This is a genomic window from Frankia sp. R82 (assembly GCF_023716925.1).
Taxonomy (GTDB): Bacteria; Actinomycetota; Actinomycetes; order Frankiales; family Frankiaceae; genus Frankia.
In genome coordinates this window covers 57,672-112,655 of the sequence record NZ_JAMQQG010000002.1, presented here as the reverse complement: position 1 = coordinate 112,655, position 54,984 = coordinate 57,672, and the positions used below count along the sequence as shown (strand labels likewise).

General features: G+C 70.2%; 45 protein-coding genes and 3 pseudogenes (1 of these 48 cut by a window edge). 25 read left to right on the top strand and 23 right to left on the bottom strand.

Translation table 11 applies throughout. The features are described from left to right. Positions 1-419, top strand: a 419-nt coding sequence (locus ND747_RS01255) for a hypothetical protein (RefSeq protein WP_251731046.1), incomplete at its 5' end; no start/stop codon positions are given. 52 nt (positions 420-471) lie between these two features. Here the strand turns inward: ND747_RS01255 and ND747_RS01250 are convergent. Then, positions 472-867 (bottom strand): annotated as a pseudogene (locus tag ND747_RS01250) (SAM-dependent methyltransferase); the annotation flags it as partial. 284 nt (positions 868-1,151) lie between these two features. On the opposite strand from ND747_RS01250, the gene ND747_RS01245 reads away from it, so the two are divergent. Further along, entirely contained in the window at positions 1,152-2,027 is an 876-nt protein-coding gene (locus ND747_RS01245) for an SDR family oxidoreductase (RefSeq protein ID WP_251731045.1), read from the top strand. Positions 2,028-2,043: 16 nt separating this feature from the next. On the opposite strand, the gene ND747_RS01240 is transcribed toward ND747_RS01245, so the two are convergent. The 9 genes from ND747_RS01240 to ND747_RS01200 all read right to left on the bottom strand — a co-directional run bounded on the left by ND747_RS01240 (position 2,044) and on the right by ND747_RS01200 (position 12,061). After that, entirely contained in the window at positions 2,044-2,589 is a 546-nt protein-coding gene (locus ND747_RS01240; protein ID WP_251731044.1) for an NUDIX hydrolase, read from the bottom strand. A 191-nt stretch (positions 2,590-2,780) separates the two neighbouring features. Next, entirely contained in the window at positions 2,781-4,094 is a 1,314-nt protein-coding gene (locus tag ND747_RS01235; protein WP_374216118.1) for a M20 family metallopeptidase, read from the bottom strand. Positions 4,095-4,497: 403 nt separating this feature from the next. Further along, complete coding sequence (gene mctP, locus ND747_RS01230; protein ID WP_251731042.1) at positions 4,498-6,267, bottom strand: monocarboxylate uptake permease MctP; 1,770 nt, start codon at positions 6,265-6,267, stop codon at positions 4,498-4,500. Next, positions 6,264-6,824 carry a DUF3311 domain-containing protein gene (locus ND747_RS01225; protein ID WP_251731041.1) on the bottom strand — a complete coding sequence of 187 codons (561 nt, stop codon included), beginning with the start codon at positions 6,822-6,824 and terminating at the stop codon, positions 6,264-6,266. The genes mctP and ND747_RS01225 overlap by 4 nt, the downstream gene beginning before the upstream one ends. A gap of 172 nt (positions 6,825-6,996) precedes the next feature. After that, positions 6,997-7,662: a GPP34 family phosphoprotein gene (locus ND747_RS01220; RefSeq protein ID WP_251731040.1), complete on the bottom strand. Its 666-nt coding sequence runs from the start codon at positions 7,660-7,662 to the stop codon at positions 6,997-6,999. A gap of 556 nt (positions 7,663-8,218) precedes the next feature. Continuing rightward, on the bottom strand, positions 8,219-8,824 hold the full coding sequence (locus ND747_RS01215) for a response regulator transcription factor (RefSeq protein WP_308204537.1): 606 nt from the start codon (positions 8,822-8,824) through the stop codon (positions 8,219-8,221). After that, the gene (locus ND747_RS01210; protein ID WP_251731037.1) at positions 8,821-10,203 is read right to left on the bottom strand and encodes a sensor histidine kinase; all 1,383 of its coding nucleotides are present in this window, start codon (positions 10,201-10,203) and stop codon (positions 8,821-8,823) included. The genes ND747_RS01215 and ND747_RS01210 overlap by 4 nt, the downstream gene beginning before the upstream one ends. A gap of 14 nt (positions 10,204-10,217) precedes the next feature. After that, positions 10,218-11,030, bottom strand: coding sequence for an ABC transporter permease (locus tag ND747_RS01205; RefSeq protein WP_251731035.1), 813 nt, complete (start codon positions 11,028-11,030; stop codon positions 10,218-10,220). After that, positions 11,027-12,061 carry an ABC transporter ATP-binding protein gene (locus ND747_RS01200; RefSeq protein WP_251731034.1) on the bottom strand — a complete coding sequence of 345 codons (1,035 nt, stop codon included), beginning with the start codon at positions 12,059-12,061 and terminating at the stop codon, positions 11,027-11,029. Before ND747_RS01200 ends, ND747_RS01205 begins: the two co-directional genes overlap by 4 nt. A 267-nt stretch (positions 12,062-12,328) precedes the next feature. On the opposite strand from ND747_RS01200, the gene ND747_RS01195 reads away from it, so the two are divergent. Both ND747_RS01195 and ND747_RS01190 read left to right on the top strand, forming a co-directional pair. Continuing rightward, positions 12,329-14,218, top strand: coding sequence for an MFS transporter (locus tag ND747_RS01195; protein ID WP_251731033.1), 1,890 nt, complete (start codon positions 12,329-12,331; stop codon positions 14,216-14,218). A 10-nt stretch (positions 14,219-14,228) separates the two neighbouring features. After that, the gene (locus ND747_RS01190) at positions 14,229-14,771 is read left to right on the top strand and encodes a MerR family transcriptional regulator (protein ID WP_251731032.1); all 543 of its coding nucleotides are present in this window, start codon (positions 14,229-14,231) and stop codon (positions 14,769-14,771) included. Here ND747_RS01190 and ND747_RS01185 read toward each other — a convergent pair. Further along, the gene (locus ND747_RS01185) at positions 14,719-15,861 is read right to left on the bottom strand and encodes a PP2C family protein-serine/threonine phosphatase (RefSeq protein ID WP_251731031.1); all 1,143 of its coding nucleotides are present in this window, start codon (positions 15,859-15,861) and stop codon (positions 14,719-14,721) included. The genes ND747_RS01190 and ND747_RS01185 overlap by 53 nt on opposite strands. Before the next feature lie 83 nt (positions 15,862-15,944). Beyond that, positions 15,945-16,619, bottom strand: coding sequence for an ester cyclase (locus tag ND747_RS01180; protein WP_251731029.1), 675 nt, complete (start codon positions 16,617-16,619; stop codon positions 15,945-15,947). 813 nt (positions 16,620-17,432) lie between these two features. On the opposite strand from ND747_RS01180, the gene ND747_RS01175 reads away from it, so the two are divergent. Further along, a complete protein-coding gene (locus ND747_RS01175; protein WP_251731027.1) occupies positions 17,433-18,212 on the top strand; it encodes a hypothetical protein in 780 nt (259 codons plus the stop codon). Positions 18,213-18,775: 563 nt separating this feature from the next. Here ND747_RS01175 and ND747_RS01170 read toward each other — a convergent pair. The 4 genes from ND747_RS01170 to ND747_RS01155 form a co-directional block, all read right to left on the bottom strand. Then, entirely contained in the window at positions 18,776-20,395 is a 1,620-nt protein-coding gene (locus tag ND747_RS01170) for an LCP family protein (RefSeq protein WP_251731026.1), read from the bottom strand. Positions 20,396-20,595: 200 nt separating this feature from the next. Then, on the bottom strand, positions 20,596-22,419 hold the full coding sequence (locus tag ND747_RS01165) for a GAF domain-containing sensor histidine kinase (RefSeq protein WP_251731025.1): 1,824 nt from the start codon (positions 22,417-22,419) through the stop codon (positions 20,596-20,598). A gap of 224 nt (positions 22,420-22,643) precedes the next feature. Continuing rightward, a complete protein-coding gene (locus ND747_RS01160; protein ID WP_251731024.1) occupies positions 22,644-23,246 on the bottom strand; it encodes a dephospho-CoA kinase in 603 nt (200 codons plus the stop codon). A 7-nt stretch (positions 23,247-23,253) separates the two neighbouring features. Then, the gene (locus tag ND747_RS01155) at positions 23,254-24,903 is read right to left on the bottom strand and encodes an MFS transporter (protein ID WP_251731023.1); all 1,650 of its coding nucleotides are present in this window, start codon (positions 24,901-24,903) and stop codon (positions 23,254-23,256) included. A gap of 353 nt (positions 24,904-25,256) precedes the next feature. Between ND747_RS01155 and ND747_RS01150 the strand changes: the two genes are divergently transcribed. After that, positions 25,257-25,949, top strand: a complete 693-nt coding sequence (locus ND747_RS01150; protein WP_251731021.1) for a TetR/AcrR family transcriptional regulator — start codon at positions 25,257-25,259, stop codon at positions 25,947-25,949. Positions 25,950-26,257: 308 nt separating this feature from the next. Here the strand turns inward: ND747_RS01150 and ND747_RS01145 are convergent, their stop codons facing one another. Beyond that, positions 26,258-26,647 carry an RNA-binding S4 domain-containing protein gene (locus ND747_RS01145; RefSeq protein WP_251731020.1) on the bottom strand — a complete coding sequence of 130 codons (390 nt, stop codon included), beginning with the start codon at positions 26,645-26,647 and terminating at the stop codon, positions 26,258-26,260. 10 nt (positions 26,648-26,657) lie between these two features. Then, positions 26,658-27,413 (bottom strand): YdcF family protein, encoded by a 756-nt coding sequence (locus tag ND747_RS01140; protein WP_251731019.1) that lies wholly within the window; start codon positions 27,411-27,413, stop codon positions 26,658-26,660. A 291-nt stretch (positions 27,414-27,704) separates the two neighbouring features. Here ND747_RS01140 and ND747_RS01135 point away from each other — a divergent pair, with 291 nt between their 5' ends. The 4 genes from ND747_RS01135 (at position 27,705) to ND747_RS01120 (ending at position 31,171) form a co-directional block, all read left to right on the top strand. Next, the gene (locus tag ND747_RS01135) at positions 27,705-28,589 is read left to right on the top strand and encodes a TIGR03621 family F420-dependent LLM class oxidoreductase (protein WP_251731018.1); all 885 of its coding nucleotides are present in this window, start codon (positions 27,705-27,707) and stop codon (positions 28,587-28,589) included. 98 nt (positions 28,590-28,687) lie between these two features. After that, on the top strand, positions 28,688-29,482 hold the full coding sequence (locus ND747_RS01130) for a class I SAM-dependent methyltransferase (RefSeq protein ID WP_251731016.1): 795 nt from the start codon (positions 28,688-28,690) through the stop codon (positions 29,480-29,482). Positions 29,483-29,709: 227 nt separating this feature from the next. After that, a complete protein-coding gene (locus ND747_RS01125; protein WP_251731015.1) occupies positions 29,710-30,474 on the top strand; it encodes an SDR family NAD(P)-dependent oxidoreductase in 765 nt (254 codons plus the stop codon). Between the two features lie 220 nt (positions 30,475-30,694). Further along, entirely contained in the window at positions 30,695-31,171 is a 477-nt protein-coding gene (locus tag ND747_RS01120; protein WP_251731014.1) for a DUF1003 domain-containing protein, read from the top strand. On the opposite strand, the gene ND747_RS01115 is transcribed toward ND747_RS01120, so the two are convergent. Next, complete coding sequence (locus tag ND747_RS01115; protein ID WP_251731013.1) at positions 31,122-32,657, bottom strand: DUF2142 domain-containing protein; 1,536 nt, start codon at positions 32,655-32,657, stop codon at positions 31,122-31,124. The two genes, ND747_RS01120 and ND747_RS01115, sit on opposite strands and share 50 nt — an antisense overlap. Before the next feature lie 859 nt (positions 32,658-33,516). Here ND747_RS01115 and ND747_RS01110 point away from each other — a divergent pair. Further along, positions 33,517-36,228: a SulP family inorganic anion transporter gene (locus tag ND747_RS01110; protein ID WP_251731012.1), complete on the top strand. Its 2,712-nt coding sequence runs from the start codon at positions 33,517-33,519 to the stop codon at positions 36,226-36,228. Between the two features lie 74 nt (positions 36,229-36,302). On the opposite strand, the gene ND747_RS01105 is transcribed toward ND747_RS01110, so the two are convergent. After that, positions 36,303-38,882 (bottom strand): ATP-binding domain-containing protein, encoded by a 2,580-nt coding sequence (locus ND747_RS01105; RefSeq protein WP_374216117.1) that lies wholly within the window; start codon positions 38,880-38,882, stop codon positions 36,303-36,305. Between the two features lie 466 nt (positions 38,883-39,348). Here ND747_RS01105 and ND747_RS01100 point away from each other — a divergent pair, with 466 nt between their 5' ends. From ND747_RS01100 to ND747_RS01075, 7 genes are all read left to right on the top strand, one after another. After that, positions 39,349-40,560 (top strand): cytochrome P450, encoded by a 1,212-nt coding sequence (locus tag ND747_RS01100; protein WP_251731009.1) that lies wholly within the window; start codon positions 39,349-39,351, stop codon positions 40,558-40,560. A gap of 471 nt (positions 40,561-41,031) precedes the next feature. Next, the gene (locus ND747_RS01095) at positions 41,032-41,280 is read left to right on the top strand and encodes a hypothetical protein (RefSeq protein ID WP_251731008.1); all 249 of its coding nucleotides are present in this window, start codon (positions 41,032-41,034) and stop codon (positions 41,278-41,280) included. A 209-nt stretch (positions 41,281-41,489) separates the two neighbouring features. Next, a complete protein-coding gene (locus ND747_RS01090) occupies positions 41,490-41,981 on the top strand; it encodes an SRPBCC family protein (protein ID WP_251731007.1) in 492 nt (163 codons plus the stop codon). 8 nt (positions 41,982-41,989) lie between these two features. Then, positions 41,990-42,850: a glycosyltransferase gene (locus ND747_RS01085; RefSeq protein WP_251731006.1), complete on the top strand. Its 861-nt coding sequence runs from the start codon at positions 41,990-41,992 to the stop codon at positions 42,848-42,850. Between the two features lie 665 nt (positions 42,851-43,515). Further along, a complete protein-coding gene (locus ND747_RS29095) occupies positions 43,516-43,650 on the top strand; it encodes a hypothetical protein (protein ID WP_285899782.1) in 135 nt (44 codons plus the stop codon). 575 nt (positions 43,651-44,225) lie between these two features. Next, positions 44,226-44,717, top strand: a complete 492-nt coding sequence (locus tag ND747_RS01080) for a hypothetical protein (RefSeq protein ID WP_251731005.1) — start codon at positions 44,226-44,228, stop codon at positions 44,715-44,717. Positions 44,718-45,049: 332 nt separating this feature from the next. Next, a complete protein-coding gene (locus ND747_RS01075; protein ID WP_251731004.1) occupies positions 45,050-45,898 on the top strand; it encodes a hypothetical protein in 849 nt (282 codons plus the stop codon). A gap of 252 nt (positions 45,899-46,150) precedes the next feature. Here the strand turns inward: ND747_RS01075 and ND747_RS29975 are convergent. Next, positions 46,151-46,974: pseudogene (locus tag ND747_RS29975) on the bottom strand (transposase domain-containing protein). A gap of 1,361 nt (positions 46,975-48,335) precedes the next feature. On the opposite strand from ND747_RS29975, the gene ND747_RS01060 reads away from it, so the two are divergent. The 5 genes and pseudogenes from ND747_RS01060 to ND747_RS01040 all read left to right on the top strand — a co-directional run bounded on the left by ND747_RS01060 (position 48,336) and on the right by ND747_RS01040 (position 53,184). After that, positions 48,336-49,064, top strand: coding sequence for a hypothetical protein (locus ND747_RS01060; protein WP_308204536.1), 729 nt, complete (start codon positions 48,336-48,338; stop codon positions 49,062-49,064). A 177-nt stretch (positions 49,065-49,241) separates the two neighbouring features. Beyond that, positions 49,242-50,276 (top strand): replication-relaxation family protein, encoded by a 1,035-nt coding sequence (locus tag ND747_RS01055; protein WP_251731001.1) that lies wholly within the window; start codon positions 49,242-49,244, stop codon positions 50,274-50,276. Positions 50,277-50,532: 256 nt separating this feature from the next. Next, positions 50,533-50,649, top strand: a pseudogene (locus ND747_RS01050) (transposase); the annotation flags it as partial. 249 nt (positions 50,650-50,898) lie between these two features. Continuing rightward, on the top strand, positions 50,899-51,876 hold the full coding sequence (locus tag ND747_RS01045; protein WP_251731067.1) for a hypothetical protein: 978 nt from the start codon (positions 50,899-50,901) through the stop codon (positions 51,874-51,876). 642 nt (positions 51,877-52,518) lie between these two features. Further along, positions 52,519-53,184, top strand: a complete 666-nt coding sequence (locus tag ND747_RS01040) for a hypothetical protein (protein ID WP_251731000.1) — start codon at positions 52,519-52,521, stop codon at positions 53,182-53,184. A gap of 231 nt (positions 53,185-53,415) precedes the next feature. On the opposite strand, the gene ND747_RS01035 is transcribed toward ND747_RS01040, so the two are convergent. Then, complete coding sequence (locus ND747_RS01035; protein WP_251730999.1) at positions 53,416-53,565, bottom strand: hypothetical protein; 150 nt, start codon at positions 53,563-53,565, stop codon at positions 53,416-53,418. A gap of 38 nt (positions 53,566-53,603) precedes the next feature. Here ND747_RS01035 and ND747_RS01030 point away from each other — a divergent pair, with 38 nt between their 5' ends. Continuing rightward, positions 53,604-53,840, top strand: a complete 237-nt coding sequence (locus ND747_RS01030) for a hypothetical protein (RefSeq protein ID WP_251730998.1) — start codon at positions 53,604-53,606, stop codon at positions 53,838-53,840. A gap of 112 nt (positions 53,841-53,952) precedes the next feature. Here ND747_RS01030 and ND747_RS01025 read toward each other — a convergent pair whose 3' ends face one another. Then, entirely contained in the window at positions 53,953-54,171 is a 219-nt protein-coding gene (locus ND747_RS01025) for a hypothetical protein (RefSeq protein ID WP_251730997.1), read from the bottom strand. A gap of 178 nt (positions 54,172-54,349) precedes the next feature. Between ND747_RS01025 and ND747_RS01020 the strand changes: the two genes are divergently transcribed. Then, on the top strand, positions 54,350-54,984 hold the beginning of the coding sequence (locus ND747_RS01020) for an NACHT domain-containing NTPase (RefSeq protein WP_251730996.1). It continues 1,957 nt past the right edge of the window; only the first 635 of its 2,592 coding nucleotides appear in the window; it begins with the start codon at positions 54,350-54,352; its stop codon lies beyond the right edge, outside the window.

Sequence of the window (54,984 nt, the reverse complement as noted above, 5' to 3'; positions counted from 1 at the left end):
CTCTCGCACAGGCCGGGGAACACGACCGCGCCGAGCAGATCGCTACCGCCGCCGAGCAGATCGCCCGCACCATCACCAACCCGGACTGGCAGGCCCGGGCGCTGGCCGGCGTGGCGGGGGCTCTCGCACAGGCCGGGGAACACGACCGCGCCGAGCAGATCGCTACCGCCGCCGAGCAGATCGCCCGCACCATCACCGACCCGAACTCGCAGGCCCAGGCGCTGGCTAGGGTGGCAGGCACCTTGGCCGAGACGAGACACCCCACGTTCGGGAACTCCGCGCTCGGCACCGCTCTCGCTGCGGGCGACTGGCGCACACTGCCGTTCACCGCGGTAGCGAACGTCAGTATGAAGGCACTAAGAACGATCGCCGATGCGGCGGTAGAAACACAGCCCCAGCCCGCTGCGACCAAGCCGTGAGACCTGTGCAACCCGGGAACGAACCAAATACCGGCCCGGCTAACCAATAGATGCTGATCAGCAGCCTGGAGGGCTGCGCAAGGGTGGCCGGATCGTTGTCCGTGTAGACCACCCGCGACTCCGGCGCCACCTGCTGGGCGACCTCGTGCAGGTTCGGCGACGTCGGAATGCCGGTGCCGATGTCGAGGAACTGGCGGATGCCGGCCTCGGCGGCGAGATAGCGGGTGGCCCGGGCCATGAACAGCCGGTTCTGTCGCACGACGATGCGCGAACTGGGGAACAGCTTGAGGACCTGTTCGCCGGTCTCCCGGTCGGCCGGGAAGTTGTCCTTGCCGCCGAGAAAGTAGTCGTACATCCGGGCCGGGTGGGGCACGTCGATGCGCAGGTCGACACCGCCGGCGGGTGCGCTGGTTCCATGCTGCGCGGCTGCTGCTTCGGCTTCGGTCATCGCGGCTGCGCCCCCGGATGGTCGTCTGTGCACATGATGGATGCGGAATGTAACAGACCACACCATAGTGCGTGCGTCGTCAGGCCACTGCCGGACCGTCGAGATCCGTCGCTGTCTGATCGCCGGCCGATACCGAGGCGGCCTGGGAGTGATGGTCGGGACCGGGAACGTCCACGGTTGACTTCAACCGGACATCAGGTGTCACCCTCGAGGCCCCGGGCATCGCGCAGCGCTCGCCATGGGGCGACGGAAAACTGTCAGAGGTCGATGGGAGGCTGGGCACCATGACGATTCTGGTGACGGGCGGGCGGGGCGGCGTTGCCCGTGCGCTGGTGGGAGAGCTGCTTGACGCGGGCGAGGCACCACGCATCGCCAGCCGCGAGCCGCAGCAGGCGAGCGTGCCGGGCGGTGTGGCAGTGGTCAGGCTCGATCTGGCCGACCCCGAGACGGTGCCGGCCGCGCTCGACGGGGTGAGCGCGGTGTTCCTCTACGCGGAGCCGGCCGGCATCGAGGGGTTCCTGGCGGCGGCGCGCGCGGCGAAGGTGGAGCGGATCGTGCTGCTGTCGTCGTTGTCGGCCGCGCGGGAGGTCGAGCCGGGTGCGGAGCCGAACGTCCTGGCCCGCCGGCACACCGCCGTGGAGGAGGCGATCGTCGCCAGCGGCCTGGCATGGACGTTCGTGCGCCCCGGCGCCTTCGCGACGAACGCGCTGGGGTGGGCGCCGGCCATCCGGGCTGGCCAGCCGGTGTGGGAGGCGTACCCCGAGTCGACGTCGGCGCCCATCCACGAACGGGACATCGCCGCGGTGTCCGCCGCCGCGCTGCTACAGCCCGGCCATGACGGTGCCGCCTACGCGCTGACCGGCCCGGAGTCGTTGAGCCGCCGTCGTCAGCTCGAGCTGATCGCCGAGGCGGCCGGCCGCCCGGTGCAGCTCGCGGTGGAGTCGCCCGCCCAGGCGAAGGAGCGCATGCTGGCCGCGATGGGCGAGCGTGCCTGGCCCGGCCTCGCCGACACGCTGCTCGGTTACCAGGCGGCGACCGACGGCATCCCGACGCCCGTCCTCGATGCGGTGCCGGCCATCCTGGGCCGCCCGTCTTTGACCTTTGCCGCCTGGGCCACCGAGCACGCCGCCGACTTCGTCGCCGAACCCGTCGCGGGCTGAGGCCCGCCACGGCCGGTCAGCCGGCGAGCATGGCGGTGATGCGGCGGCTGGCCGGATGGTGCAGGTCGGAAACGGGAATCCACCGATGATCGGTGACCTCGTCGAGGCGCAGGTCCACCGTTCCCGGCCCGGTCGACCGTTGTATCTGAAAAACGAACTGAAAATCGTAATGGGTGTGTTCCGGTTCGGCTCGGGTCGCATTCTCGGGAATCGTGTGGACGTCGATGTCCATCGGCAGGTCACGCAGCGCCCGGACGGCGGCCGGCTGCACGCCGGTCTCCTCGGCGAGCTCCCGCAGCGCCGCCGCCTCGAGGCTGTCGTCCTCGGCCTCGACGTGCCCACCGGGGAACAGCCAGCGGTCCAGTACCCGGTGGTGGATCTGCAGCACCCGGTAGGTCATGTCCACTGCGATGGCACCGCAGGTCACATGGCCGGGCAGGGTGTCGCGGGAGGTGACCGGCACGTCGGTGGCCGCAAGCTCGAGCAGCGGGGCCAGCGTCTCGGCCTCCCCGGGATAGGCGACCAGATAGTCCCGGACCAGGGAGATCACCCGATCGTTCAATCTGTCTTCCTTATTCGGGTCGTCGGTATTTGTGTCATCGGTCGGCGGTGGTTTTCTGCCGGCTCGCCCAGTGGCAGCGGCCACCATCTCATGATGGCATGTCCACCCCCATTTCCGGGGTGTGCCGGCACGGCGATCGCCCGGCGGTCATGGCCGGCGGCACCCGATGTCCCGATCACCCGATGTCCCGATCACCCGATGGCCGGATCGCCGCTGAGGGTGCGGGTGGCCAGCTCGGCGTACAGCACGGCACCGTCGGGCAGAACCGACTCGTCGAAGTGCGCGCGGGGGCTGTGGTTCATCGGCGCCGTGCGCGGATCGGTGCCGGGTGGTGTGGCGCCGAGGGCGATCAGGCTGCCCGGCACGTGCGCGAGCACCCGGGAGAAGTCCTCCGAGCAGGCCAGTGGATGGGCGAGCTCGACGTACCGCCGTGCACCGAACGTCTCGGTGACCGCTCGGGCGGCCAGGGCGGCCCGCACCGGATCGTTGACCGTCGCCGGCCGCTCGGGCACGAACGCCACGTCCGCCTCGACCCCGTGCCCCGCGGCGATCCCGGCCAGCAGCCGCCGCGCGGCCGTCTCCACCCGCTCGGCGGTGGCAGGCGTGAACGTCCGCACCGTCGCCTCGAACATCGCCTCGTCCGGGATGACGGTGCGCCGCGTCCCCGCCCGCAACACCCCGACGGTAATGATCACCGGGTCGAACACGTCGAACTGGCGGGTCACCATCGTCTGCAGGCCCAGCACCATCTCGGCCGCCGCCGTCACGGGATCGGCCGCCAGATGCGGCATCGACCCGTGCCCACCCTGTCCGCGCACGTGCACCCGCAGCATCGCCGACGCGGATGTGATCGCCCCCGCCCGCGCTCCGAAACTCCCACCCGGCAGTACGCCCGAGAACACGTGCAGTGCGTACGCCGCCGTCACCGGCCGTCCCGCCGCCGCCAGCACCCCTTCGTCGATCATGTGCTGCGCGCCCTCCCAGCCCTCCTCACCCGGCTGGAACATGAACACCACGTCGCCGGCGAGCCGCTCCCGCCGCGCGCACAGCAGCCGCGCCGCCCCCACCAGCATCGCCGTGTGCAGGTCATGCCCACAGGCATGCATGACCCCTTCCACCGCGGACGCCCCCGCCAGCCCCGCCCCCTCCTGCACCGGCAGCGCATCCATATCTCCGCGTAACAGCACCACCGGCGCCGCATCCACCGTCAGCGCCGGGTCCCGCGGCAACGGCGCCCGGTCCCGCGGGACCGTCCCGTCCGTCGGATGGCCAGCCCCCGCGGGAACGGACGTGTCTGATGCCCCTGATGGGAGTGCGCCGCCGCGCAGGACGGCGGTCACCGAGGTCAGGTCGTGGCCGAGGCTGATCTCCAGCGGCAACCCGTCGAGTGCGGCGAGCACCTTCTCCTGGGTGCGGGGCAGCACCAGCCCGATCTCCGGCTCCCGGTGCAGCCGTCGGCGCAGCTCGACGAGTTCGCTCGCCATCGACCGCGCGTCCCGGAGCATCCCCTCGTCAGCTGTCGGGCCGTCGAATGTCTTCCTGTCGGCCACCGAAGCCATGCCCGTCCTCCCCGTGCGCTCGCCGGCCGGCGGGCCAGCCCTCACCTCCAGTGTGCGCGGAGTTCGTCCCCGTGCGGACGACTGGCGCCCAGCGGCCGGACGGCGGCAGCCCCGGACGTCAGCCGGAAGCGGCCTCGACGCGGCGAGGCCAGCCGTCGGCGTGGGGCGCTGTTCCCGCCGGCGGCCCGGGAGCTCGAGTGCGGAGTCGAAGGCTGGTCATGCGGTGACGGTTCCGCGGAACCACTTCGCAGGCAGGGTGCGGCCGGTTCCGCGCCGAACGTGGCAGCGCAGACGCAGGCGGTCCCGAGCGGGATGGGGTGTGATGGGTGTGTGGTACGGCCGACTCGGATCAGAGGTCGGCGTGAGGCGGCGGCTGGTCTCCCGGTGGCGGCGCGACGGGTCCGTCCAGAAGGGCGACACCCGCCTTCCGGAGCTGGGCTGGCACGGGGACCTCCGCCTCCGCGACCGTTGCCGGTCGGAGCTCGTCATCCCAGGTGGTGTCAGGGCCGTTGGGGATGCGGACGGCCCGTAGCACCAGGGTGCCGGCGACGGCGATGACGAGGTTGAGGGCGAAGGCGGTCAGGGCGATGTAGCCGGCGCGGCCGACGCCGGGCACCGTGGCGAGGGCGCCGCCGAAGTGCTTCGCGACGAGACTGTGCTGGTGGTAGGCCTGCGTGGTGCCGTAGGCCATGCCGACAGCCCAGCCGGCCAGCAGCGCCCACCGGTGCAGGCGGGGGCGCCACAGGCCGAGCACGACCGCGGGGAAGGTCTGCAGGATCCACACGCCGCCGAGCAGCTGCAGATTGATCGAGTTCTGCGTGTCGAAACCGAGGACGAACACCAGCGCGCCGACCTTCACCAGCAGCGAGGCGATCTTCGACACCCGGGTCTGCTCGGCGGCGGACGCGTCGCGGCGCAGATAGCCGACGTAGATGGTCCGGGTGAACAGGTTCGCCGCGGCGATCGACATGATGGCCGCCGGGACGAGCGCGCCGACGGCGATCGCGGTGAACGCCACCCCGGCGAACCAGGCCGGAAACTCGTGGTCGAACAGCAGCGGGATCGCGAGCCGCGGATTCGTGGTGTGTACCCCGGCCGCGATCGCGACGTACCCGAGCAGCGCGATGAACGCGAGCAGCACCGTGTACAGCGGTAGAACGACCGCGTTGCGCCGGATCACGTCCCGGGACCGGGTCGAGAGCACTCCGGTGATCGAATGCGGGTAGAGGAACAGCGCCATCGCCGAACCGAGCGCGAGCGTGGCGTAGGCAAGCATGTCCTTCGAGCCGGGAACGAGCGTGGCGCTCGGCCTGCGCCCGGCGGCGACGGCAGCGGCGTTGGACGCGTCGAACTTCGCGCCGGCCGCGTCGAAGATGTGCCCGAACCCGCCGAACCGGTGGGGGAGCACCACGACGGCCACCGCGACCACCAGGTAGATCAGAAAATCCTTGACGAACGCGAGCAGCGCCGGCGCCCGCAGCCCCGCCGTGTAGGTGCACACCGCCAACACCCCGAACGCGACGATCACCGGCAGATCCCGGACGAACCCGTTGCCCGATCCCGCCCCGACCCCCATCACCTCGAGCACCGCCTGCATCCCGACCAGCTGCAACGCGATGTACGGCATGGTCGCGACCACCCCGGTCACGGCGACGGCAAGCGCGAGTGTCTGCGACCCGTACCGCCCACGGACGAGATCCGCCGGGGTGACGAAACCATTGCGACGGGCGACGTCCCACATCCGCGGCATGATCACAAAGAAGATGGGCCACATCATCGTGGTGTAGGCGACGGCGTACCACCCCGACACCGCCCCCGAGGCGTACATCGCCCCCGGCACCGCGACGAACGTGTACGCCGTGAACACGTCCCCGCCGATGAGAAACCACGCCACGAACCCACCGAACCGCCGCCCGCCCAGCCCCCACTCGTCCAGGCTGTTCAGCCCACCCTTACCGCCTGCGCCGCCGGTGGCGCCCGGACCACCGCCGCCGCCGCGTCGCCACCGTGACGCCCAGAAGCCGACCACGGCAACCGCGACGAACAACACCGCGAACACGGTGAACTGCTCCCCGTGAAACGTCGCTCCCGGCTCCGCGTCCGCCGCGACCCCGGTCACGTGCCCGGCCCTTCGCCCGAGGACGGCTCGCCGGGTGCGGCGGGTCGCTCGATCCGCGTCGGACGAACCGGTTGACCGGGCTCGGCGTCGGGGTCGCGCTGCTCGGCGAGCATGGCGCGGTCATGCCGAGGATGCTCACCCAACCGATAGACGCGACCGGACCGGCTGGGTTGGCTGGTCCGGTCAGACAGCACAGACCCACGGTCCTGCTTGGACGGTGGGTCCTGCCTGGACGGTCGGGCCTGGCCCGGCCGAGCGGGGAAACGCCCCAGTAGCCAGACGCAGCCCGCCATGGCCACCGCCCCCACGGGCAGCCACAGCAGGGTGTACCAGTAGAAGAACGGCAGCCCCCACAGCTGCGGACCGCGCCGGGCATACGTCCCGACCAGCAGCATCGCCACGATCTGGGCGCCGAGGGCGGCGGCGACAACGATCCGGGCGGCGAGAGCCGCGCCCGCCATCCCCGGTGCTGTGCCCCCGACGCCGAGCCGCGTGATGCGCGGCTCGGCGTCCGGATCGGGCCGCTGTGCGGCCGTCGCACCACGCTCGGACGTCATGCGGAGGTCATCCGGAGTCTCCCCAGGCCAGGCCATATCTTAAAGTGATCAGCCTGTCACTCTAGAGGGTTATCGCGGTGCGCCGCCGACGATCTGCGCGGTTCGCGGTAGCACGATCGTGGTCTCGTGGATTCGCTGCGTCCGCGCCGGTGCCGGTGCCGACATCGGGTGATCAGCTCGAGGTTGCCCCCGCCGTGGCGGCGACGGTGGCGGCTGCGGCTGCCGCCTGCTGGGCCTCCTGGATGACCTTGCGGACGACCGGCGCGATCGGCGTCTGCTCCGTCGCGGTCCTGATCCGCTCCTTGGCGTGCCTGCGCTCGGCGCGTTGCGGTGCCACGACCTCCAACAGTCGGGACGGCCCGGCGAGCGCGAGCACCGTCGCCGTGCGCGGGTCGAGCGGACCGTCACCGGCCGCCGCCGCCCGCAGCCGGTCGACCACCTCGTCCCGTGCCTTGGTGTAAAGCACCGGATGGTGCGTCACCGGCACGAACAGGGCCACCCTGTCGCGGCGTCGGCCGAGCACCCCGGCGTCCACCAGCCCGTCCACCACCCGTGACCAGGCGCCGCCGAGCCCCTTGTCCATCCGGCGCAGCTGGTCGGCGGCCCGCCGTCCGCGCAGCGTGCCGAGCAGACAGTGGGCGTCCGCGAGCAGGGGATGGCTCGGTGCCAACCCCGCCGGGGCAAGGCGGCGACCGTCCTCGACGACGAGCCCGTCCAGGCCGAGCTCCGCCACCAGCGCCCCGCTGAGCGCGACGTTCAGGGGCGCGCGGGAACTGTTCACCGGCGTGCCGCGATCCGGGTCGAGCGCAAGCAGCAGAAGTTCTTCGGCGAGCAACATGGCGCCCCCTCGTGATCGTCCGCATGGCGCGGCCGGAAGTCCGAGGATCATGCCCCGGCGACCACCCGGGCAATCACCCGTCGCCTTCCGGACACCCGAACGCGACCATCTCTCGCACGCCCGGCTGGCCGGGTGGTTCGCTGGCCGAGGCCTGCCCGCGCGACCGGTCGATGGCCGCGGCCCACGGGCGTCGGGCGCCGAGACCACGCCATGATCAGGTCTTGCCGAGGCTTGGTGAAGGATCCGGGCCCTCGGTTCTTCACCAGGCCTCGGCAGGATGGCGTGAGCCCCGTTCGACCTTGGCTTTGTGCTATGCTGCGGCCCTTTCGTCGATGTGCCGCCGCCGGGGAGGGCGGCGTCGTCGCACGGTGGGACACCCCAAGTGGTGGACCTGGTACAGCAGGGCATGTCTGGGTTGCGGCGGTGAAATGCCGTCGGATGTCCGGGGTGGCGTCGCTGATGCGCACCGGGACGACGGGGCTGGCGCTCTCGGGAGCGCGTGGGGTGGCCGAGCCGGCGACACCGGGCGGCAGGGGATGACCGGACACCGGACCGGTCAGAGCCAGCCGGCGTCCTCGGCCACGCGCAGGGCTTCCATGCGGTTGCGGGTGTTGGTCTTGGCGATCACCGCGGACAGGTAGTTGCGCACGGTGCCCTCGGACAGGAACAGGCGGCCGGCGATGTCGGCGACCGTGGCGCCGTCGCGGGCGGCGACCAGGACATCACGTTCGCGCCCGGTGAGCGGGCTGGCGCCCCCGGCGAGGGTCGCGGCGGCCAGGGTCGGATCGACGACCCGTTCGCCGCGGGCGACCCGGCGGATGGCATCGGCCAGTGCCTCGGCGGGTGCGTCCTTGACGACGAAGCCGAGGGCACCGGCCTCCATGGCCCGGCGCAGGTAGCCGGTGCGGCCGAAGGTCGTCACCACAAGGATCTGGGTGTGGGGTGCGGTGGCCCGCACGGCCGCGGCGGCGGCGAGCCCGTCGATGCCGGGCATCTCGACGTCCATCAGGACGACGTCCGGGTGCAGTGTCGTGACCTGGGGGACCACCTCGTCGCCGCGACCGACCTGCCCGACGACCTCGATGTCGTCCTCCAGTGCGAGCAGCGCCGCAAGAGCCCCGCGCACCAGGTGCTGGTCGTCCGCCAGCAAGACCTTGATCATTGGTTGCCCGCCTGACCCTGATCCTGGCCCCGATCCCGACTCTGACCAGCGGCGACACCGACCGACAGCCGGGCGCCTCCGGCCGGACGGCTCAGGCCACCGTCTGTTGATGCGGACGTCAGGTCGCTGCCGGGTCGGGGTTCAGTGCCGGGTCGGGGTTCAGTGCCGGGTCGGAGTCCAGCGTCGGGTCGGGGTTCGACGTCAGGTCGGGGTTCGGCGGGGGCGACGTCGACGCGCAGCCGGAAACCGGGGCGGGAGCCGCCGGGGTCGGTCGGGGCGGCCGGACCGGTCCGCAGCCGCCCGCCACTGGCCTGCACCCGTTCGGCCAGGCCGGCCAGTCCCGTCCCGGCACGGGCAGGGTCACTGGACGGTCCGCGCCCGTCATCGACGATCTCGATGGACGAGCCGCCCGGGGTGATCCGGAGATGGTTGGCGCCGGAGTGGCGGACCGCGTTCGTCACGCCCTCCCGCACCACCCAGCCGAACAGTTCCTGCAGGTGCGCGGGGACCTCGTCGCTGGAGGCCGGGAGCTGGGCGCGGATGCCCGCGGCGGCCAGCACCTGGCGGGCGGCGGCGAGCTCGGTCACCAGGCTGACCTCACGGTAGCCGGCGACGGTGGCCCGTACGTCGGCCAGTCCCGCCCGGCCGAGTGCCGCGACCTGGGCCATCTCGTCGGCGGCCCGGGCCGGGTCGCGGGCGACGAGCTTCGAGGCGAGTTCGGCCTTGACGGTGATCGTGGTGAGCGCGTGGCCGAGCAGGTCGTGCAGGTCACGGGCGATCCGCAGCCGCTCCTGCTCCTTGGCGAGCCGTTCGATCTCCTGGTGGGCGCGGTGCAGCTCGGCCTGGTTGCGGGCGCCGGCCCGGACGCCGTGCATGGTGAGCGCGGCGAACAGTACCGGCGCGGACAGTGACCACTGCGGTCCGGCGGCCTGCCACCAGGCGATGCGCTCGGGTAGCCAGGTGTCGACGACGGCGATCACCAGCACCAGCGGGATGGACACGATCGGGCGCAGCAGCAGGCTGAGCGCGACGGCCAGGTAGACCGTCATGACCAGGCCGCCGCCGCCGACCGTCGGCAGGTAGACGGCGATGCACGCCGCCATCCCGGCGAGCAGCGGGTAGCGGTATTCCAGACGCCCCTCGAACACGGCGAGCGGCAGCACCCACAGGTAGATCGCGCAGAACACGGCCAACACGGCACAGCCGAAGGCGATCGTGGCGGCGTTGTCGTGCAGGTTCGTCATGTCCCCGACGGCATAGCCCAGGTAGATGAGGAAGACTCCACCGACCCGGCGCCAGCGCCAGGCACCCATCCCCGGCTCGCCGGGCTGGCGCCCCGGCGCGGGGGAGGTCAGCCAGCGTCGCAGCCCGTCGCCCATCGTCATCACCGCCGTCAGGTACGTAGCTGGTCGCGGACGTAGGCCCGTCCGGCGGCCGCGCCGAGCACGAGCGTCCACACCACCAGGGTCACCAGGCCGCGCACGCCGATCCAGCCGCCTTCGAGCACCGCCCGGCCGGCCTGCGCCGACCAGTACATCGGCAGCACCTTCACGATATCGGCCAGCCAGTCGGGAAAGTTCTCCACCGGAACCCAGATCCCACCGGCCAGGGCCAGCAGGCTGAACAGTCCACCGATGATGGCCTGCATGTTGTCGGGGCGGACGAGATAGCCCAACCAGATCGCGAACGCGCCGAGCGGCACCAGGCCAAGCAGGATGGACACGCCCGCGCCGACATAGGTGCCGGCCGACAGATGGACGCCGCGGATCGCGGCACCCGCGATGTAGACCCCGACGATCGGCAGGACCGCGAGGCTGAAGCCCACTCCGAGCTTGCCGAGCACGTACTGCTGGCCGGACAGCGCCGTCAGCCGCAGCTGTCGGTTCCAACCGATCGAGCGTTCCATCGAGATCCGACCGGCCGTGCCGAGCACGGCGTTCATCGCCCCGAACGACGCCATGCTGATCATGATGTAGGGGGCGACGGTGAGGCCGCCGAGGCGGTCGTCGGCCCCCGAGGCGCTGAACGCGCTGAACAGGATGACCGGCAGCACCAGCATGAAGATGAGCACCCGGGGATTACGCCAGGCCCGCCTGACCTCGGTGCGGACGTACCGCAGGTAGGTGGCGGCGGCCGGCGTCGGCTGGGCCCACGCCATGGTCCGGCCGTCCGTGCTGGCCTGGCCGGATGCTGTGCTGGCGGTCATCGGTAGGCCTCCGTCTGGTCGGCGCGGCGGGCCGCATGCGCTGGCTGGGCCGGGTCGGCCTGGGTTGGGTCGGCCTGGTCCGGAACGTCCGAGGTCAGGGCGACGAAGGCGTCCTCGAGGCCGGCGCCGACGACCTCGATGTCCTCGACGCGGGGGAAACCGGCGAGCAGGGCCCGCAGGGCCGCGTCACTGTCGGGGCAGGTCAGGGCGATCGACTCGCCGCGGTGCTCGACGCGGGCCACGCCGGGCAGCCCAGCGAGCGCCGACAACGTCGCCGCGTCCAGGCCACGCAGGGTCGCCCGGATGGTGCGTCCACCGACCAGTGCCTTGACCTCGGTGGTCGGGCCGTCGGCGATGACCTGGCCGCGGCGCAGCAGCACGATGCGGTCGGCGAAGTCGTCGGCCTCCTCCAGATAGTGGGTGGCGAACAGGACGGTGCGCCCGGTGGCCGCCCAGGCCCGCATCGACGACCAGAACGCCCGGCGGCTCTCCACATCCATCGCGGCCGTCGGTTCGTCGAGGACGATGAGATCGGGGTCGGGAAGCAGGGCGAGCGCGAAGCGCACCCGCTGGCGCTGCCCGCCGGAGAGCCGGTCGGTGCGGGATCCAGCGAGTTCGGCGATGCCGGCGCGAGCGAGAACATCGTCCACGGACAGTGCCGTCGGGTACAGGCCGCGCACCGACGCGAGCATCCGCTCGATGGTGATCTCCGGCAGCAGTCCGCCGTTCTGCAGCATCGCGCCCACCCGTCCGGCCACGCAGGCCTGGCGGGGGCTGCGGCCGAACAGGCGCACCTCACCGGTGTCCGGCCGGCTCAGGCCCAGCAGCAGGTCGATGGTCGTCGACTTGCCGGCGCCGTTCGGCCCGAGCAGCGCGACGATCTCGCCCGCGGCAATCGTGAGGTCCACCCCGTCGACGGCCTGCACACTGCCGTACCGTTTGCGCAGACCGCGCAGGGCCACACTCGGCGCCGCGACGGGCGATCCGCCCGGCACATCAAGGTCAGTGGTCATGAAGGCAAGCATCGTCATCGGCGGCAACGCTCCCCAGTCATGCCCGTCACCGGTTGACCATGACAGTTGTCATGGTCAACCGGCAGACGTGCGGCGCCGCACCGCGACGGACTCGGCCGCCGGATCGAGGGCCGGCCCGGACCGGGGCCGAGGGCGGATTGGGGAGCGGGGTGGCGCGGATGGACCTACGGGGCGCCACGAAGGTGCTGGCTCAGCGCACATGCGACCAATGAAGTACGTCACATCTACCGCTGACGTGAGATGGAGGGGCTAACGTTCCCTGCCGTGACGACTTCCGACTCCGCCGTGGCGTCCGCCCCGCAGGGCGCCGGTGCCGGCCGGGCCGCGGTGAGCGGCAACTACAAGTGGATCGCCCTGTCGAACACGACCCTCGGTATCCTGATGGCGACGATCAACTCGTCGATCCTGCTCATCGCGCTGCCGGACATCTTCCGGGGGATCAGGATCGATCCGCTGGCCCCGGGGAACACGTCGTACTTCCTGTGGATCCTGATGGGGTTCCTGCTGGTCACCGCGGTGCTGGTGGTCAGCCTCGGCCGGGTTGGCGACATGTACGGCCGGGTCCGGATGTACAACCTGGGCTTCGCGATCTTCACGGTGTTCTCGATCCTGCTCGCGGTCACCTGGATGCACGGCACGACCGCAGCCCTGTGGATCATCATCATGCGGGTCGGGCAGGGCGTGGGTGGTGCGTTCCTCTACGCCAACTCGAGCGCGATCATCACCGATGCCTTCCCGGAGAACGAACGCGGTTTCGCGCTCGGTATCAACGGCGTCGCGGCGATCGCCGGATCGTTCCTGGGCCTGCTCATCGGTGGTGTGCTCGCTCCGGTCGAGTGGCACCTGGTATTCCTGGTGTCGGTACCGATCGGGGTGTTCGGGACGGTCTGGGCGTACCTGAAGCTCAAGGACAACGGTGAGCGCCACCCGGCCCGGATCGACTGGGCCGGCAACATCAGCTTCGCCGTCGGGCTGGTCGCGATTCTCACCGGGATCATCTACGGTCTGCAGCCCTACGGCGGGCACACCATGGGCTGGACCAAGCCGTTCGTGCTGATCTGCATGGTCGGCGGGCTCGCGGTGCTGATCGGGTTCGCCGTCATCGAGCTGCGATCCCCGGACCCCATGTTCCGGCTGACCCTGTTCCGCAGCCGCGGGTTCCTGATGGGCAGCCTCACCGGGCTGCTCAGCGCGCTCGCCCGCGGTGGCCTGCAGTTCATGCTGATCATCTGGCTACAGGGCATCTGGCTGCCGCTGCACGGCTACAGCTTCGAGCAGACCCCGCTGTGGGCCGGCATCTACATGATCCCGCTCACGGTCGGCTTTCTGCTCGCCGGCCCGCTGGCCGGGCGCCTGTCCGACCGCTACGGCGCCCGTCCGTTCGCCACGTTGGGCCTCGTCCTGATGGCCGCGGCGTTCCTGCTGTTCGACGTGCTGCCGATCAACTTCAACTACGTCGCGTTCGCGGCGGTCCTGCTGCTCATGGGCCTGACCATGGGCCTGTTCGTCGCGCCGAACACCAGCTCGGTGATGAACTCCCTGCCCCCGGACGGTCGTGGCGCCGGCGCCGGCATGCTCAACACCTTCCAGAACGCCGCGAGCGTGCTGTCCATCGGCGTGTTCTTCACCATCGTCGCGCTGGGCCTCGCATCGTCGCTGCCCGACTCGATGTTCTCCGGCCTGGTCGGCCAGGGCATCGACCCCGCCACGGCCCACCAGGCCGCGAACCTGCCCCCGATCGGCAGCCTGTTCGCCGCGTTCCTCGGCTACAACCCCACCCAGCAACTGCTCGGCCCGGCCGCGCTGAACTCCCTGCCCCCGGACAGGGCCGACTTCCTCACCGGCCACACCTTCTTCCCCAACCTCATCTCCGGCCCGTTCGCGGACGGTCTGCACCTCGCCTTCGCCTTCGCCGCCGGTATCTGCCTGATCGCCGGGGTCCTGTCCTGGCTGCGCGGCCCCGACGCCGTCCGTCCGCGCCGTGGGTCGGGAGCCGCCACCCACGAGGGCGTCGGGATGGCCCTCGCCGACGTCGGTGACCTGGCCTCCCTCGAGGACGGCACCGGCGGGACGCTCGCCGCCACCAGCTCGGAGGCCACGGCTCGCCCCCCCATCGTCGGACGACGCGATGCGGAACAATCGCAGGGTGGGTGACACAGCCGCAGTGCCTGAGGCAACCGTCCTGACGTCGGCGCGATCCGGGAAGGTGGGGCCGGAGCTGCGCGGGATCGGGCAGGCGGCGCAGGAGCTCGGGGTCTCCATCCGGGCGCTGCGGTACTACCAGGAGATGGGCCTGATCACCCCGTCCGGGCGGACGGCGGGCGGCAACCGGCTCTACGCACAGGAGGATCTCGATCGGGTTCGGCGGATCCGGGAGCTGCAGACCCTGCTGGGCTTCAACCTGGACGAGATCCGGCTGATCCTGGCGAGCGAGGACCGGCTCGTCCAGGTACGGGTCGAGTACCGGGCGACGTCCGACGACGCCGACCGGATGCGGTTGCTGATCGAGGCGCAGCAGACCTATCAGCGGCTTCGGGACGAGGTCAGCGACAAGATCAGGCGGCTGGCGGTGTTCCGCGACGAACTCGACGAGCGCCTGGCCACCAACGAGCGGGTACGCACCGCCGTCGTCGGTGCCCAGGCCGCCGAGGCGGTCACGGTGGAGTCCGCGGCAGCTCGACAGCCAGCAGAGCAACATCGTCGCTGAGGGTCGCGTGCGTCCACGCGCGAACGCGTCGGGCCAGGTCGTCGACCGCGTCGTCCAGACTGTGGTCGTAGCCGGCGCCGGGATCGGGGCTGAGATCGGCGAAGGCGGCTTCCACCTGGGGCAGCAGCGGGAAGAACTGGCCGGTGTCGGGGTGGCGGGCCTCGCTGATGCCGTCGGTGTAGAAGAGCAGGCGGTCGCCGGGCTGGAGCGTGACGCCCACGGTGTTGTCGTCGCCGGCCAGCAGGCCCAGCGGCGGTAGGCGGATCCCGACGTTCAGCGGATGGGCATGGCCGTCGCGTACCAGCAGGGGATCGGGGTGGCCGGCGTTGACCAGAGTGAGGCGGTGATCGTCCACCTGGCCGTTGTCGATCTGGACGACGACGGCCGTGACGAAGTCGTCCAGGCCGCACACCACGGCGGCCTCGACGTCCAGGGCGGTGAGCAGGGCGAACGGGGTGTACGCCTGGCGGGCGACGAGTCGGAAGCAGCCGAGCACGCGACTGGCGATGCGGACCGCACCGAGCCCCTTGCCCCGCACGTCCCCGATGATCAGGCGGGTGCCCCAGGGGGTGTCGAGCACCTCGTAGAGGTCTCCGCCGATGCGCGCCTCGGCGGTGGCGCTGGCGTAACGGGCCGCAAGCCGCAGGGTGCCCGAGGACGGCGGAACCGGCGTGAGAATCGACTGCTGGGCCACCTCGGCGACCCGGCTGACGTTCTGCAGCTTGGTCTCCCGGCGGGTGTTGTAGCGGCTGGCCAGCACCGCGAGCACCCCGCCGAGCGCCACCCCGCCCAGCCGGACGGCCTGCGCGGTGGGCCCCCCGCCGGCCTGCCCGAACAGATCGTCGTGCAGGCCGAGCAGGACACCGTCGAGTACGGCCAGCACGCCGTAGAGCGCTGTCAGCGGTGGCCCGGCGAAGGTGGCGGCAAGCATCGGGCTCAGGACCGCCAGCTCCAGCACGGTCCACTCCCGGTTGGCCAACGTCAGCCCCGAGACCAGCAGGAGCATCAGCAGCGGGAGCGCCCGGATGAACCACCGAACCTGCCCGGCAGCAGATCCGGCCTGGTCAGGGGCGCGATGCGGGCGCCTCATGCCAGAGCGCATACCCGCACCCGACGTCGGCGAAGCCCCGGCCAGACCGGCCGGTGTGGCGGCGCGGTCGGGCCGGGAGGCGGTCAGCCGTGTGCGTGGGAGTTCGGTGTGAGCTGGCCGCGGGCGAGCTGACCGAGGAAGTCGGTGTTGTCGTAGTAGTGGTGCGTCTCGGTGATACGCAGATCCTCGGTCACCTTCGCGACGGTGATACCGAACATCTCGATACGCTCGCCGGTTGGCTCCACCCCCTTGTAGGGTCCGCTGAACGTCCCCCAGTGCCGCCACTTGAACGTGATGGTGGGCGGCGGCGAGTAGACCTCGAGCACCTCCCAGAAGAAACCACCCGGAAAGGCCTGGTGAAACACGTCATGGGACGACTCGAAGGTCTCCTGTTCCGCCGAGTAGTACGGGTTCTCCCCGATCAGGACGTTGTAACTGCCCCGCTCGGCCAGCTCCGCGCTGCCGACCGGCTGCCCGCCGTTGACGCTGACCAGCACCTTTTCCGCGACCATGCTGACCCAGTCGGCGGGGTTCTTCTTGTGCGACAGCTCCATCTCGAACACCTGCACGACCCGCTCCACGATGTCCGCGAGGGAGCCGGGCGCGTGCTGCGAGGTGCGTTCCGCCGGCATGTCCCGATGGGACAGGTGGTAGTCCGGTGGTTCGCCGTCCCGCCAGTCCGCGTCGGCCGAGGCGGCGATGACCGCCTCCCGACCCTGCACGTGCAGAGGCTGGTCGGGTGTCGCAGTGTCGGTCACGCGTACATCCTCTCCTGGTTGTCGAACACCCTGTCGTGGCGAGGCCATGACAGGACCGGCTCCGGATGTGCTCCTCGCGCGGGCATGGTTGACCCCCGTTTATGGCTTGGAATGTGAACGAGGACACCGAGGACACCCGGGAGCGGCTGCCGATCAATGACGCGTGAAATTGTCCCTGAACGGATGCATTTTTGGAAGAGCCGGAAGTCCGTCAACGACAGCCCGGTCGTCCCCGCCGTCTGCCGGTCGCGCATGGCACAATGCAGCCCCGTCGATCTGTTCGGGCGGCCCCGTCGACCGGTTCGGCCGACTGCGTTCCAGGCTGGACGGGCCTGTTGGTGGTGCGTTTCCTGCGCCGGCCTGTTTCGGAAATGATGCGCGGGTGGGGATGGCGGAAGCGGCATGGATGTGCGTTACGGGGGCATGGCGGGCTGGCCTGACCAGGTCCTGGCCGCAGCGGCCGGTGGATGCGAGCCTGAGTCGGGTGTTGCAGGTCGGTGGCTCGCCGCCACCACGGCGGTGGCAGTGGCGGCGGTGCGCAGCCGGGCCGCCGACGATTGCCGACGACGGTCGCCGCTGGCGGCCGACCTGGGTCGTTGGGTAACCGAATGGGGGTAGAGGCACCACCGGAACGGGCTAGCTGCGATCCTCTTACCAGCCAATTCTGACTATAAATGGCGTGGCTAGAACAAACTGGCCCGTAGATGTTGACCGGCCGTTCACTCCGCGCTGCCACCCTCGGCTCGGCGCATCGGGCGACCGCGTCCGGCAGAACGTCAGGGAAGGGATCGTGATGGGTGACCAGGACCAGCCGTGGGCACAGGTACGGGCGCGGGCGCGATGAGCGGGCCACTGATCGTGGGTGTGGACGCCGGCTGTGTCACCCTGCATGACGCCGATCTGCTCGTGCACCGGCTGGTCGAGGCCCTGGAACTGCCCGCGGACACGGTGGCCTGCACCCACACCGTCGGCGCGGGCACCGGGCACGTCGCCCTGTCGTTCGCCCTGCCGGTGGGTTGGCGGGACCAGGCGGCCTGGCGCCGGGTTGCCTATCTCGCCGGCGATCTCGCCGCCGCCGAGCTGACCGCGGCCAGGCGGGCCGCCGCGGGGTTGGGCCGTGGCACCGGCGCCGCGGCGGCCGACCTGGCGCTGACCGGGTTCGTCGAGGTCGAGGCTCTGATCTACGGTCCGGTCGGGGTGGCCACCGCCGCGGAGCGCATCGGCCCGCCCGTGCTCGCGGACGGTGCCGCCCAGGCCGTCGCCGACCACACGGAGCGCCAGGGCGGCCGGGCGGTGGTGTACCCGGGAGTCAGCCGGCTGCGCGGGACGGTGTCGGTGGAGACGGTGCTGGGACAGACGGCGGTCGGCCGGGTGGTCGCCCCCGTGGGCCAGGCCGCGCCGCGCCGCTCCGATCTGCTGCGCACCCGCAACCACGTCCGTCCGGTGTGGCGTGACGGGGTCCTGACCCTGCACGCCGCCGCCGAACGCGGCCGGGTGTTCGCACCGTCCGAGGTGCCGCCCACGTCCGAGTCCGTGGCGCCGGCGCCGGCAGCCGCAGCCACCTCCACCCCCGCCGCCGTCCGACCCCGGTAGCTCCGTCCGCCGACCCCGGTAGCCATCGGACCTGGTGGCGCGGTCCACGCGGTCCATGAGCGTTTCCGGCTGTGGTCAGGTGCTGGGGCAGCTGCGGGCACACCATCCGGGGCGGTACCCGGTACCCGGTACCCGGTACCCGGTACCCGGTACCCGGCGACTGGTGTGACACAGCGTGACCAATGTGGTCTTGCGGGTCGAGGCGATCTCGGGCGTGTCGATCAAGGGGGTCCTTCTGCCGGGGTCAGACCGAAATTTTGTCTGCTTCGTCCCGGTGGAAGGACCCATCCGCTTCATCTGGCCGCCGGCGTCGACAACGGCCCGTGACGGCGGCGAGGTCGGCCGTCGAGACCAGCCCGTGGGGTGCCGTGACATCGGATGGCGTCCGGAGATGGTGCCCGGAGATGGCGCCCGGACAACACCGGAGAGCACCGAGGTATGGCGACGGATGCCCGGCCAGCCACAGCCGACGGCTGCCCGCCTGGTTCACACCTCGTGGTGCTGCCTGCGATCGGAGAGGCGGTTCGCAGGACGAAGCACCGACCGCAGCCCGGGCCGGCCGGTCAGTAGGTACAGGACGGCGCGTCCGGTGCCGCGGGCGCGGGTGCGGGGCCACCGGACGGTGCCGTGGCGCCCCCTGCGCCACCGGTACCGGTACCGGCTGAGCCAGGGGCCGGGCTGGGGGTGAGGGTCGGGGTCACGACGGCGGTGAAGTCGGAACCCAGGACGAGCTGGACACCGGTGATGGACGCATCGGCGACGAGCGCCGCACCGGGCACGGCGGCGGCGACGGTGCGGGCCTCGGCCTCCTGTCCGGGGCCGTAGCTGACCCGGGACGTCTCGTGGGTGAGCACCGAGGCGTTGCCGGAGTTGCGGGCGTGGAAGCCCTTGGCGGTCAACTGACCGGTGACCTTCGCGGCGAGCCCGGCCCGCGAGGACCCGTTGTAAACCGAGACCCTGACCTGGGACGGCGCGGCGGTGGCGCCAGGGCTGAGCGCGGGGCCGGTGGCGGCGCCGGTGTCGTCGCTGACGGTGGCGCCCTCGACGCGGCCGCCGAGCGGAGCGACGAGCCGGGCGAGGTCGTCGGGCTGGTAGAACTGCACCGAGGCGCGGACGCCGTGCAGCATGATGTCGCCGAGGTCGTCAACGGCGCCTTCGGCTCGGGTCGGCGCATGGGTGGGTACGGTCTGCATCTTGATGCCACCGTTGGTCAGACCGCGAATCCGGGTTCCCAGCGACAGCAGGTCGGCCGGCTTGGTGTTGTCGTCGACGGTGAGTGCGCCTGCGGCGGTCGACACGAGCCGCTGAGTTTTGAGCGGGTTCGTCAGCGTGTCGCCACTCATGATCTTGTGGAACATGGCGCCGATGAACTGCTGCTGACGGGCGATACGGTCGGTGTCGCCGGCGGGCAGTCCGTGCCGCTGGCGGACGAAGGCCAGCGCCTGCTCACCGTTGACCTGGATCGTCCCTGGGCCGCCCCGGAAACCACTCATCGGGTCGTTGGTGTTCGTGCTGGTTCGCCAACGGCCACTGTCGTCCTGGAAGCGCTGCGCCGGCCCGTCAAACGGCTTGATGCACACCTCGACGCCGCCGATCGCGTTGGTGATCTCCCGGAAGCCCTGCAGGTCCATCGAGAGGTAGTGGTTGACCTCCATGCCGGTCAGGCTCTGCACGGTCTTGACCAGCAGCGAGGCGCCGCCCGAGGAGATCGCCGAGTTGAACTTGTCCTTACGGGCGGCATGATGTTTGCCGTCGGCATCGGTGTATTCGGGAATCGTCACGTACATGTCACGCGGAAAAGAGATCATCGTGGCGGTGCCGTTCTCGTCCAGATGCGCGAGAATCGTTGTGTCGGAGCGCTGCCCGTCAAGACCCGGCCGGTCATCGGTGCCAGCGATCAGGTAGTTCGCCTTGGCGACGCCACCCGACCCGTGCTCCGACCCGAGTCCGAGATCGATCCGGTTGACTTTCCCGTTGATCCACGAATAGGTGGCCCAGCCACCGACGGTGACCAGTAGCACGCAGCAGGACAGAAACGACAGGACCGCCAGCAGGCCGCGCCGACGCCGCGGTGGGCGCCCTCCACCCGGAGCGGGCCGCCCGGCCCGGCCGGGTCCGGAACCCCGTGGATCCAACCGGGGTGGAAGTACTCGCGTGTCGCGCTGCAGCTGCGGTGCGGTCACATCCCACCTTTCCTCGAGGGGCCCTGCGGGCAGGGTCCGACGTAGTGCGGAAAGTAACACGTATGGGTGGATGGCTCCCCCCGGGGGTGCGCCATTCTTTCCGCGTATCGGACACGATGCACCGCACTCGGTGAAGCGCGACAGGGACCCCGGCAGACGGGTGCGGGCGGCCCGGGCAGGGTGCTGTCGGGGGCGCCCGGTCAGCCGGTGGGAACCGACCAGTGCACCCGGGTACCGCCGCCGGGCGGGCACTCGAGGCGGAACGTGCCACCGAGCCCCTCGGCCCGGCTGCGCAGGTTCGCCAGGCCGCTGCGCCGCGTGGTCGGGCCGATCCCCACCCCGTTGTCGACGACGTCGACGGTGACCTGCGCGTCCGCCGCCCGTACGGTCACCTCGACCGAGCGGGCGGCGGCATGCCGGGCGGCGTTGGACAGCGTCTCGCGCACCACGGCGGTCAGATGGTCGCCGACAGTCGCGTCGATCGCGCTGTCGACCGGGCCGTCCAGATGCAGCCGGGGAGTGAAGCCGAACGCCTCGGCCATGTCGTCGATGATGCCGAGGATCTTCGCCCGCAGGCCGCTGCCGGTCGCCGGGGTGGAGCGTCCCCGCAGCTCGAAGATGGTCTGCCGGATCTCCCGGACGGTCTCGTCGAGGTCCTCGACGTAGGTGTTCATCCGCTCGGCGCGTTCGACGCGCTCTTCGCTGGCGGCCAGGCCCTGTAGGCCCATCGCCACCGCGAACAGCCGTTGCATCACATGGTCGTGCAGGTCACGGGCGATGCGGTCGCGGTCTTCCAGCAACGACAGCCGCCCGCGCGCCGCGCGGGACCGGGCCAGTTCCAGGGCGAGTGCGACGTGCGCGGCGAACGCGGCGGCGAGCTCCAGATCCTCGTCGGTGAACAGACCGCTGCCGCGCCGCCGGCCCAGCACCAGTGCCCCGGATGTGACCTGGGACGCGATCAGCGGCACGATCATGATCGGGCCGACATCGAGCCCGTCGAGCTCCGAACCGCCGAGCGCGTGCACCTCCGCGGCGACCAGTGGTGCCCGGTTGCGCACCGCCCGGCCGGCAAGCGACGCGTCCATCGGCACCTGCCGGGTTCGCAGCAGGTCCGCGTCATGACCTTCGGCGACGTCGTAGGTGAGCGCGCCGGCCGCCGGGTCGCACAGGGCGAGCGCGGTGGTGTCCGCGCGGGCGACGTCCCCGGCCCGCGCCACGATCAGCTCGAGCGGGTCGTCGCCGTCGGCGAGCAGATGCCGGGTGATGTCCGCGGACGCCTGCGACCACAGCTGACGGTGCTGCGTCTCGCCGAACAGCCGGGCGTTGTCGATGGCCACCCCGGCGTTGGCGGCCAGCGCCTGGACGAGCTCCTCGTCCTCGGCGGTGAACACCCGGCCGCCCCGCTTCTCGGTGAGGTACAGATTGCCGAAGATCTCGTTGCGGACCCGGATCGGAACGCCGAGAAACCCCTCCATCGGCGGATGGCCCGCCGGGAAGCCCACCGCCCCGGGATGATCGGCGATGTCGTCGAGACGGACCGCGGCCGGCTCGGCGATGAGCAGCCCCAGCACCCCGTCGCCGCGGGGGGTGCGCCCGATCGCCTCGACCACACCCGGGTCCATCCCGACGTGGATGAACTGCTCCAGGTGACCGTCGCGGGCGATCACCCCGAGCGCCCCGTAGCGGGCGTCGACCAGCTCGCAGGCGGACTCCACGATGCGTCGCAGCACCACGTCAAGGCTCAGATCGGCGGTGATCATCCGGTTGGCCCGCAGCAGCCCGCGCAGCCGGCCCTGGGTGGCCAGCACGTCCTGGGCCCGGTCGACCAGCTGGGCCAGCAGCTCGTCGAGCTCGAGCCGGGCGACCGCCGGAAAGATCAGCTCGCCCGGAGCCGCCTTCGCCCCGTCCCCCCCGGACCCATGCGTCCCACCCGGACGTGCCGGACCCGCGGCGTGTGGGGCGTGCGGGATGACCTCGGGGTCAGCATGCGGATGGCGCGGTGGCCAGTCGTCGGTCGTCGGCATCGCCTGGCCCTCCTGTCCACCCTCCATCATGGTCACCGCGGCGCTGACCGGCGCCGGCCGGCCGCGGTGTTGTCGTCCTCTCGATCCTCGGCGCGGGCGCCCGCGCTGCCCAGGGACCTACGGCCCGCGCACCCCAGTCGTTGCGACCGACCTCCCCAACCGTGTCGGCCCGCGCTGGGTAGCTCCGGTGGGGCCGTCGGACGTCCCAAGCCGGTGGTCTGCGGTCAGCGGTCGGTGTGCAGCACGATGTCGGCGCGGGAGCGGGTGTCGTCCTGGTCGAGCAGGGCGCTTTCCTGCGCGGCCCAGGCATCCCAGTGCCCGGTGTAGACGTCCCCGTCGCGGGCGAGGGCGCGGGTGCGCCGCAGCGCCACCGGCGCCTCCAACCAGACCAGCAGGCTCAGATACGGCGCCGCCGCCCGCGCACCGGCGCCGACCCCCTCGACGACGAGCAGCCCACCCGCAACCGTCAGCGGACGTGGCTCCTGCCAGGCCCGGGCCGTCCAGTCGTACCGGGGCACCCGGGGGGTACGTCCGGCGGCGAGCGGCACGAGGACCTCGGCGACCAGCCGCCCGACCCCGGCGGCCAGGCCGTCCCAGCCGCCGTAGAGATCCTCCAGGCTCACGCACGGCGCGGGCAGCGCCTGGCCCAGCCGGGCGGCGAGGGTGGTCTTGCCGGCACCCGAGCGTCCGTCGAGGGCGAGTACCCGCACGTCACCGGCCCGCGCCGGAGCCGCCCGCAGTGCCGCCGCCAGCCTGGACAGGTCAGGCCCGCGGAGTTCGGATCCGGACCCGTCGGGCTCGGACGTGTCGGGTCGCGAAACGTCCACCGGCAGATCAGGTACCGAGCTGGGGCGAGACCCGCGGCTGGACGCCGGCCTGCGGCTGGGCCTGCGGTTGTGGGCTGCCTTCGGGCTGCGACCGTGACTGGTCCGTGGCCGTCGGGCCGGTCTGCGGTGCGTCGGGCCGGGTGGGCGGCGGAGCATGGTTGACGAAGTCCTTGGGACGGATCAGGAACAGGGCGATGACCCCGCCGACGAGCGCGATGACCCCGGCGACGACGAGCAGGTCGTTGATGGCGCCGGCGAAGCCGGTACGGATCGCGTTGCCGAGCGCGGCGCGGGCGTTCGGGGCGGTGCCGGCGAACAGGCTGTCGGCCTCGCCCTGACGCAGGGTGTCGGCGATGCGGTCACCCTGGCCACGTAGCGCCGGGACACCGTCCAGCGTGCCGTTGATGCCGCTCGCCAGCCGGGACGAGAAGATCGACCCGAGCGCGGCGATGCTCACCGCCATGCCGATCTGCCGGAACGTCGTGTTCGCACCGGAGGCCATCCCCGTGCGGGCGGGCGGCACGACCCCTACGGCGGTGGATGCCAGCGGTGGGTTCACCATCCCGCTGCCGAACCCGGCGACGAGGAAGCCGGGGATCAGGTGCGTCCAGTCACTTCCGGCGTCCAGACCGGTCATGAGCAGCAGGCCGATGCCGGTGAGCAGCAGGCCCGGGCCGACCAGAAACCGCGCGGGCACCATGCTGCTGAGCCGGCCGGCGGCCGTCGAGGCGACCAGCGCCACCATGCTGACCACAAGCATCCGCAGGCCGGTGCCGAGCGCCGAGTACCCCAGGTCGTTCTGCAGGAACAGCACCAGGTAGACGAACATCGCGTACAGCGAACCGTTGATCGCCATCGCCGCGATCGAGCCGCCGAGGAAGGTCGGGGTGCGCAGCAGCGACAGGTCGAACATCGGATGGGCGACCCGTGTCTCCACCAGCGCGAACATGACGATCATCGCCGCGCCGCCGATGATGCAGGCCAGCACCGCGGTCTCCGTCCAGCCCGCCTCACCCGCGCGGATCAGACCGTAGACGAGCCCGACCAGGCCCGCGGTGAGGGTGGCGAACCCGGCCCAGTCCGGCCGGTGGGCCACCGGCGGGCGGGACTCCGCCACCTTGCGCAGCGTCAGTGCGATCGCGACGACGCCGATCGGCACGTTCACCAGGAAGATGCCCCGCCAGCTGATCCCGGTGGTGATCAGGCCACCGAGAATCGGCCCCAGCGAGGTGGCGATACCGGTGACCGCCCCCCACACCCCGAAGGCAACACCGCGGTCCCGACCGCGGAAACTATGCGCCAACAGCGCCAGCGAGGTGGCGAACAGAATGGCGCCGCCGACCCCCTGCACCCCCCGGGAGGCAATCAGCATCAGCGCCGACTGGGAGAGGCCGCACAGCAGCGACCCGACGGTGAAAATGCCGAAGCCGACGACGAACAGCAGCCGCCGCCCGTACAGATCGGCCAGTGACCCGGCGGTCAGCAGCAGCGACGCCAGTGTCAGCGCATAGGCGTCGATCACCCACTGCACATCCGCGAAACCGGCGTGCAGGCCGGTCTGGATCTCCGGCAACGCGACGATCACGATCGTGACGTCGAGCAACAACATGAACGTGGCGCTGCAGACGACGAGCAGCGTCCACCATTTCCGATCCATGAATCTCCCCCGGTATCCGCCGTGTGCAGCACGCCTTCTGCCGCTGTGCGTGGGTGGTGTCGTGCGTGGGTGATGTCGTGCGTGGGTGGCGCCCCATGCGTAGATGGTGTGCGCCGCGCCAGGGCAGTGCGACGTGTCGAGATCAGCGTAGGGATCGACTGACCGTCGGTCAATGCACTGACTCGTGGTCAGTCGGCCACGATAGGATCGAGGTGAGCCGGGGGAGGCGCCCGTGGTGACGGGGTTCGGAATAGCGCAACCAGTGCCACAGGGGTGTCTTGGTCGGTACTGTCGACCCACTGGGAGGTGGCGTGTCCAGGTACCGGTCGGCCGATGAGCGCAGGTCGCAGCTGATGACCGCGGGCGCGGAACTGTTCGCGGCCAAGGGGTACACGGCGACCACGCTCGACGACATCACTCGCCGTGCCGGCGTCTCGAAGGGCCTGTTCTACCAGTACTTTCCGTCCAAGGAAGAGCTGGTGTTCGCCCTCCAGGAGAAGGCCTCCCGCGAGTTCGCCGCCCGGGTCGGCGCCGCGGCCGCCGCCCGGGCCGACTGGCCCGGCAAGCTCGACGCGGTGGTCCTGGTCTGCTTCGAGCACTTCACCGGTTGCGACGCCATGGGTGGATCGCTGTTCCAGCAGCTGCCCGGCGAGCTCGCCGATCCGCGCGGCCCCGGCTCGTCCGGGCACAAGGCAGCCCACCAGCACCTGGTCGAGGTGATCGGCGGTCTGCTCCATGCCGGAGTCGCCGCCGGCGCCTACCGCATCGACGACGTCGAGGCCACCGCCCTGCTGTTCTTCACCGCCCTGCATGCCTTCGTCCGCTCCCTGCGCCACGAGAACGACAGCGTCAGCGACGTCCGTCTGGTCCGTGCCGCCCAGAACCTCGTCCGTGGCGCCGCCGGTATCCCCACCAGTACCCCCACCGGCCTCCCGTCCCTCTCCGTTGCCGTCGCGCCCACGGGTCCGGCCGTCGCTCCTGCAGACCCGGCCGTCACCTCTGCGGGCATCGACCTGGGCGGTTCCGCGGTCATTTCCCGCGGCTAGACGTTGGCCCTGACGGTGCGGACCTCCACCTGACGGTGCGGCGGTCGATCCCTGGTGGAGCAGCGCGAAGCTCCTTGAGGTCCGTGTCGTGGACGGACGTCGTCCTGGCTCGGGAGCGTCATTTCCGGCAGTGGAACTCGTGGTCGGCACACACGTCGAGGGACGACGGCCTCATGTGGAGGGTTGTTCCGGGATTCGGGGCTGATTTCCCGAACAACCCTCCACATGTCAGCCGGGTGGGGCAGTTCCTCGTGGTTTGTGTCGCAAGGGCCGCGGGGTGAGGGCCGCAGGCGGGGGCGAGCTCGGAGTCAGAGGCCGGGCGGTGGGGCGCTGCCGCGTAGGCGTTCGAGGGCACGGCGATCGCGTTTGGTGGGGCGTCCGGCGCCGCGGTCACGGGTGGCGACCAGCGCCACCGGCTCGCGCTCGACCGGCGGGCTGTGATCGATGTAGCACTCGGTGGCAACGGGCGCACCGACCCGGCGCCGCAACACGCGGGTGATCACGACGACGCGTTCCCGGCCCGCCAGCCGGACCCGGATCTCGTCCCCGCCGCGTACCGGATGGGCCGGCTTCACCCGCTCGCCGTTGAGTTTCACGTGCCCGGCCCGGCATGCATCCGTTGCCTGGGAACGGGTCTTCACCAACCGCACACACCAGATCCAGGTGTCGACCCGGGCGGACTCCTCGGCTGGCGCCATGGACGTGACTCTACGAAGGAGAGGGCGCCTGCGCGCGCTGTTTTTTCCGCTGCTGCGCCTGGATGAGCCGGACGCGCAGCCGGCGCATCGGCGGGCGGGTCACCGCGTAGACGGCGGTCGGGACCTTCAGCCGCCAGTGTTCGAGCAGCCGGTAGTCATCTGCGGGGACCAGCCGGGCGGCCAGGTCGGGCCGCTGGCGGTGCAGGTAGCGACGTCCGCGGGCGGCATGCAGCGGATCCGAGGCGATCGCGATGGTGCGCGCCGACTCAAGCCATGGCACCGTGAGCCCGACGTTCTCCCAGGTGCTGGTCGCCGCGGTCTCGGTCAGAATCTGACGCGCCGGCATGCCGAGGACGTCGCGTGCGTGGGCGGCCATCGTCTCGGCCTCGGTGGGTGCGCCCGGTGGCCCGCCACCGCTGAAGATCAGCCGGCTGTCCTCGCCCGGAGCGAGCGAGCGCACCCCTATCTCGGTACGCCATCGTTGCAGTGGATGCAGCCTGCCGTGACGCGTCGCCGGGAAGCCCAGCACCAGCACGACCTGTGCCCCATCCGACCGGCAGGACGATCCTCGCCGGTCCGACCGCCCTGTGCCGGGTGACGGTGCCGTGTCGGCTGACGGTGCCGTGCCGGTCGGGTGCTGCGTGCTGATCGGCTGTGCTGGCGGAGCGACGTGGGTGCCGTCGCCGTAGAGACGACGGGAGGCCTGCCAGTGCAGACCCTCGGCCAGCCCGATCGGCACCACCGCGACGGCCACCACCGCGGCCATCACCCCTGCTGCTGCCGGTGGGCGTGGGCGGTGGCATGCGGGCACACCCCCATCCAACACCGCTCCTGACCGTTTTATGAGTTTTTGGGACGATGAGGCCGGCTTTCCGGCCGGTGTCGGCAGTTCTGCGCCGGATGGCCAGCGGTGCCTCGGCGGACAGTGCGGCAGGGGATGGACAGTGCCGCAGAGGGTGGACCCAGTGCCGCAGAGGGTGGACCCAGTGCCGCAGAGGGTGGATCCGGTGCCGCACAGTAGGGTCGGATGAGGGACAGCGACGTCCAAAGGAGGCGCATGAGCGTGCGGCCGTTCCGGTTCGGTCTGAACATCCTCGAGCTTGCGGGGCCGCTCGAGGTGGCGGCGCTGGCCCGGCGCGCGGCCGAGCTCGACTACGACGTGCTGCTCGTGCCGGACCATCTGGGTATGCCGGCACCGTTTCCCACTCTGGTCGCGGCGGGGGCCACCGCCGGGCTGCGGCTGGGCACGTTCGTGCTCAACGCGGCGTTCCATAACCCGGCGCTGCTGGCCCGGGAGGTGGCGTCCACCGACGTGCTGACCGGCGGACGGCTCGAGCTGGGCATCGGCACCGGGTATGTGGCCGACGAGTTCGCTGCCGCCGGCATCGCCTATGGCACCGCCCGCGACCGGCTGGACCGGCTCGGTGAGGTCGTCGATGCCGTCTACGCACGGCTGGCTGACCCCGAGCTCGTACCGCGGCCGACGCAGCCGCGGGTGCCCCTGCTGATCGGCGGCAACGGCAACCGGCTGCTCACCCTGGCCGCCGAGCGCGCCGACATCGTGGCGTTCACCGGTGCGACGCCGGCCCCGGGGGATCCCAGTGCCTTCCGGGTCCTGGCCGGGGAGGCGTTCGCCGAACGGGTCGCCTTCTTCGAGCGGGCCGCCGGGGCACGGGCCGGCGAGATCGAACGCAACCTGCTGGTGCAGGACGTGGTGCTCACCGACGACCGGGACGCGGCTCTCGCCGCCCTGGCCGAGCGGTTTCCGTACCTGAGCGCCGCCGAGTTCGCCACCGTCCCGGTCCTGCTCGTCGGCACCGTTGCGCAGGTGGCTGCCCAGGTGCGGGACCTGCGCGACCGGTTCGGCATCACCTATCTCACTGTTCTGCACCCCGCCCTGGAGCGCTTCGCCCCGGTGATCGCCGCCCTGCGCGGCACCTGAGACCGCGTCCCGCCTCCCCGCGCATGATCCAGTCAGGTGCCGTTGTGCGGGACGAATATTCGATGGGCAATGCCGGGTGACGCTGGGACGATCCGGCGATGACGGTCGAACGGCCCGCGGGGACGGCGGCGGGAGAGCCCGGGTTCGAGGAGCTGGTGGCGCAGGCGGCAGCCGTGTCGGTGGATGGCTGGGACTTCTCCTGGCTGGAGGGTCGGGCGAGTGAGCAGCGGCCGTCCTGGGGCTATGCCCGGCTGCTGGGGGAGCGCATCGCCCGTGCCGACACGGTGCTGGATGTGCAGACCGGCGGCGGGGAAGTGCTGGCATCCGCGCCGCGGCTCGCCCGGCGTACCGTCGCGGTCGAGTCCTGGCCGCCGAACCTCGCCCGCGCGGCGGCGCTGCTGCGCCCGCGTGGAGTCGCGCTGGTCGCCGCGGACGGCGATCACACCCTGCCGTTCGCGGACGGCACCTTCGACCTGGTGCTGAGTCGGCATCCCGTGCGCACCTGCTGGCCGCAGATCGCCCGGGTGTTGCGGTCCGGCGGAAGCTACCTGTCCCAGCAGGTCGGTCCGGCCAGCGTGGGTGAACTGACCGAGTTCTTCCTCGGGCCCCAGCCCGCCGAGGTGCGCACCCGCCGCCATCCCGACGCCGCCCGGGCCGCCGCGCAGGCCGCCGGGCTCGAGGTGGTGGACCTGCGGGCCGAGACGCTGCACACCGAGTTCCGTGACGTCGGCGCCGTCGTCTACTTCCTGCGCAAGGTGATCTGGATCGTCCCCGGCTTCACCGTCGACCGTTACCGCGAGCGTCTCGCCGACCTGCACCGCCGCATCCGCGACACCGGCCCGTTCACCGCCCACACCACCCGCTTCCTCATCGAGGCCCGCCGCCCCCAGTGACGATCTGGCGGTGACGCCCGAGTCGTCATGGGGCTTTGTCGTCGGTGCGTGCGGGAGTCGTCGGTGCGTGCCTGCCGTCGTTGACCTGGAGCGCGCTCGAGGTCATAGCGTCTGGGACGGGCTGGCGGTGCGGGTGACCGGCCGCACGCCAGCCGAATCCGTCGACGTGGACGTGGACGACGTGGACGTGGACGTGGACGACGTGGACGTGGACGAAGGGGCACATCATGGCGCAGACACTGAGCGGGACCGTGGCACTGGTGACCGGGGCGAGCAGCGGGATCGGGGCCGCGGCCGGGCGGGAGCTGGCCCGGCAGGGCGCGGCGGTGGCGCTGGTCGCCCGGCGCAAGGACCGGCTCGACCAGCTGGCCGGTGAGATCGAGGCCGAGGGCGGGCGGGCGATCGCGCTCGCCGCCGACATCACCGAACAGCAGCAGGCGATCGACGCGGTCGAGCAGGCGGTGGCCGAGCTCGGCCGGCTCGACACCGTCGTCAACAACGCGGGGGTGATGCTGCTCGGGCCGATCCTCGACGCGCCCACCGCCGAATGGGACCGGATGATCTCCCTGAACCTGCAGGGGCTGCTCTATGTCTCCCATGCCGCGCTGCCGCACCTGGTCACCGCCGCGGAGTCGGGCCCCCGAGAGGTCGCGGACCTCATCAACATCAGCTCGACCGCGGGGCGGCGAGCGATCGCCCTGGCCGGCATCTACAACCTGACGAAGTTCGGGGTGAACGCCTTCACCGAGTCGCTGCGCCAGGAGGTCACCGCGCGACACGTGCGGGTCAGCGTGGTGGAACCGGGCGCGGTCACCACGGAACTCACCGAGCACGTGCGTCCGGAGATCCGGGACCAGGCCCTTTCCGCCCTCGCGGGAGTGGAGAACCTGCTGGCCGAGGACATCGCGGACGGCATCGCCTACATCGTGACCCGCCCGCGCCGGGTCGCCATCAACGAGCTGCTGATCCGCCCCACCGAACAGGTCCGCTGACGCGCTCAGATCGGGCCGCCGGACGTACGCCCGGCGGCGATCGTCTCGGGCGGGCAGGGGGCGCCACTATGGGTTCATGTCGTCCTCACCTGATGCGTCCTTGTCCGCTATGCCTTCGCCAGGCCTTCTTCCGGCGGACGTTCCTTCGCCGGACATTCCTTCGCCGGACGCTCTCCCGGCGGGCGCTGGGCCGTCCACCGGCGCCTCGGGGCAGCGGCGGTTGCGGGGAGGCGACGGCCGTGGCCATGCCTGGTTCCGGATCCGGGACGAGCGGCAGGTACTCGCGCGGACCCGGTCCCGGCAGGACCAGGCAGCGGACGCGATCACCAGGTTCGCCGGGTCACTGTGGTTCGTCTATCTGCACGCCGTCTGGTTCACCGGGTGGATCCTCGTCAACGAGGGCCTGGTCGGCTCGGGGGCGCGGTTCGACCGGTTTCCGTTCGGGCTGCTCACGATGATCGTCAGCCTGGAGGCCATTTTCCTGTCGACCTTCGTGATGATCAGTCAGAATCGCGAGGCCGCCCGACAGGACATCCGGGCCGAGCTCGACTTCGAGATGAACGTGCGCTCCGAGGTGTGGGCGGCGCACATCGGCTGCGCGCTCGGCATCGACCCAGGTGAGGTCGAGCAGCAGGTCCGCGCGGAGGTCAGCCAGGCCCGGGCTGAGATTGCTGCCGGCGGTCTGGCCCGGTCCTGAGCCCGGTCAGAACGGCGCCGAGCAGGCAGGCACCGCCGGCACCGGCCAGCGCCGCCCACAGGGTCCAGCCACCGGACGGCGTCCACTGCGCGTGGTCGAGGTACCACCTCGGGCCGTCGACGCCGACGGCGTACCGTCGTCCATCCGCCCACAGGGCCACCAGATGCACCGTCGTGACCACCAGTGGCACCGTGATCTGCACGGCCCGGCGGACGCCGGCGGGCAACCTGTCCGCCCGCCGGGCAACGAGCTCCCCGGCGGTGAGCGGGACCAGCACGGCCAACGGCAGCAGGTAGCGTCCGTAGACGGGGAAACGGGTCTGGCGCAGCACCAGCACGTCCAGGCCGATGGCCAGCGCCGCCGCGCCGACCAGCACCGCGACCAGTCCCAGGCGGGCCCGCGCCGACCCGAGGGCGAAGGCCAGACCGACCAGCACGATCACCGCGGCCCACCACAGCCGGTAGGCGAACTCGGGCATCGGCAGGCTGGCCCAGCCGAACACGCCCACCCACTGGCGTAGCCAGGCCTGCGCGTCGACGTCCAGCTGCCGCAGTCCCTCGACGGCCACCGCGCGGTGCATCCTCGGATGCGGCTGTACGGCGCGCTCCCACACCAGCGTCGCGGCGACGCCCATCGCCGCCGGCACCAGCCAGGCGACCCGCCAGCCCCAGCGGGAACCGATCGGACGGCCAACCCCGCCGCGCTTGGGGTCGTGGTCCTCGCGGCGGTGGTCGGCGAGCACCCAGCCGAGCATCGGAGCGAGCAGCACCCAGGCCGGACCGGTCGGTCGGGACAGCGCCACCAGCGCGCCGACGAGCCCCGCCGCCGGCCAGGTCCAGGCCGGCGCCGGACCCACCCGGCCCATCCGCAGCACCAGGGTGAACAGAGCCAGGGCGCCGGCGATCTCGATGCCGTTCGTGCCCAGCACCGAGCCGAGGAACAGCACCATCGGTGACGCGGCCAACAGCACCCCGGTGATCGAGACCGGACCGGTGCGGGTGTCCCACGCGGCGGCCACCGCGACGGCGAGCAGCACGGCGACGAGCCCGGCGGTCACCGCCCGGCCGGTGTAGAGGGCCCCGAGGACGGTGTGCGTGCGCGCCATCGCCGCGCCTGGCACGGCGTACACGTACGGCTCGTAGGTGCCGACGTAGCTCAGCGCCCGGGTGGCTGGCGGGTGGGTGGGCGGCCGGTTCAGGCAGCGGGTGGACCGTTGGTTGCGGAAGAGGTCGCATGGCAGGTGGGCCGCGCCCGGGTCCAGGCCGGCGGGCAGGCGGAACACCCGGCTGTTGCGGTTGATCCAGTTGATGCGTTCCGTTGCCCCGGGCTGGTTGCCGAACGCCGGGTGGGCGAGTCGCCCCGGCACGCCTGTCCACTGGCCGGTGCCGGCACCGACCTCCTTGATGAAATTCGCCGGTTCGTCCGGCCCGAAGCCCGGCGCGTTGCTGCCCACCCAGGCCGCGAGCAGCAGTGCAAATCCGGCCACCACCAGCACCCTGGTCAGCCGGCCCCGGATTCTTGGCCCCCGGATCATCGGTGTTCGGACGGTTCGTCCACGCCAGTTCATCCGGGACAGCACGTCCTCCCCGAGACAGCGGGTGGTGCTTCGAGGCCGGTCGTGACTGCCTCGGCGCCGGTCCGAGTCCGGCCAGGGCCCGCCGCCCGCATAAGGATGGACCCACGTAGGGACCGATCAACGGAAACGGCCGAGGCTACGCAAGGTAGGACACATCCAATAATACGGTGACGCCCAGGCGCGGCGACGGTGCCCGGCCGGTGCATCGGTGCTCGCACAGAGGAGCGCGACTCACCGATGGCCTGGCCACCAGGGGCAGCTCGGCACCCAGAGGCGGCTCGGTACCCAGGGACGGTGCGGTGCCGTGGATGACGCGGTCCCACGGATGAGATGGGATCCGAGGGGCTGCGTCGGTGGTGGCTCCGACGGGGTGGGTCGCCCCGGCGCTGGGAGCCGATTCCCGAGCACCTGCAGGGCTCGCGCGGACTCGGCCGTCCGGCCCATGGTGCCGGGCCGATGGTTTCTACATTTATAGTCAGTTTTGTCCGGTATTTCCGGCCCGTTGGGTCCTGGGGCGAAGCCGTCCGATGCGGTCGAATGATTACGCGGCGACCACCAGCCATCACGCATCGAAACTTGTTGGCCCGTCGGTTCGTTCACCAGGGTGCGACACCCGTCACCGCAGGCGGCGGACAGGTGGAGCCAGGACGGGCGCCCGAATGTCGATGCTCGGCATGACCGTCTGACCGGCACCGCGGCCGTCTGATCGGCGCCGTTCCAGGCCACCCCACCAAACCGCTTCCTCTAGCCCCGACCGCGAGGAGATGACGTGAGTTCACCCGTTCCGCCGGTGACGCCGCCAGAAGGCCCCTCGCCCGCGTCCCCGGCGCCGCCCTCGACGCCGCGCTCGGCACCGGCATCACCGCCGGAGTCGTCCGCGCCGGAGTCGTCCGCGGCGGCGGCTCCCACGCGGCACAGCCACTCGCCGCCGCATCCGCGCCGACGTCGGCCCACCGCCCGCGAGTCCTGGCGCCCAGACCTCCAGGCCTCACTGGTCGTCTTCGTCGTCGCCCTGCCGCTTTCGCTCGGCATCGCGGTGGCCTCCGGTGCGCCCGTCGCGGCCGGACTGATCGCCGCGGTGGTCGGCGGCATCGTCGCCGGCTCGCTCGGCGGTGCGCCATTGCAGGTGAGCGGCCCGGCGGCCGGCCTCACCGTCATCGTCGCAAATCTGATCAACACCTACGGCTGGCGGGTCACCTGCCTGATCACCGCCGCGGCCGGACTGCTGCAGATTCTGCTCGGCCTGGGCCGCATCGCGCGCGCCTCCCTGGCCGTGTCGCCCGCGATCGTCCACGGCATGCTCGGCGGTATCGGCCTGACGATCGTGCTGGGCCAGATCCACGTGGTGCTCGGCGGGACGGCCGAAAGCCACGCGTGGGAGAACATCAAGGCCATTCCGCAGGCGATCATCGACCCGCACAGCGGGGCGACCGCGGTGGGCCTGCTGACCATTGCCGTGATCATGATCTGGCCGCGCCTGCCCACGACCGTGCCGGGAGCGATCCGGCGGATGCCGGCGTATCTCGTCGCCGTCGTCGTGGGCACCGCGTTCGCCGGCATCGCCGGGTTCGACGTGCCCCGCGTCGACCTGCCTGCCTCGCTGTTCGACGCGGTCGAGCTGCCCGACCTGCCCGATCATGCCTGGTCCGGGGTGCTTCTCGGCATTGTGACGGTCGCCATCGTGGCGAGCGTCGAGTCGTTGCTGTCCGCGGTCGCGGTGGACCAGCTGGCGACCTCCCGCGGCTGGCGTGGCCCCCGGGTCGACCTCGACCGGGAGCTGATCGGCCAGGGTTCGGCCAACCTGCTTTCCGGTGTCCTCGGCGGTCTGCCCGTCACCGGCGTCATAGTGCGCAGCTCGACGAACGTCGCCGCCGGCGCGCGCACCCGGGCCTCGGCGATCCTGCACGGCGTCTGGATGCTCGGCTTCGCGGTGTTCCTCGGATTCGCCGTCGAGTGGATCCCGCTGGCGGCGCTGGCCGGACTGCTGGTCGTCGTCGGCGTGCGCCTGGTCGACGTCTCCCACCTGCGCCATGTCCGCCGGCACGGGGAGCTGCCGGTCTATGTGGTGACCCTGGTCGGCGTCGTCGGCCTGGACCTGCTCAAGGGCGTCGGCCTGGGCCTGCTCACCGCGCTCGTGCTGGTGTTGCGGCGGGTGCTGTGGTCCAGCGTGCAGCTGCGCCGTGACGGCGAGCTGTGGCAGGTGGAGGTGGAGGGAACGCTGAGCTTCCTCGCGCTGCCGCGCCTGGCCCGGGTCCTCGGCCGGATTCCCGCCGGCACCCCCGTGTCGATCGAGCTCATCGTCGACTACCTCGACCACGCCGTCTACGACCATCTGCGCGGCTGGTGCGCCAGCCACGAGGCGTCCGGTGGCTCGGTGGACATCGACGAGATCGGCCGCGTCTGGCTGCGCCGCGCCGACCTGTCGCAGCGCCGTCGCTCGGTCGTCCCGCACCTGCCGCGTTGGTTCGCGCCCTGGTCACAATGGCAGGACGGCCCGTCCACCCGCGACGAACAACCAGCTGCCGCGACCGCCGCGCCGACCCCCTCGGACGGCCCGACAACCGCAGTGGATGGACTGGCTACCACCCCGTCGGCGGTCGAGTCGGTGGACGCGGCGGTGCTGGCGTCCGCAGACCAGCCGTCGGCCGGGGCACAGGCCCAGGCCGACCTCGACCACGTCGGGACGATCATGGTCGGGGTCCGGGAGTTCCACCGTCGCGCGGCGCCGCTGCTGCGCGACACCTTCGACGGCCTCGCCGCCGGTCAGCAGCCCGGTGCGCTCTTCCTGACCTGCGCCGACTCGCGCATCGTGCCGAACATCCTGACCAGCAGCGGCCCCGGTGACCTGTTCACCGTGCGCAACGTCGGCAACATCGTGCCTCGCTCGCCCGGGGGCGCCCGCTCGTCCGGTGCCCGGCCACAGACCGCCGGCCCGCCCGCCGGGCACGGGACGGGCATGGCCCGCGGGCGCGGCATGGCGGCCGGCGTGGGCATCGGAGCCGTGTCCGGGCCGCTGCCCAGCATGCCGTTCTCGACCGAGCTGTCCGTCACCGCGGCGGTGGACTACGCCGTCGAGGTTCTGCAGGTGCCGGCAATCGTGGTCTGCGGCCACTCGGCCTGCGGCGCGATGAAGGCGCTGCTGGCCGGGTCAGGTAACGGCGGCGGCCCACACGATTCCGCGCTCGCCGGCTGGCTCGCGCACGCCGGGGCCTCGCTCACCCGCACCCCGCCGCCCGGCACGGAGCACCTGGCGCCCGTCGAGCGCCTGGGCCGCGCCAACGTGGCCCAGCAGCTGGAGAACCTGCGCGAACAGCCGACCGTGCGCCGCGCGCTGGAGGCCGGCTCGCTGCGCCTGGTCGGCATGTACTTCGACATCGCCGACGCCCGCATCTCCGTGCTTGACCAGGCCAGCGGCCGGTTCGTCGATCCGGCGGACGCGCACGTGCCGCTGACCCAGCCCCGGCTGACGGCCCTGGGGTAGGGCCGGGCCCGTCCCGCCGGTGGCTCGCCGGTGGCTCGCCGGTGGCTCGCCGGTGGCTCGCCGGTGCTCGCTGGTCACGCCTGTGTCGGGGTGAGACGGGCGAGCATCGGCGGGATGTCGCCGGTATGCACGACGCCGAGCCGGTGCGTCGCCCGGGTGAGCGCGACATACAGGTCGTGTGCGCCGCGCGGCGAGGCGGCCAGCACCGTGTCCGGGTCGGCCAGCAGCACCGTGTCGAACTCCAGCCCCTTGGCCTCCCGCACGCCGAGCACCACCACCGGGGCGGTCAACATCGCCCCGGCTCCGGCATCCGCCTCGGGGACGACCGCCCGCACCGCCGCGGTCAGCTCGGGCAGCCGGGACGTCGGCACCAGCACCGCCAACCGCCCGGCCCCACCGGCGCCTGATCCACCGGCGCCTGATCCACCGAAGCCAGGGCCGCCGGTCGCCGCGGCGGTGTCCTGGGGTGTCGTGGTGGCGGCCAACCGCGCCAGTTCGCGTACGACGGACCGGGCCAGCTGCGGGCCGAGCTCGTGCTCGGCCACCTGCAGTCGCCACGGCTGCTGCCCGACCGTGCGTACCGAACGCGGCGGCTCCTGCGGCGGAGACAGGGTCGCCAGCACGTCCGCGGCCACCGCCATGATCTCTGCCGGCGTGCGGTAGTTCACCGTCAGAGTCTCCCGCCGCGCGGGCGTACCCGCCGCCGGGTAGGGCGCGAGCACCCGGTCCCAGGACGTGGTGCCGGCCGGGTCACCGGTCTGCGCGACGTCCCCGACGATCGTCATCGAGCGGGTCGGGCAGCGGCGCATCACCATCCGCCAGGCCATCTCGGACAGCTCCTGTGCCTCGTCAACGACCACATGCCCGAACACCCAGGTCCGGTCGGCGAGGGCCCGTTGCGCGATCGTGCGGGGATCGGCGTCCTCGTGCCGTTCGGCCAGCCGGCCGGCGTCGATCAGGTCGACGGCCATCATGATCTCCGGATCGTCCTCGATGTCCCGGGACAGGATGTCGAGCACGCCCTGGGCGTAGGCCACCCGGGCCAGCCGCTCCCGCAACGCCGCTGCCTTCGCGGCCTGGTCGTCGTCACCCAGCAGCTCCGCGACCTCGTCGAGTAGTGCGATGTCCGCGGCGCTCCAACCACCGACCGGGCCTGGCCGACGAGGGCGGTCTGACGACGCGTCGTCGTCGTCGCCCGCGTCCCGCCCGTCCGGGGCGTCCGCGCTGTCGGTTGCCGCCGGCCCGGCGGCGTCGGTGACGGCCCGCAGCTCGCGTAGCCAGTCCTCGTCGTCGGCGCCGTTCTCGGCCAGGGGACGGTGCAACAGCTGCCGCTCGGTCGCGGACAGCTGCGGTGCGACCGCGGCGAGCGTGCCCGGATCGGCGTACAGCTCGGCGAGCAGCTGCTCCGGAGTCAACGCCGGCCACAGCTCGTCGAGGACGGTCCGCACGGCCGGGTCGGCGCGCAGCTCGCGGCGCAGTTGGGCGAGGTCGTCGTCGTCGAGCAGGCTCGAGCCGCCGGACCCGGCCGGGGCGAGCAGGTCCAGCGCCTCCGGATCGGCCTCCAGCACCTGTGCGGTGATCGTCTCGGCGGCGTAGCCGTCGGCGACCTGGCGGGCCAGCGCCTCGATCACCGCGCGGACGAAGATGGGCCGTGCGTCGTTGTGCAGCTCGCCGGACTCCCGGGCGAGCGCCCGGGCACGCGCGCAGGTGGATCGTTCCAGCAGAAGCAGCCGTTCGTCGGTGTGAATCTCCAGGGTGTGCCCCTGGGGCAGCCGCTGGCGGTGATGCACCGCCGCGGCGAGGACATCGGCCAGAACCGACCGGCCCTTGAGCTCGGTGACCGCCGGGTCGTCCAGCCGGCGCACCGTCACACCCGGATACAACATGTCGATTGTCGTGCTGACAACACTGGTCTCGCCGAGGGAGGGCAGTACGTTTTCGATATAGCGCAGGAATGCCGGATGGGGGCCGATGACGAGCACACCGCTGCGCGCCAGCTTTTCGCGGTGGGTGTAAAGCAGATAGGCGGCCCGGTGCAGGGCCACGGCGGTCTTTCCCGTGCCGGGGCCGCCCTGCACTACAAGGACACCGCGCTGGTCCGAGCGGATGATCCGGTCCTGCTCGGCCTGGATGGTGGCGACGATGTCGCTCATCCGGCCGGTGCGCGCCGCGTTGAGGGTGGCGAACAACGCCGGCTCCCCGGCCAGCGGGGTGACCTGTCCGGGGGAGTCGGCGACCTCGAAGATGTCGTCCTCCAGGCCGGTCACCGCACGTTGCCGGGTGGCGATGTGCCGCCGACGGCGGACCCCGAGCCGCTCCGCCCCGGTGGCCGCGTAGAACGGCCGGGCCGCCGGGGTCCGCCAGTCGATCAGCAGCGGCTCGTAGTCGGCGGCCTCGTCGAAGATGCCCATCCGGCCGACATAACGACGCTCACCGCCGTCGAAGTCCAGCCGGCCGAAGCACAGGCCGATCTCGGCGGCCCGCAGCCGGGCCAGCGTGGCGGCGCAGTCGGCGCTGGCGACCTCCCGCTCGAACCGGGCCCGCGGCAGACTCTCGGACTGCTGCAGTACCCGGCGCAGCCGCGTCGAGGCCCGCAGCCGCAGATCGTCGAGCCGGCGGTAGAGAGCGGAGACGTAGGACTGCTCGGAATCCATCTCCTCGATTGACAAAACGGCCACACCTCTGCTATCGGGACGGCGCCTTCAATGCCCTGCATGCCTGTCTTTCAGGAAGTCTATCCCGTTTCTCCCGCGCGATCGCAGGCTCCGTCGGTCGCTCGGTGTGAATGTCCGGTGATGCGGCCGTGTTCGGGTCGCCGCTAGGCGCCACCTGTCGTCGCGATTGTATTCCCGTGGTCGGGGTAATTCCGAAACCCGAGCATTGTCCGTCGGGAGTTCTCGTTCTTTCCCGCCGGGCGAAAAGGTCGAATCCTGGCCGTGGCGAAAAGTATCATTATGGTTGCTTCGGGTAGCTGGAACCTCGCCTCCGCTCGATCCGGCTCCGCGGTGCGCACCGATGGTGGCTGTCGGTGCGATCGCGGCGAGGCGCCGGCGCCGGCACCGATGGTAGCGTTACCAATCGTCGAATCAATGGCTACCCTTCGTGATGAATCGAGCGATCATGACGGATGTGTGGACGACACCCGCGTACCTGCGGCGCGATCTGTTCGCGCCCGATGCACAGCTCGCCCGGGCGCGCCAGGCGGGCGAGCTGCTGCCGGTGACGACGCCCTTCGGGCTGGCGGCGAACGTGGTCACCCGGTATGAGGAGGTTCGGGAGATTCTCGGGGACGCCAAGGAGTTCGGGAACTTCGCCGGCGGCTTCCTCGGACCGCCCAGGGCCGGCGCTCGGGGTCCGCACGGGGAGCGACTCGACGAGCTTCGGGCCGGCAACCTGTTGGCACTCGACCCGCCCGAGCACAGCCGGTTGCGGCGCATGCTCACCCCGGAGTTCACCGGCACCCGGATGCGCAGGCTCGAATCCAGGATCACCGAGATCGTGGAGCAGGCCCTCGACGACGTCGAGCGGGCGGGTCAGCCGGTCGATCTGGTGTCGACCTTCGCGCTGCCGGTGCCTTCGCTGGTGATCTGCGAGCTGCTCGGCGTGCCCTACGCCGACCGGGACGACTTTCACCGCCGCACCGCCCGCCAGATCGACCTCACCCTCCCCGTCGAGGAGCGGCTCTCGGTCCTGGCCGAAAGCCGCGAGTACATGGCCACCCTCGTCGGCCGGGCCCGCCGACAGCCGGGGGAGGACACCCTGGGCATGCTGGTGCGCGAGCACGGCGACGAGCTGAGCACGGTCGAGCTGGTCGGCATCGCCAACCTGCTGCTGATCGCCGGTCATGAAACGACGGCGAACATGTTTGCCCTCGGCACGCTGGCGCTGCTGCGTCATCCCGACCAGCTGGCCGCGGTGCGCGACCAGCCGACCATGGTCATGCCCGCCGTCGAGGAACTGCTGCGCTGGCTGTCGATCGTGCACTCCGCCGTCCCGCGTACCGCCCACCGGTCGGTGGTGGCCCTCGGCGGACGACGGATCGGGGCGGGCGAACACCTGGTGATGTCGCTTCCCGCCGCCAACCGGGATCCGGCGTTCATCGACGATCCGGATCGACTGGACATCACCCGAGGCTCCGTCGGTCATGTCGCCTTCGGTTTCGGACGGCATCACTGCCTGGGCGCGCCGCTTGCCCGGATGGAACTGCGGATCGGCCTGCCGGCCCTGTTGCGCCGATTTCCCCGGCTTGCACTTGCGGTGCCCTTTGCGGACGTGGATTTCCGGGCGAACACGGTGGTGTACGGATTGCGTGCCCTTCCGGTGACGTTCTGACGGCTCCACCGTGGGCCGAGGGGATGGCCGGGGCGGGCGGGCTGGGTGGGTGTCCGGCGGGTCCGCGTGTTTCTTCCGGACGTTCCTCCCGCGGGCGTGCCCCGGCGGGCCCGGACCTGCTGGGCGGCACGGCACGGCCCACGCGACGGGTGGCATGGCGGCCGTCGCGTGAACCAGCCGAGCCGATGAATGTGATCGGCGCTACGTGGAACCGCAATTCCGGGTAGGGCCACATGTGACCAGCGCTACGTGGAACCGCAATTCCGGACAGGCATCCTGTGACCACGGTTACGGGTCGGCGGTTTTTGTGAGCGCCATTACTGTGGTCCAGCTCATATAGGTCGACGAATGCCTTGGACTGCAGTCCACATCACGTTGTCCGGGCTCCCCGGAGTGGTTGCTCCGGGGGCACAATGACTGTGGGAGATGACAGTGGCCCGTCCTCCCCGGTTTTAACCCAAGGAGTTTCTCATGCGCGTCCACCACAATTCCGCTTCCTCGCTGCGGAGGACGTTCGCCTCGTTCTGGGAGCAGCGCGTCCAGCGGCGTGAGATCGCCGAGCTGTTCGCCAACCCCGACCTGTCGCCCTCGGCCCGCCAGGAAGTGGCGGCAATCCTGATCCACGCCCAGAACGCGCAGAGCGATGCGCCCGCCATTCCCGCGCAGCGGGTGGCAGGGTCTGGCGCACTCGTTCTGGTCGGAGCCACGACCTCCCGCTGACCGGTCGTCCGTGGGTCGTCCGGTCAGGGCGCCCACCCGGTCTCCGGCCAGGTCCGCAGGGCTGTTGGTGCGACCGTCGGTAAGGCGGTGGGCGGTACCCCGGGATGCCGCCCACCGGGCCGGCGCCCGCGCCGCGAGACCGTCGCGACGGTCCTCCGGCACCATGGAGGATTGGCGCGCACTCTTTCGTCGATGCGACAATGCCCGGCATGACCACAGTTGAACGGTTCGAGGTCCGCCGCGTGGTCGCGGCCTCCCCTGCGGCGGTGTTCGCAGTACTGACCGATCCGGCCGGGCACGTGGCGATCGACAGCTCGGGAATGCTGCAGTCCGCCGAGGGGCGGCCGGTGAGCCAGGTCGGCGACGAATTCGTCGTCCACATGGATCGGGAGTCCCTCAACGACTATCCACTCGGAAAGTACGACGTCACGGTCAAGATCACGAAATTTGAGCCGGATGCTCTCCTCGAGTGGACCATCGCCAGCGGCGTGGTCGAGCCACCGTTGCGGCATCTGTATGGATACCGGCTGGAGCCCGCCGAGTCCGGCACTCTCGTGATCTCTTACTACGACTGGAGTGAGATCGACGAGGTCTACCGCGGGAAGGGCATTTTTCCGGTGATCCCGGAGGCGGGCCTGCGGGCAACCCTGGGCATCCTGGCCCGCACGGTGGAACAGCCCGCACCCGTCGGCTCCCGCTGACCGACGTCATGCCGCCGCTTCCGGTTCCGGTCATCCTCGTCCACCGCGATCAGCCCGAGCGACTCCTCGACACGATCGACGCGTTCCGCGCCCAGGACGTTCCCGTCGTGATCACTGTTGTGGACAACGGGTCCGCCCGGGCGCCTGCGGTCGAGGCCGCGGACGTGACGGTGGTGCTCGCCGGGAGCAACCTGGGGTTCGGCCCGGCGGCCAACATCGGCTACCGCCGGTTCCTCGCCGATCCGGACGCAGGCGAATGGGTGGTGCTGGCACCGCACGACGCCCTGCCCGAGCCGACCTGCCTGAGCAACGTGCTGAGCGTGCTCGCGCAACACTCCCGGGCGGGCCTCGCCTGCGCCGACGTCGGCGACGGCGCGACACCGGTCGTCGACCCGTACTTCGGTGGCATCCTGGTCCCCGCGCGGACCGGCGAGGGCTGGGAACCGGTCGGCCACCCACATGGCACCCTGATGTTCGCCCGCCGTGCCTGCCTGGACGAGGTCGGCATCTTCGACGAACGCTACTTCGCGTACTGCGAGGAGGCCGACCTGGCACTGCGGGCCCGCGCCGCCGGCTGGGAGTGCGGCCTCGTCCGGGGCGCGATGGTGAAGAACCCGCACATCAGCTCGACGTCCGCGGCGATCGACTATCTACAGCTGCGCAACACCCTGCTGCTCGTTCGGGACCACTCGGGCCGTTACCACACGTTTATTCGCTTTTGTATCGCGCTGTGGCAGCTCGCCGCCGGCTCCCTCGCACCGCGCCGGCGCGGCCCCTACTGGCACCCCGAAGGACGCCTGCGCGGCCTCGCCGACTTCCTGCGCGGACGCTTCGGCCCGCCGCCCCCGGACCTGCTCGCCAGACGCTGAGGCTCCGCCGATTGCCACGTCCGCGCCTGCGTCAGATGTCCTCTCGGTCAACCTGTGCGCCAGCGCCGTGCGCGCGGCGTCCCTCCGACCAGCGCCGCCCGCGTCGACCAGCGAAACTCCGTCCGCGCCGGCCGGATCCAGGCGGGCGGCGTCCGGCGGAGTTTTCACCCGGTGCGCGACTTCGGCAAGTCTTGAAGTGTTATTGCCGGCCTGCCGGGCATGTCATGACCAGGCCGGCACAACCGATGCTGGCGGGAGAACACACAGCTCGAGGAGGTAACGGTGAAGATGCTGCGCAGGCTCCGCGGTGAGGCCCGGCGTGATGTGAACGCGGCCGATCGGTCGGCGGCTCGAGGTCTCCGACGGCTGCGTCGACGGCCGCGCAACCGCTCGACGGCGGGCGCCCGCTACTGATTCCCGTTTGATTCTCGCTACTGACAGCTGAAATACCACTGCCCGTCGTGCCCTGTGGCCCGGCGGGCAGTGCCATGTTCGCCGACCGGTGCTCAGCTCGGCCGACGCGATCGACGCGGTAGAGGTAGTGCAGCGGATCGTCGACCTGATTGTCCGGGTGATGCGCCCCCGTCCGATCCGGTCAGAGCCGGCCTTCTCCAGCGCCCGCCGGGGCGCCCGGTCGGCCGCCACGATGGGCGACCGTTGCCGTGATGGCCAGGGGAGCTGTCGCCGCTGTCGGCCCGCTCGACGAGGTGCGCGGTGGCAGCCCGCTGGAGGAGACCTTCGTGCGCCCGGCCGGCGTCGAGGCCGGTCCCGGGCAAGGGCCATCGTGGTTGCCGTCCTGATCCGGCCGAAACGGGCGATCCTGCGCCATCCCCTGACTGGGGCCGGCCGCCTGGCTGATGGGCGGTGCCTGCCCGTACTCCTTCGCCGTCAGGGCGAGCACGCCGAAGAAGCCGCGGCCACCGGACGACGGCGGCAGGACGGCAACCGGGACGGCGGCGGGGATGTGGTGGCCACCGGTGGCACCGGAACGGCCCAGATGATTGTGCGCGTGGACTTTCCCGGCCTGACAGCCGGGCCGCTGCTTTCGCCTGGTGCCCGGTTGACCGGATATCGCCTGAATTATGATCAACCAAATTAAATATGTTCAGTTTAATTCTCGCGTGAAGTGGTCGCCGCGCGTCGCGTTGAGCGGAGCAGGCGGTCTGGACCGACTTTCGGGATGCCGTGTCGTGCTGTGTCGGCACGCCACGCGGAAGGTCCATGTGCTTTGACCCGGAGTTCCCAAACGGCTACCTTGGGGTCGCTTGCCGGGGGGCCGCGCGAAGATTAGTTGGGTGACGTACGCATGGAACTGCGACATTGCCATTCCGGCGGGGCAGCATCAACAACACCTGACTGAAGGGGAGTCGTCTACATGAACATCCTAGGTTTTGGGCGTGCTGCGCGCGGCACGGCGGTAGCCTGCGCGGCCGCGTTCGCGGTCATGGGCGCGGCGCCGGCCTTCGCGGCGTCGCCGACCTACAACGACGCGAGGATCAGCATTCAGGGCGGCGGGGCGGCGTCCCTGTCGGGCTGTCTCAACTACGCCCGTACATCCGCCCGCCACCAGGTACGGCCGCAGTCGAACTACTGCCGGAACGTTGCGGACGCCTACGGTGGCACCGTCTACCTGCACGACGTCAGCCTCTTCCTTGACCAGGAGAACAACCAGGGCGGCCGGACCTACAACAAGGCAACGGTCAACATCAGCGGCGGCGACTCGAGTGCTGTCGCAGCCTGTGTGAACTACGTACAGGGCACTGCGACCCCGAGCCAGGTGAACACCTGCCGGAACAACGCGACGTCCTACGGCGGCAGCGTCACCCTCGACAACGTCGACGTGACCGTCGTCCAGTCGGCCAACTGAGGCCGATGTCCGACCGGGTGCGGGGCAATGGTCCCGCACCCGCCCGGTTGCGCCTGCGTTCTCGCTGTAGCATGGTTCGTCCTCATGATCCGCGAGGGAAGCGGGCCATGATCATGGCTTTCTGATATCAGCTGTTCCAGGCGGCGGGCCCTGGGGTGGCCGCTCTTTGTGTGAAAACTCTGGACTTTTCGCATCTATTCGTGGTGAGGCTGCGGCGGCGGATACCCGGCCGAGACGCACGGTTCTTCGTTGTCCAGAAAGCCCGTCCAGCGAGGACGACCCGACGTCACTGGCGGCGAAATCTCCGGCAGCGGCCTCGGAGAGGAAAACACATGGGCGCTAGTGCGCTCGCCCGGCTGCGTGCGGTGTTGGCCGCCGCTGTACTGGTCCCGCTGTTGAGCGTCGCTGTCGTCGGAGCGACAGCGGTACCCAGCTCGGCCGCGGATGCCGACATCAACATAGTCGGCGGTGCGGCGACCAGCGCCGTCGTCTGCGGCAACATCGCAGAGGCGCAGACTCTGGCCGTCCAGCGGCACATCACGCTTCAGCGCAGCCGGTGCACGGCGAATGCTGCCGGCGGTGACGTGGCCCTGCGCGACGCCGAGATCTTCCTGCCGCGCGCCGGCGGTGGCGGCGACGACGCCGCCCTGGCCAGAGTGGTCGGCAACGGCAGTGCGACGACCGCGGCCGACACGTGCGCCCAGCACCGGCTCGTGGCGTCGCCCGGCAACGGCCAGATCAACGAGTGCTCGGCGACCGGGCGGGGTGGGCAACCCCTGCTCGACCACGTCACCCTGGTCAGTCACCGGAGCGACGGAACCACCAGCAGCCGCGTGATCGGCAGCCTCGCCGTCGCGCTGCCGCAGACCGGCGGGGCCGGCGCCCTGTGCGACAACGTCAACTCCAATCCCGCCAAGCAACAGGACGACTGTGACGGTAACGGTGCCGGCGGGGGTTGGAACCTGCAGGATGTCGACGTGGTCACCCACAGTGCAGACGGCACCTCGTCGACGCGCCGCGGGATCAACGTCACTGTCCGAGGCGGTGGCGCAAAGGCATCCATCTACTGCTTCAACGTCGTCGACGGCCAGACCAGGGTGGTGCAGGTGAACGTCTGCAAGGCGGCCGCGCAGGGCGGCGATGCCACGCTGAGCAACGTGACCATCCACAGCTACGCCTGATCCGGACCGGCCCGCCGACGCTCGACGCAGGTCGGGCGTCGGCGGCGACGCCGATTACTGCGGTCCCTCCGCCCGCCCTGGCGAAGACAGTCGCATAGGCGGTTGCGAAACTCCGGCGCACAAGTCGCACATGCCAACCAGAGACTGGACTACCGGAAGTCCGTGAACATATCCCCGCGGTCTCCGCTCAGGGCAAGTCGTATGTCTGTCTTCTTGAGGCAATGCCGTTGAATCAGGCTACTCGCGAAAATTTTATTTCCGGCGGTCCGGTGTGGTGGGAAGTGGTTTTCGCGTGTCACTCGGGGGAGCAATCCGCCGGCCGGTGATCTGGCGACGGAGGGCTCGTGGGAACGAGAGCCGTTCGGCATTGGCATCGGCTTCTTCAGCGGCGTCGGTCATGACTTTCCGGATCGCGTAGTGGGTGAGCAGCATTGCCCAGGCCTCCTGGCGGACCATCTCCGGCTCGTTGAGCGGAGTATCCCGCCGAGGCCGCGCAGCGTTGTTTTCACCTCGCCGATACCGGTTTTCTCCTGTCATCGTACGTGGCGGGCGGCGGCGAGGATAGGGGCGGGAACGTCGGCGGGGCCGAGGATCTCGTACTCGACGACCCGAACGGTCATGGCTTCGTCGGGGACATCGAGACCGAACCCGTCGACGGCCATCGGTCGTCGCCCAGCAAGGAAAGACCCGGTCATGACGGAATGCACGATCGTGGTGGCGGCCCGCTCGTACAGCATCCGCGGCGGATCTTCCCGAGACTTTTCCGGGAATGGGTGGGACCGCTCGCGGTCGAGATCTTCCTGCCCCCCACGAGCTGAAGGCCCGGAGTCCGGCGACAAGTTTTCGATGACCTCCTCGTGGTCGTCATCGAAGAACAGTCACATCGCCAGCATGTAATAGACCATCACCCGGGCCGGTGGTTTCCGCGTCCGGTTCTCGACGCGCCCCGTCTCGGCCGGAACCTCGTCCACCAGGTCATGGTGGACCGTGCTCGTAAGCACTCCGAGGGAAATATGATCCGTCAACCGGCCCGGTGACGTTCCGCCGTTCCCGCCGGTCTTGTTCGCGCCCGTCACCGCCGAGTTCTACCGCGGGTATGACGCGCCGCTTTCAGGGGCACCACGCACCTGCAAGATCCACTTCGGATCGTGATCTTGTGGGTGCCACTTCTTGATTCAACGGCATTGCGTCCAGGCTCTGCCCCGTCTTCCTCGAGCGTACCGGGCCAGCCACACCATGAGGCTTCGTGGGACGGCCTCCGGTACGGCCGCAGTGCGGCGCTGGCCGCGCAGGCGAGCGCTGCGATAGGGGGTGGGTTCCGACGCCGGTGGGTGCGGCGAGCCCACCGCCCAGGAGGACTGACAGTGGGTGCAGGGTCTCGGCGCTGATCCCCCAGGCGGGTGCGTACGCGGGCCGTACGGCGGCGGTGACGTCTGTCCGGCAGGCCACGAACGCCGGGTTGAACGCGCCCGCGCACGTGAGCATGGCCGTGTCCGCAGCCATGATGATCACAGGCCCGGTCGGGCCGTGGGGTGCGAGCGGATACAGCGGCAGCCAGAGGGCGCGCGCCGAGCCGACGACGAGCAGCACGTGCGGCTGCCCGAACCTGCGCACGACAACAGGCGCGAGCTGGGAGCCGGCGATCCGCCGAGGCGCGACAGGCCTTGGGGGCAGCCCGTAGGCAGACGTGCCAGTCGAAGCTCGTCGAGGGTGGGGACCGCGAGTAGCGGATGGATTGTGATCATTGGGTCGCGCAAGAGTCTCGCGTTGCAGAACGGTGGCCGTAGCTCGGGGTGGGCGAAGATGTGACGCCATCCCCGTCGGATGCCAGAGTCGGCGAAACGCCGTACCTGTCGGAGGGGCCTTGACGCGCGGGAGGCTGGGGAACCCGGATGCGAACCCGCAACCGAGTGAGGGCTCCATGTTCGAGGTAGGCGGCAGAGACGAACCCTGAGATAGACCAAAAGTCACAGGAAAAATTCTCGAAGTGTCCTGTGTGGCCAATTGCCTGCAGGTCGGTACGATTCGTGCTTATCTGACTACATTGTGTGTACCCCGGGGGAGGCTCGTACAGCATCCACGCGGAACCAGGCCAAAGCGAGCCTGGTGGTATCAGCCCGCATACCTGCACCTATCACGCCCAGTGACGGATCCCGGCCGGCGGCGGCGCGGGCGCTGACCGGGGGCGGTGCCTGATGGCCGCGGATGGCGCCGCCGTGATGGATGCTCCGGCAGGAGCACAGCCAGCGGCAGGCAGTGACGTGGCGGTCACCCTCGTCACGGTGATCATGGTTGTGGTCGTCGGGCTGACGTTGCCTTCGGGTTCGGCAATGTGTTCCAGCTCGGGTTGCGTCTGGGAGTGCCGGTCTGGGTTGCGCCGCTGGTGGCTCCAGCGGTCGACTTGTCCGTGGTGGGCCTTTTGCTGGGCACGCGGCAGATGGCGCTTCAGGGCGCTCCGCCGGAGCTTCTGCGTCCGGCGCGGCGGCTGCTGGTGTTCTCCAGCGTGGTGACGCTGGCGTTGAACATCGCCGAGCCGGTGATCGCGGGGGACTATGGGAAGGCCGCGTTCGACGCGGTCGGCCCGGCGCTGCTTATCGGCTGGTCCGAGGTTGGCCCGGGGCTGTTGCGCGCGATGCGTCACCCCACCACCTTCCATCCCGCAGCGCAGGACGCCGCGATCTCTCAGCCCGCATCCCGGCCGCCAGAGACTGCTAGGGCAGCGGCGTCCGCTGCGGTGCCTGTGGCAACGGAAGGTGGGAGCCCGCGGGCCGAGGTGGGTGCGGTTCCCGCGCAGCGCGTTCCCGACCAGGCGAACACCGTGGTGGTCGATGGTTCGCTGTTGGACCGGGCGCGGCGTGAGGACGCCCGTTACTGGGAGGAACACCGCCGTCCGATCTCCTCGGACGAGCTGCGCAAGCGGCTGAAAGTCGGCTCGAAGAAGGCGCGGGCCCTGGTCACGCAACTACGCACCGAGGCGCACCGGGTGCTGGAGGAACACGCCCCCAATGCCGATGTATCCGAGGTCAGCACGGCCGCGATCGTGCTGGAGGCCGATGACGCGGCTGCGGACGGGCTGCCCGCGGTGGTCGTGCCGGGCCACGTCGACATGGTTGACCTTGGGCCGGCCGAGCCGGCCGAGACAGATGCGCTGGCCGCCGTCGGATGAGGGTCCCCGCCCCGACGGGCGGGACCGGCGTGCACACCGAGTTCTGGCGGGCGCGGTGTCCCGGCGCGGACGCGACAGCCCGCTCGCCTCCGGCCTGGCCTGCCGTCTGCCGATTCCAGCCTGCCTGTTCGTCGACCTCTGCCTGCCTGACGACCCTCTTTGGGGAGACCTCTCCGCATGATCACGAATCCTCCGCAGCAGACCTATCTCGGCCGCCGCACCTACGCCCGGCCCACCGCCCGCATCGTGTCCAGTGGTGAGCACCAACTGTGGCTGGCCCGCCACCTCACCCCACGGGACCGGTGGATCACCCGCATGATCCACGAGCACCGGGTGTTGAGCACCCATCAGATCGTCGAACTCGGCTGGGTCACCCGCCGGTCGGCGAACATCCGTCTGTTGGAGCTGTACCGCTGGCGGGTCCTCGACCGGTTCCAGCCCCTGGCCGTCAGTGGCCTGTCGCCTATGCACTACGTCCTCGACGTCGCCGGCGCCGCCGTCCTCGCGCACGAGGACGGCTTGGACCCGAAGAAGATCGGTTACCAGCATGACCGGGCCATGGGCATCGCCCACTCCCTGCACTTGGCCCACCGAGTCGCAGTCAATGGCATGTTCACCCGGCTGATCCACCACGCCCGCCAGCGCGAGGCCACAGGCCGGCTGGCGGCCTGGTGGTCGGAGGAACGCTGCGCCCGCTCGTTCGGGGACATCGTGCGACCTGATGCCTACGGTCGGTGGGTGCAGGACCGCGCCGAGGTTGAGTGGTTCCTCGAACTGGACTTCGGCACCGAAGCGCTCCGCCGCGTCACCTCCAAGATCGACGCTTACGACCGGCTCGCCAAGTCGACCCGCATCCACACGCCGGTCCTGATCTGGACCACCACCCTGCGCCGCGAAGCCCGCCTCCGCGAGGTCCTAACCGAGGCGCTGCGCAACCTTGATGACCCGGCGCGGGTGCCGGTCGCGACGACGGCCGCGGACCTCGCCGAACCCGACCAGCATCTGGACGCCACCCTGACCCGCTGGCTACCCCTCACGCAACCCGCTACCGGTCGCCTGCGCCTGGGCCAGCTGGCCGGACTCTGGCCCCCCACCGCCAAGCCCCTGGCCGACAGCTCCACAGCCGACAGCGACATCGGGCGCCCGGCACGGCTCCACCCGCCCCAGCCGATGCCACCTACGGATCCTGAGCCCCGGCAGCGCGCCGCTTGACCGCAGCTCCGAATCGACCGAGGGGTCCTGCCGCCTGCGCACTGCATTCAGGAGACAGGGCCCCTCGGCTCGAACGGGCATCGCTGCCGCGACTAGGCCGCGTATTGGTTGTGACCAAGGTGATTGTGCAAGCTTCTTGATCCAGACCATGGAGGTGTGGAGGCGGAGGCCGGCGAGCCTGCTGCTCCGTCCAACGGCCGGCTGCGGAACACCTCGACCTGGGAATCCAGGTGTTTCGCGAGCTTGGACACCTGGGGGCCTGGACGTCGTGAGTAGCGAGGACGGAGCCGGATGACTGGCGTTCTTCCGTGGTCTGGTCAACGCGATCGGCTCCACACTGCCCGGCGCCTCGTGGCAGAGGTGTCGGACACATGTTGGTGCGGGACATCCTGCTCGCTTGTTGTCTGCGTTCGGACGAGGCCGCGGGGTTCCGCAGACGACTCGTCGAGCTAGCCCTTGGGACCTGTGCTCGCGTCGGAAGTGTCGGTACCGCCGCGTACGGTGGTCTGGCCCCACGAGAGAACAGCCCAGCATGATCGGAAGAGGCCGAGGACAGATCTACATGCCAATGAGAACTTTTCCGGAAAGTGGCGACGAGGGGAGCCTCAAGTGGGGGCCATGGGTGGGATTTCAGTTCAACGTGAAAGAAGATATTTCAATATCCCAGATGGTACTGAAACGCGATCCGTCTGGAGCGATCAAACTGCACGCGTTCGTAGGGTCCGATACGCAGAAATCCCCGGTGGCAAAAATTCTGGTTGACATGCCGGAAAGAATACATAGAAGACAGCTTGCGCGAAATCGTAAGGCGAACCAGGAGTTGCACGACGTCCTTTCTTTCCTGCGTCTTAACTACTCGGGACGTGTTGATGCAAAGGATCTCTCGTGCGGGATGGACCCCAACAAAACGCCGGACGTTATTGCCCGGATTGAGGGTGAAGATCTTTCCGTCGAGACCATGCAACTAATCCTACCGGGTGTCACGAAACACGAGAACGCCCAGAGTCGGTGGTGCCACTTCGAACGAATTACTGATTGGATGCTCGAACGAAGTGATCAATTAGCGAGCCGCCTTCGGGCGCATCGAGGGTGCGTTGTCTACGTAGGCTTTGACGAGGAAGTGCGTCGAACCCTTCGCATACGGCCAGACCATATGCCGAAAATGGTCACCGACTTCCTCGCTTCGTACGTGCCGACTCCCGATCTCATCCAAACGAGCGAAGATGGGCTGGTCCGTGCAAGCTGGATGCCCATACGTCGACCGCCATCGCTAACAGCATTCGAGCAAGCGTTCGGTTTCCGACTCGGTGTTAGCTATGACCAGACGCTTACTCGGGCCGACCTGCTATCGGAGTTTCAACGCCTTGTGCACTCCCATGACAAGAAGGGTGCAGACATGCTTCTAGTCACAATCGGCACGCCAACACGCGAGGGCTGGAAATTCCCCTCTTCTGAAATAATTGCCATGGGAATTAGATCAGAACCTGATCCATTGGCTGGCTGTGCGCCGACTAACGTTTCGGGTGTGGCCATATTCGACGCTGTGCACTCAACGGTTCGCTGGGTGTCTGGCTCCGACCAGATATTGCCGTCATTCTGATCGGATTCGGTATCAGATAATGCAGTGGCCTACAGGCCGCAGATCGCGACCGACCAGACGAGTGCCAGCCGGACGGTGCAGTGCGGGTCGACCCCACGCGCGTGGCCTGGATCCTGTCGAAGGTCGAAATGGTCACACGGCTGCCAGGAAGATGTCGTGGCCGACCGGTTGGTCCAGATCGAACCGTCCTGCGTGGACGGGAAGACCACCGCATCCACTGCGTTGCCCCAGACCCCGCCAGCGTCGGCCGGAGGTCGCGCCCACGTCAGAGAGGGGCGCGCTCGGCCAGTCAGTAGATATCCCAGCGCGAAGTATGCGTACGCGGCGGATTCGCGGTCGAACAGCAGCGTCGCCGGCCGCGGCCTGCTCGGGCCGAGATCGAGAAGTTCAGCCATACGCGGCTGACCAGCCTGAAGTCAGCCGGCGAAGGTCCTGCGCCGGGTCCGATCAGTAGAATGTCGGTGTGTGGGCTGCTTGGTCGAGTTGGAGCGCAGCTCCGTCGAGTGAGATCCTGGCTGTGTACAAGCGACACGTGCTCTTCGCCAGCGCGCTAATTTCTGTCCCGTGCATGTGACGGCGGCGGGATTGAGCGAGGCTGGTGCACGCCTGTTCGGCGCACTTATTCCAGAAGGAGGTCTGACAGTGGTCGATCCGATCCCTGGGCAGGCACGGCCCACCATGTATGCGGGCACGCAGATGCGGTCACGGCTTGAGGCCGACTTCGCTGGCTGGCTTGACCGGCAGGGCCTCAAGTGGGAGTACGAGCCGACGTGCTTTGCCGGGCCAGATGGCCAGTGGCTTCCGGACTTCCGGTTGTCCGGGTACGACATCTACATTGAACTCAAGCCGGTCGCGTTCGGGGGGGAAGGCTTCGACGAAGAGCCGCGGAACGACCGGATGCGGCGCGCTGTTGACAAGATGAAGATCGCCTTCCTGACGGAGCCGACCGCGACGGTGGCGCTGATCTTCTGGGAGTACGGCTCCGAGTGGCCGGTGACCGGCCTCATCTACTCTCGTCGGACCGGCGAGGAACTTGCCTACAAGGCAACGCTCAGCACGTTCATGCTCCTCGGGTCTTTCGCAGGCCTCGGGGTGGCGCTCGACGCGGAGACCGAGCGGAGGTCCGCGCGGAGCAAGGAACGGGTCGAGTCGATGATCCGGTCGCGTGAGGGTTGGGGGCGGTCCAGAGCCCTGATGGCGCTGATCGAGGAGTCGGGCGATCTCGCCCTCATAGAGCGGGCACGCGCCGTCTTGGCCGAGAAGGCGACCGAGGCCGAAGAGAGCCGGGCGCGCGTGGCCGATCTCTGATGTGCCACGCCGATAGCCAGCGGCTACGGAGGTGATCGTGAAGGCGCCTGGTAGCTGAGCCACAAACCCACTCTCGATCCTTGGCCATCGTGGGCTGACGAACGGTGACAGTCAAAAGAGCACGCCTTCTCGCTCGGTGACGCAGCACAGTTGCTGGCCGTGCCATGCGGGGCGCGGTGATCACTCCTTCGAGTAGGGTCTACGGTCCAGTCCTCACCGCTGGCGCTGAGTTCATGTGCCCTGCCACGAGAAGGACCAGGCCGTCACCGTCGCGGACGACGCCCGCAGCGTGCTCACCGCCTCGGCCCAGGCAGGCGCGACGAGCTCGACGCTGCCTTCCCCGGCCGACGGTCCACTCACGGCGTTGTACGCAGCGCTCACCAGCGGGCGACGCGACGATCCCCTGAACCTGCCCTTCGGTGGCGCAGACCTCCATACGCCCGGATACCAGCACGCAAGCCTGCCGGGTTATGAGTCCGGCCTGCCTGGCCAGCACCGTCTGCTACTCCATCGCCGATCCTGAGAAATGGCTGTCGAACACTCTGCTGCAGAACATCCTCGGCGCGCGCCCGGTGGAGAAGATCCTGGGTCGATGCGGCAGGTTCGTCGTCACGGGAGGACGCCACTACGGCTGGCACCCCTCTTCGACCGCCTGACCGGCCACCGTGTCCGCCACGGCCCCGCTCACCCTTGTATGCGCCGATAGGCCGAGTGTGGGCCGCGCGGACTCCGCTGAGCCTCCCACTGCCTGACTTCGGGCTAACGGGATCAGTCGGCCACCCGGATGATGTCCAGACCGAGACCGCAGAAGAGCACCTCCGCCGATGTCGGTAAATCAAAGTCGACTACCCCGCAGAGCAGGACACCATTGCGCAAACTCGCTCGCCGCTCGCCGCTCGCCGCTCGCCGCTCGCCGCTCGCCGCTCGCCGCTCGCCGCTCGGCAGCGCGGTCTGCTGGCTGATGCTGCTTGCCGACGTGTCGAGCATTGGTGGATCGCTGTCACCGGCCGCAGAGGTGCGGGCAGAAGCGGGGATCCCCGATGGCTGCCATGCCGCAGGCCGTCCGGAGACGGTAGATCGGGCGCGCCGTGGGAGGCTAGTAGACTGATTAAGTGACATGCTGCCGGTCGCTGAAGCGTCGGCTCGGCCCGAGTCGGGTGGGGCCGTGGCGGGTATAGACACGGTAAGGGGTATCGCTTTCCAACAGGCGCAGGCGCTACGTGATGTTGTCGATTTGGTCGTGGTGGACAGCGACGCCGAGACAGTTTTGATCGAAGGCGCCGATGACGTCGTGGACTACGAAGTTCGTGATGGGCGGGGCCGGCGTCTCGCGGTACGACAGGCCAAGACGCGCCAAGAACCTGGCACGTGGGGAGCGGCGGAGCTCGCGAGAATCCTGTGCGCGTGGGGTGAGATGGATGATGCGGACAAGGCCGAGTTCGCGTTCGTTACCGATGCGTCGTTGAACCGCAGCGGGCGGGAACTACGGGACCTGATCCAGGAAATGCGGGAACGGCCGGACGAGACGGCGCTGCGCCAGGCAGCGGCCACCATCGGCCCGAAGGGCGTGCAGTTGCCGTCGCTGGAGGTGCTGCGGAGAGTGCAGATCCTCACGCGGATGGGAACAACGGAACACGTCCTTGCTCAGGCCGAGATGCGCATCCTGACGCTGCTCGGCCGTGGTCGGATAGCCACGCTCGACGATGCAGTGAACGCCACCAACGCATTGTTCCGGCGGCTGTTCATCATCGGCGGCGACACCGACCTGAAGCGACGCACGATCAGTAGGGCCGATGTGCT

Excerpts from the sequence above, each read along its gene's own strand:
- ND747_RS01075 (WP_251731004.1), top strand. The coding sequence starts at position 45,050 with ATGGGCGCTAGTGCGCTCGCCCGGCTGCGTGCGGTGTTGGCCGCCGCT.
- ND747_RS01155 (WP_251731023.1), bottom strand. The coding sequence starts at position 24,903 with ATGGATCGGAAATGGTGGACGCTGCTCGTCGTCTGCAGCGCCACGTTC.
- ND747_RS01090 (WP_251731007.1), top strand. The coding sequence starts at position 41,490 with ATGACCACAGTTGAACGGTTCGAGGTCCGCCGCGTGGTCGCGGCCTCC.
- ND747_RS01185 (WP_251731031.1), bottom strand. The coding sequence starts at position 15,861 with ATGAGGCGCCCGCATCGCGCCCCTGACCAGGCCGGATCTGCTGCCGGG.
- ND747_RS01135 (WP_251731018.1), top strand. The coding sequence starts at position 27,705 with ATGAGCGTGCGGCCGTTCCGGTTCGGTCTGAACATCCTCGAGCTTGCG.
- ND747_RS01085 (WP_251731006.1), top strand. The coding sequence starts at position 41,990 with ATGCCGCCGCTTCCGGTTCCGGTCATCCTCGTCCACCGCGATCAGCCC.
- ND747_RS01105 (WP_374216117.1), bottom strand. The coding sequence starts at position 38,882 with ATGGATTCCGAGCAGTCCTACGTCTCCGCTCTCTACCGCCGGCTCGAC.
- ND747_RS01095 (WP_251731008.1), top strand. The coding sequence starts at position 41,032 with ATGCGCGTCCACCACAATTCCGCTTCCTCGCTGCGGAGGACGTTCGCC.
- ND747_RS01055 (WP_251731001.1), top strand. The coding sequence starts at position 49,242 with ATGATCACGAATCCTCCGCAGCAGACCTATCTCGGCCGCCGCACCTAC.
- ND747_RS01215 (WP_308204537.1), bottom strand. The coding sequence starts at position 8,824 with ATGATCAAGGTCTTGCTGGCGGACGACCAGCACCTGGTGCGCGGGGCT.
- ND747_RS01235 (WP_374216118.1), bottom strand. The coding sequence starts at position 4,094 with ATGCTCCGGGACGCGCGGTCGATGGCGAGCGAACTCGTCGAGCTGCGC.
- ND747_RS01220 (WP_251731040.1), bottom strand. The coding sequence starts at position 7,662 with ATGTTGCTCGCCGAAGAACTTCTGCTGCTTGCGCTCGACCCGGATCGC.
- ND747_RS01125 (WP_251731015.1), top strand. The coding sequence starts at position 29,710 with ATGGCGCAGACACTGAGCGGGACCGTGGCACTGGTGACCGGGGCGAGC.
- ND747_RS01200 (WP_251731034.1), bottom strand. The coding sequence starts at position 12,061 with ATGACGATGCTTGCCTTCATGACCACTGACCTTGATGTGCCGGGCGGA.
- ND747_RS01225 (WP_251731041.1), bottom strand. The coding sequence starts at position 6,824 with ATGACGTCCGAGCGTGGTGCGACGGCCGCACAGCGGCCCGATCCGGAC.
- ND747_RS01205 (WP_251731035.1), bottom strand. The coding sequence starts at position 11,030 with ATGACCGCCAGCACAGCATCCGGCCAGGCCAGCACGGACGGCCGGACC.
- ND747_RS01165 (WP_251731025.1), bottom strand. The coding sequence starts at position 22,419 with ATGCCGACGACCGACGACTGGCCACCGCGCCATCCGCATGCTGACCCC.
- ND747_RS01210 (WP_251731037.1), bottom strand. The coding sequence starts at position 10,203 with ATGGGCGACGGGCTGCGACGCTGGCTGACCTCCCCCGCGCCGGGGCGC.
- ND747_RS01140 (WP_251731019.1), bottom strand. The coding sequence starts at position 27,413 with ATGGCCGCGGTGGTGGCCGTCGCGGTGGTGCCGATCGGGCTGGCCGAG.
- ND747_RS01130 (WP_251731016.1), top strand. The coding sequence starts at position 28,688 with ATGACGGTCGAACGGCCCGCGGGGACGGCGGCGGGAGAGCCCGGGTTC.
- ND747_RS01145 (WP_251731020.1), bottom strand. The coding sequence starts at position 26,647 with ATGGCGCCAGCCGAGGAGTCCGCCCGGGTCGACACCTGGATCTGGTGT.
- ND747_RS01025 (WP_251730997.1), bottom strand. The coding sequence starts at position 54,171 with ATGCTCGACACGTCGGCAAGCAGCATCAGCCAGCAGACCGCGCTGCCG.
- ND747_RS01150 (WP_251731021.1), top strand. The coding sequence starts at position 25,257 with ATGACCGCGGGCGCGGAACTGTTCGCGGCCAAGGGGTACACGGCGACC.
- ND747_RS01100 (WP_251731009.1), top strand. The coding sequence starts at position 39,349 with ATGACGGATGTGTGGACGACACCCGCGTACCTGCGGCGCGATCTGTTC.
- ND747_RS01060 (WP_308204536.1), top strand. The coding sequence starts at position 48,336 with ATGGCGCTTCAGGGCGCTCCGCCGGAGCTTCTGCGTCCGGCGCGGCGG.
- ND747_RS01245 (WP_251731045.1), top strand. The coding sequence starts at position 1,152 with ATGACGATTCTGGTGACGGGCGGGCGGGGCGGCGTTGCCCGTGCGCTG.
- ND747_RS29095 (WP_285899782.1), top strand. The coding sequence starts at position 43,516 with ATGGCCAGGGGAGCTGTCGCCGCTGTCGGCCCGCTCGACGAGGTGCGC.
- ND747_RS01080 (WP_251731005.1), top strand. The coding sequence starts at position 44,226 with ATGAACATCCTAGGTTTTGGGCGTGCTGCGCGCGGCACGGCGGTAGCC.